Here is a 51,300-nt window from a genome sequence, read left to right on the forward strand (position 1 = left end):
GCCGACTGCGGCAACGGGTTCGAGGCGGTGAAGGCGGTCGCCGAGTGCAAGCCGGATCTGGTGCTGCTCGACGTGCAGATGCCGAAGCTGGACGGCTTCGAAGTGCTGGAGCTGCTCGGGCGCGATCAGGCGGTGGTGTTCATCACCGCCTACGACCAGTTCGCGCTGCGCGCCTTCGAGGTGCACGCCGTCGATTACCTGCTCAAGCCGTTCAGCGCCGAGCGCTTCCAGGACGCGATCGGCCGGGCCCGCGATCGCCTGCGGGCGCGGACGGCGCTCCCGGTCGAGGCGGTGGTGCGCGACGCGCGGCCGCGGACCGGCTTTGCCGAACGGGTGCTGATCCGCGACGGCGCCGACGTCCACGTGCTGCCGGCCGATGCCATCGACTACGTCGAGGCGCAGGACGATTACGTCGCGTTCAAGTCGGCGGGGAAGCAGTATCTCAAGGACCAGACGCTGGCCGCGGTCGAAGCGACGCTCGATCCGGCGCGCTTCGTGCGGATCCACCGCTCGTTCGTGCTGAACATCGATCGCATCGCCAAGGTCGAGCTCTATGCGAAAGACAGCCGCATGGCGATCCTCCGCGACGGCACGCGCCTGCCCGTGAGCCGGGCCGGCTACGCGCGCCTGTCCCAGCTGCTGTAACTTCCAGCTTCCCGTTACCCGTTACCCGTTACCCGTTACCCGTTACCCATTATGACCCCTCTCCACAAAAGCGAGAGCGCCTTGATCATTGTCGGCCACGGGTCGACGCAAAACCCGGACTCGAGTGCGCCGAGCTATGCGCATCAGGAAACGCTGCGACGCCGGCGGATTTTTCGCGAGGTGTACTGCGCCTTCTGGAAAGAGGAACCGAGCCTGCGGGAAGTGCTGCAGATGGTTGAGGCCGAAGACATTTACGTCGTGCCTAACTTCATCAGCGAAGGTTATTTTACCGAAAAGGTGATTCCGCGGGAGCTTGAGCTTGCCGGCCGGATCACGCGGCATGGCGGCCGTACGATCAAGTATTGCGAACCCGTGGGTAATGATCCGCGGATGCTTGAGCTGCTGCTTCGCCGGGCCCGGGAGGTCGCGCCCGGCGTTGCGCCTGCGGAAACGTCGCTAGTCATCGTCGCGCATGGAACCGGGTTGAACGAAAACTCGGCGGTCGCCGCGAAAAAGCAGGTGGCGCTCCTCGAGGAACAACGGCTTTATGCAGAGGTACTGGCCGCTTATATGGAGGAGGAACCGCTGGTGGCAAACTGGCGGGAGCTCACCAATGAGAAATACGTCGTGGTCGTGCCCTTTTTCATCTCCGACGGGCTGCACAGTTACCAGGATATCCCGGTGCTGCTGGGCATCGAGCGCGAGCCGACCGCGGCCGCCAGCCGCCAGGAGGTGTTCCGGCGCAACCCGTACCGCGCCGGCGATCGCGTTTTATACTATGCCAGCGCGATCGGCACTGAACCGGCCTTTGCTGATATCATCCTGGACACCGTCGCCCGTTTCGACGCGGCATACGGCGCGGCTGCAGCCGTATGATCGTAACGGCGCTTGAACAATGCTGCCGGCTAGGTGCCTGGCACCTGGGCGAGCTTCTCGTGTCGGGATCCCCGGAGGGCATTTTTACCCTGCAACATCATGCAGATGCTCGCGACGGGCTCGGACCCGACGCCGTGCCGAACCGGTTCACCGCTCCGGAAGAACTTCGCGACTGGGTTCGTCACGATGATGCCGGGAACTATCGTCCCCTGAAAGGCGCCCCCACCCTGCGGCGAGGCTGGTCTTTTCGGACCCGTTCGAGCCAGGATCTCCACCGCGCCCTGGATTTTGTCTACCCCGGCGCCCTAGCCAACTGGCTGGCGCAGCGCTCCGGCAAGCTGCGGGTGGTGAACCTCAGAGACACCCTGGATCGCCAGAGCGGCATGTACCGGGTTACCCGGAAGATCACGGATGAAGCGGCGGACCGGATGATCGGCGCATTTTGCCGGTCCGATACGGGGTGCCTCCGGACCATCCTCTGGCGCATCGGCGCGGAGCGCCCGGTTACGACCCTGCCCGCCGGCAAGTTTGATCTCCGAGGTGATCAACTCGGGCGAGCCGGTGCCTGTGTGCCGATCCTTTGCGCCGAACCGTGCAACCTGCTCGTGGCTCAAGCCCGGGCGGTCGTAAAGGGGATCCGGAAATGACCGCGTACCGCTGCCGTTTGCTGATCCGCATGGACGGCGAACCGATCCGCGACGCGGCATTCGTAGTCGAAGGGAACCGCTTCACGCAGGTGGGCCCCGCTTCCGCCATTCTGGCCGGCAACGATGATCCGGTCGTTAACCTTGGCGACGTGGTGGTGCTGCCGGGCCTTATCAACGCGCACTGCCACCTCGATTATAGCCTGATGCGAGGTGCAATCCTGCCTTCCCGCAGCTTTGCGCATTGGGTCGAACGCATTAACGCCCTCAAACGGAGTTTTTCCGATGATGATTACCTTCAGGCCACGCGATCCGGCCTCGCCGAATTGCGACGAAACGGCACGACGGCCGTACTCGACATTGCCGCCGTCCCGCAGATCCTGCCGCGCCTCGCGCCGCCTCCGATCCGTGTGTACACCTTCCTTGAACTGATCGACGTGCGGCCGCGCCCCTGGGAGGACCGGTACGCCTTCGGCTCGTGGTGCGTCTTCGAGCCGGTGGCAAACCGGTTGGGCGGCTTCGGCTTGAGCCCGCACTCGCCCTACACCGCTTCCGCACCGTTGTATCAAGTGGCGCGCGAATGCAGCGAACGGTTCCGCCTGCCCGTCACGACCCACGTGGCCGAGTCGGATGAAGAGTTCAACATGTTCGTTGAGCGGCGCGGCCCGCTGTTCGATCTGCTCCAAAAGATCGGCCGGCCGATGGATGACTGCGGCGGGATCACCCCGTTGAGGCACCTGCTCCGGCATTCGTTGATCGGCCCGGAAACCATTCTGGCGCACGTGAACCGGCTCGATGAGCAGGACATCGAATGGCTGAGCCGCCCGGAGTGGGCACGCCTAACCGTTGTCCACTGCCCCAAGAGCCACCGCTTTTTACATCACCCGCGCTTCCCGCTGGAGACATTGCTGGAGCGCGGCATCAACCTTGCCCTTGGCACCGACAGCCTCGCCAGCAACGATTCGCTCAACCTCTTTGCCGAGATGCGAACCCTCCGCCACACTTACCCGTACCTTTCCGCCGAAGATGCGTTGCGAATGGTCACCGTTAATTCCGCCCGAGCGCTTGGAGCCGGTCATGAACTCGGGCGGATCGCTCCCGGCTACCTGGCCGACGCGATTGGCCTGCCGTGCACGGCGGAAATGCTGGATTCTCCCTACGACCTTGTTTTAGAAAATCGGTCTTCAGTACCATGGACGCTCGTAAATGGCTATGCGCATTCCACTTGACCCTCGCTTCGCTGCTTCCGGCCCGACTCGGCGGCGCCGTTGAATCGAATCTGATCCTGGCAGCCAAGAGCGCCGCCCTGCTGGACACTTATTCGGGCGAATTTCTGTACCTGAAAAACGAGAACGACCGACAGTACCCGGCCAGCTCGACCAAAATCCTGACGGCGCTTTTGGTGATCGAGGCCGGGGACCTTGAACGTCCGGTGACCGTGGATGTCGAGGATACAAAGGTCGAACCGAGCAGCCTCGACCTCAAACCGGGTGAACAGTATACCCGCCGCCAGCTGCTGTACGGTCTGCTGCTGAAAAGCGCGAACGACGTCGCCATGGCGTTGGCCCGGGACAACGCCGGATCGGTGGAGGCGTTCGCCGATAAAATGAACGAGCGCGCCGCCGAACTCGGCGCAGTCTCCAGTCACTTTGTCAACCCACACGGGTTGCATGACCCCAATCATTACACGACCGCGCATGACCTCGCGCTCATCGCGCGGGCTGCGATGCAGCAGCCGTTTTTCCGCCAGATCGTCTCGACCGTGTACTACACGTGGCACGCACCAAACGGCCCGATCTCGCAGTTGCGCAATCACAACCGGCTGCTACGCCATTTTGCCGGGTGCAACGGTCTGAAAACCGGTTATACCCGGGCAGCCCAACAGGTCCTGGTCAGCTCGGCCCTGCGCGAATCCCGTGAGGTGATCTCGGTGGTGCTCCACACCGATAAACCCGGGATCTGGGTCGACAGCAAGGCGTTGCTCACCTTTGGCCTGTTGAAGCTCGGCTGCTCGCCCGAATCGGTGGTTGATACGACGGATCGTCCGGATGAATCGGCCGAGACCGAAGACACCTCGACCCACTGAAAAATGCCACAAATGGAGAGTGCCGGTCACACGGCGGGCCCAGCGGGTTTGGCGGGCACAACGTAAGAGTTCACACGGTCACACGGCGGCCGCAGCGAGGAGGGCGGGCGCAACGTAAGAGTTCACACGGCGAACACGGCGAGCCACGGCGAACACGGCGGGAAGACAAAATTACCCAGCACCCGATCTTTCGCCCCCGGCAAGGATTACGCCGTCTTTGCCCCGGGGCGGCGGTAGCCTGGAACGTTAATGCCGAGTACGCTCGCCGCTCCGGGGCAAAGACGGCGTAGATTCTCGGGGTGCCTGACCAGCCCGCCCTCACTGCCGGCATTCGTCTTCCCACCGTGTTCGCCGTGGCTCGCCGTGTTCGCCGTGTGAACTCTTACGTTGTGCCCGCCCGATCGCTGCGGCCGCCGTGTTCGCCGTGTGAACCCAGTCGTTGTGCCCGCCAAACCCGCTGCGGCCGCCGTGTGACCGGGGCCCCTGTTTTGTGCTTTATGGCATTTGTGGTACTCCGATGCCTCGCGAAAAGGCCTATCGTAAAAGCGATTCACCACAGAATGTGCTTGGAAATAATTAAAATTTGTCGCAAATAGGCCAGAGGTTCTCAATGAATATAAATTTCATATTGCTCAGATTGCATGGCCCGGATCTTAATCGTCGATGATGAACCCGCGATGGTCGAGGTGATCTCGAACCTTTGCCGTGAGCGCGGGCACCAACCCTTTCCGTACAGTTCGTCCGAAGAGGCCCTGGAAGCACTCGCCAAGGTGAATCCCCAGTTGGTCATCGTAGACGTCAAGATGGAGAAAGTTGGCGGCTTCGACATGTTGCGGGAGTGCCGCGAAAAGCACCCGCAGAGCGCGGTCGTGATGATCACCGCCTATGCCTCGGTTGAGACGGCGGTGGAGGCGATGAAGATGGGGGCTTACGATTACATCACCAAGCCCTTTAAGGTTGACGAATTGCAGCTTTGCATCCAGCGGGCGCTCGATTACCAAGCGGCCCTGCGCGAGAATACCTATCTCAAAAAGGAACTGCGCGACCGGTACAAATTCGAGAATCTGGTCGGTACCAGTGAGCGCATGCAGGAGATCTACAAGCTGATCGGGAAAATTGCCGATACCGACAGCACGGTCTTGATCCAGGGCGAGAGTGGGACCGGCAAAGAACTGGTGGCGCGTGCGCTTCATTACAACAGCGCCCGGCAGCATCAGCCGTTTGTGACGATCAATTGCAGCGCGCTGCCTGAAAACCTTCTCGAATCAGAGTTGTTCGGCCACAAAAAGGGCGCTTTTCCGGGGGCGGTCGTCGACAAAATCGGCCTGTTCGAAGAGGCGCACAACGGCAGCCTGTTTCTGGACGAGATCAATTCGATGTCACCTCAGCTCCAGACCAAGCTCCTGCGGGTTCTGCAGGAGCGCCAGCTTCGCCGTGTGGGCGACGCTCGCAACGTGCCGATCAACGTGCGGGTGATTGCGGCTTCGAATGAACCGCTCAAGGCGCAGATCAAGCTGGGCGGTTTCCGCGAAGACCTGTATTACCGGCTGGCGGTCATCCCGATCGAGATCCCGCCGCTGCGGGAACGGCTCGAGGACGTGCCTTTGCTGGTGAACCATTTCCTGCAAAAATGCGCCGCCCACAATGGCACGGAGCCCAAAAAGATCGACGGCAAGGCCATGGAACGGCTTGGACGCTACACGTGGCCGGGGAACGTGCGCGAATTGGAAAACGCGATCGAACGGGCGTGCGCCCTTTGCGAGAACGACACCATCAAGACTTCTGATCTGCCGCCGCATGTTCTGCACGACTCTGAGGTCCTTGACGCTCAACCGGAAACCGAATGGCAGGTCGGGCAACGGCTGGACGAATTTGTCCGAAACCAGGAACGGAAATACATCGAGATGACGTTGCGTTTTAACCAGGGCTCCCGCGAAAAGACGGCCAGTATGCTGGGCATCAGCATCGCTACCCTCTATCGCAAGCTCGATTTGAAGCATCACCGGCTGTGAACGGAAGCGGATAACGGGTAACGGGTAACGCGTAGCGGGTAACGGGTTCGGAAAAAGCTGCCGCACCGGACCCGGTACTCGTTACGCGCTGCCCGCTGCCCGTTAGCCGCAACTTCCTCGTGCCTGCTCCTTGCAGTCCTTGGGTGGATTATCTACTGTACCGATTGTTCCAGAGTCTTTGTTCAGCTTCCGCCTATGGCCGGTCCCAGCATGCAACAGTTTCAGCACCTCGGTTTGCAGCAGGTGCTCGCGCCGCAGTTGCAGCAGAGCCTCCATATCCTGCAGGCTCCGACGCTCGAATTGCGCAACATCGTGCAGCAGGAACTGCAGACCAACCCGGTGATCGAAGAGGAAGTCGCCGAGTACAGGGACGAGGAGCGGAACAGTGAGGACGCAGATTTCGAGAAGGAATTTGAGCGCCTGGCCCGCCTTGACGAGGAATGGCGGGATTACATGGCCCAGAACGTCAGCTATTCGGCCCGAGGCCAGGAAGACGAGGAACGCCGCCAGTTCTTTTTTGATTCGATCGCGACGCAGGAGACGCTGCAGCAGCACCTGCTGGACCAGTTGAACACGGCGGACGCCGATCAACCGGAGCGGGAAGCGGCGGAACTGATCATCGGCAACATCGATGACACCGGATTTCTGCCGGTCTCGGTGGAAGAGATTGCGAACAGCTCCGGCAAGAGCCTCCAGGAGCTGCAGACGGCGTTGAAACTGGTGCAAACGTTCCACCCGGTTGGCGTGGGGGCGCGCGATTTGCGCGATTGCCTCCTGATTCAGCTCCGGCGTTTAGGCAAGGAAAACAGCCTCGAATACGTCATCGTCGACCGGTACCTGGATGATCTCGGAAAGAGGCGCTTCCCGGAAATCGCCCGAAAACTGGGGGTGAGCGTGAACGACGTACAGGCTGCCGCCCAGTTCATCTCGACCCTTGACCCAAAGCCCGGCCAGATCTTTTCTCCGGACCCGAACAATTACGTGCTGCCTGACGTGACGGTGGAGCAGGTGGGCGATGAATTTATCGCCGCACTGACCGGCGACCAGATCCCGCACCTGCGGATAAGCAAGACTTATAAAGACCTGATGACCCAAGGGAACAACGGGTCGGAAGTCCGAGACTACATTCGCGATAAGATCCGAAGCGGCAAATTTCTAATAAAAAGCATCCACCAGCGGCAACAGACCATCCTGAATATCGCCAACGAGATCGTCCGCCGGCAACACGATTTCCTTAAGTACGGAACCGCCTATCTGAAGCCGATGACGATGGTGCAGATCGCCGAAGCGGTGGGGGTGCACGAGACTACCGTCAGCCGGGCCATTTCCGGCAAGTACATGGCGACGCCTCAAGGGGTGTTTGAGATGAAATATTTCTTCACCCCGGGCTACCAGACCGCCGAAGGCGAGTCGCTCAGCAACACAAGCGTCAAAGAGGCAATCAATGACCTGGTTCGTAATGAAGATCCGCGCAACCCGCTAAGTGACCGTGAAATCGTGAACATTTTATCCGAACGCGGAATTCCCATTGCGCGCAGAACCGTGGCGAAGTACCGGTCGGAACTGAACATTCTGCCGAGTAATCTTCGAAAACAGTTCTGAAGTGGTGCGTTTATTCCTGACCGTTGTCCTGGCCGGGCTTATCACCGCGGCGCCCGGTGCGCAGCCGGAGTTTGATCCTGCAAAAGACGTTCTCGGGTTCTCAAACGAGACCTACTACGAGTACCATACGGAGCCGGACGGGCAGGTTACCTTTCATCGACGGAGCGTTAAGGAAGAGGATGCCTATTCCCGCCATTGTTTCGTAATGGCACGTGCGGTGGCCCAATTCCATCAGTTTGCTGAGTTTCGGCCTGACCTGCCGAAAGCGACGGACGCGCAATATCGCGACCTGATCCGCCGCGTGAGCCGGATTCCGGTCTGGAGCCACGGGCCGGTGCGGAAGGTGATCATCCCGGGGTACGCCGATTTGGCGGCGTTCTCGGCGGACCACGTGCTCCTGTTTCAAAAAAACCTTGGCCAATGGTGGCCGTCTTTTTGGCGCTTGGGCAACTGGCGGATGGTTCTGCCCGTGCCCCGCGCCGGGCAGGAGCATACCGCCGAATGGCTACGCAACCGCTTGGATTCCGGCCATATCCAGACGGTTTACCTGACGCGGTTTCGTCCGCTGAACCATTGCCTGGTCATCTATCGTTACACGGTCCGGCCGAATGGGGACGTGGACTTTGCGGCGTACGATTGTAACCAACCCAAGGCGCGGCCCGTCCTCCGATACCAGGCAGCCACGCGAAGTTTTTACTGGCCGAGGAACTGGTACTGGTCCGGGGGACTCGTTACCACCCTCAAGCTCTACGTGTCACCTTTACGGTGAGCGTGGCATTGATGCGTTTCTCAGGTCGTTCAGCCTCTTTCCCTTAAATAGGACATAAAAGCCTTGCGTTAGTCCGGACCCGCTGCATGGAATTAAGTCGGCTGACGCGCTTTGAACCCTGAAATGCAGCCCCGCGGCAGTCCGGACCCATGCCATTATTCAACTGGATAAAACGAAAGGCGCCCACCGCGCCGAGAACTGGCAGCGACGCTGACCTCGAGACTGCGCCGGAGGCAGGGTTGCTGCCGGCAGCGTCTTTGCCGGCGCCACCCGGGAATGGGGGGATACCTCCTGCACAGGAGAAAGCTTCGGAGGAGACCGGCCCGGTTTTCGCTCCCGGCGACGCCGGAGCGCCGGCGTCCCCTGGGCTGGGCATTGAACCGGACGCGATGACAGGCATCGCGGCCGGCGCGGGCCCGGGCGAGTCGGCTCCACCCCCAGCCGATCCACCCCGCTCATCGCCGGCTGCAACCCACCCGGCGGCAAGAACGGAGCCGGAGGTCTCCCCGCCTGAGGCGGGATCGTCTGCCGCCGCTCCCGCCGGGGCTTTGAATGAAGCTGCATCGGAGCAGCACGAGAGCCGCTCTCTGCTGCGGCCAGCCGGCGCGCGTCGATCGGCGGCACCGGAACAAGTCTTCCCGCCGACCCCGGTAGCGGCCACCGTACGGGCCACCGGCGACGATGGGCGAATGCGCTGGCGGGGAAATCCGGCGCCGGTCAAAACGCGCGAATCCACTGACGGCCTTTTACCGGCAACCGGTGTCCCTCTCACACCGCCGGTACCGGCGCAGACGGAACCCGTAGGACCGGCGGTCTCCTGGGCGGCCCTGGAAAACCCGGCGGAAGCGCCGGCCGCTCCTGCGGAACCTCCCGCTGAAATCCCCGAAGCCATCAGCCTGCGGCTTGAACCGATTCTGAAGCAGCTGCCGCTCGAGCTCGAGTCACCTGAAATCCGGGCGTTACGCGGCAGCAACACACGGGTAGAGTTGCCGACCCAACTGATTCGCGCGCAACTTGCCCATGGACGAGTCGCCGTTTCCGCCGGCGCGTTTGCGAAGGGGTTGCCCGAGGCCGAGCGCGCGGTTTTTCAAAGGCTCGATCCTGAGGCCCAGATCCCTGTGCCGTTGCAGGAAATTTTTACCAAGCTGCCGGTCAACATTCTGAAACCAAGGAGTGACCAGATCGTGGAACCTCTGGGCGAGCTCATCCTCACCCCGTTTACGGTTCAGGCTCGAGAGGATGCGATGCGCTTCGAGCGGCAACGGAAGAGTACGCCGCGCCCGCTTCCCCCCGCTGAACTCCCCGGGCCTTACCGGGCCGGGGCGCCGGCCCAAACTGCGCCCGGCAACGCCCCGGCCCCGCCGTCCCGCACCGGCCAGCCATCGGGGACGGTCCCGCCGGAAGCAACCCCGAATCTCGCCAACGCACTTACCCAGGCCATTGGTCAGGCGCCCGAGGCCTTGCAGGCCATCTTTTTGCGGGACGACATCGTCGATTTGGCCAGCGCCCTGCAAGCCGTAATCCATTTGCCCGGCGTACACGGAGCAGTTTTGAACAGCACCGAAGGCGAACCGCTCGCCGGCTACTTCGGTCATCTGCCCAGCTCAGCGCCCGCGATCCGCGTCATCACCGAATTGCTCAGCACCATTTCGCAACGGTTCCTTGATACGCAGCCGGCATCCCTGGAGAGCGTTTCGTTTCACCTGGCCGACCAGCAGATCACGGGATTCTTCGACGGCGTGATGTACCTGATTGTCGTCCATTCCGCTCGGCCGTTCCGGCCTGGGGTGCGGGAGAAAATCCACGCTTTCATGCGAGAATTGATACGCCTGAGTGCGCCCGCCGCGCACTGACCCTAACCATGCCGATCATCAATTACGCAAGCAAGGAGATTCAGTTCAAGGTCGTCTATTACGGGCCGGCCCTCTGCGGGAAAACGACCAACCTTGCCTACATTCATTCCCGCATCCCGGAAGGTCATCGAGGGGATCTGGTCTCGCTCGCGACGGCTGCGGACCGGACGCTCTTCTTTGATTTTCTGCCGCTTAATTCCGTCATCCTGCAAGGATTCAAGACGAAATTTCAGCTCTACACAGTCCCCGGCCAGGTGATGTACAATACCACCCGGCAACTGGTTCTTCGAAGCGTTGACGGCGTCGTCTTCGTTGCCGATTCGCAGTGGGAAAAGGTTGCGGATAACGTCGACACGTTCCGGAATTTCGAGGAAAACCTTTTGAAGCAGAACGTGCCCCTCGATGACCTGCCGTACGTGCTGCAGTTTAACAAAAGGGACCTGGAGAATGCCGCGCCGGTCGGGTACCTGGAATACTTGTTAAACAACCGCAAACGGCGGGTGCCGAGCTTTGAAGCCGTCGCCAGTACGGGCCATAACGTTTTTGCTGCCCTGGATGCAGTGACGCAACTGCTGCTGCATCGTTTCGACCGAGAGCACCAACTCATGCACCGGAACGTGAAGGCCGGTTGATCCACCCACCGCGGGAGCCGGAGGGTTCGGCGTTCGGCATTCGGCATTCGGAGTTCGGAGCGGCAGAGGATGCCACTAATCCAGTGGCGCGTGGCGGGTAACGAGTAACGGGTACAAACTCGGAGAGGCCGGGCGGAACGCTGCGAACGAAGCAGCCTCATCTGTGTAATCTGTGGATGTTTCTCTCTTTTCTGCGTGCTCTGCGGATGATCCTGTCTTTCCGCCGGACATCGGACCCGGTGATACGGCGTCTCCGAACTCCGAACGCCGAACCCCGAACTCCTTCTTCTGGACAGGCGGCGAACCGGCACTTATAAGTGCGCATGCTAGACTACATGCAAAAGGGCGGGCCGCTCATGTGGCTCATCCTGCTGTGTAGCGTCGTCTCTGTGGCCGTGGTTGCCGAGCGGCTTCTCTACTACCGGCGCGCGTCCATCGATGTGGGTGAGTTTTTGCAGGGGCTATCGAACCTGCTGCGCAACCGCCGGTACGCCGAAGCACGCGTGGAGTGCCAGACTGCCGCGATCCCGGTAACCCGGGTGATCCACGCCGCGATTTCCCGGCATCACCTGACCCGATCCGAACTGCGGGAGATCGTGCAGGAGGCCGGCCAGCTCGAGGTGCCGAAATTGGAACGTAACCTCGGGATACTGGTTGCCATCGGCTACGTGGCGCCGCTGCTCGGGCTGTTGGGAACGGTGACGGGTTTGATTCAGGCGTTTGTGCAACTTTCCACCAACAACGGCTACGCCACCCTGGCCGAAGTTTCCGGCGGTATTTATCAGAGCCTGCTCACTACGGCGGGCGGTCTGGTGGTGGCTATCCCGACCATCCTCGCCTATTGCCACCTCTCAGCCCGGCTCAACGCGTTATTGCACGAAATGGAACGTGCCGGCATCGAGGTGGTCAACCTGTTAAGCGAAGCCCAAGGAAGCCCCGAAATTATCCAATTCGGCCAAGCCGCGGCGCCGGCCGCCCGAGAACGGCGATGAAGCTGGCCCGCTCCGTCCGGCTGAATCCGTACCTGGTTTTTCTGGTCCCGTTAGTGGACGTCGTTTTGCTGCTGGCCCTGCTCTTTCTGGTCAGCACCACGTTCCTGCTGCATTCCGGCGTGAGCGTCCGGCTGCCGTACTCGAATTTCACCCTTGGACCGGAGAAAAATCCGCTGATCCTGACGATTACGGCCGGCCCGTTTCCCACCATTTTTTATCGTGATCAACCGGTGACGCTGCCGGAGCTGGCCAAGGGGTTGCCGCAGGAGAGCGGGCAGGATGTGGAAGTGGTCATCCGGGCTGATCGCGACACACCGCAGGGGCTGGTGGTTCAAGTCATGAACGTCTGCCTCGGGCGCGGCTTCAACGTGATGCTGGCGACCTCGTCGAAGAAGGAATGAGACCAGCGGCGGATGAACAACCGGCCTGGGTGTTCGACTGGGAGCGTCCTGCCTGGAGCCTGCGCCTGCCGTTATTCATCCTGATCTCGTTGATCGGGCACCTCGTTTGTTTTTATCTTTTTCAGGTGGTCTATCCATCGAGCGCTTCCCTGCCGCCCGTCGCGGCCAGCGTGGCGGTCCTGAACCCTGAGAGCGAACGGGACCGCCCACTTCTTGACTGGGCTGAGCTGAAGGATCCGGCTGCCCTTGCTGCGCCCGGTTTTCAGGCCGAACGGGTCACGAAGCTGGTGCCACGCTACCAACCGAGCTTCGCCGATCAAGCTCCCGCGTTTGTCGCCGTAACGCCGAATCCGGGCCCGCCGCTCCCGTCCATTTTCGGCGTGGACGGCGTGCTGTCCAGCAATCCCGCCCCGGCGCCTTCGACACCCGTCATCTTCGCTTCGCACGCGGAATTCGCCGAACCGCTTCAGGACCGCCTGGCAGGACCGGCGCCGGCCCTGCCGCGCGTCCAGGCTAACGGCGAATCGACCATCCTGCTGCTGGGCGTCGGCCTGAATGGCGCCGTAAGCGACTGTTTACCCTGGCAATCGAGCGGCAAGCCGGACCTCGATCGGGCGGCAGAACGGTTTGCGCGGGGCCTGCGCTTCAAGGCTGCCCCCGGCTACAGCTGGGGCAAACTCCGGATTACGTGGGGTTACGACGGCCCGTAACCGGTCCGGACGGCATACGGGCAGACGCCTTGCTTGCTGCAGAGATGGATTTGCACCATACTGCCGCTTCGAGAAAGCAGCCGTTGCCTTATGATCCGCGTCGAGCTTTCGATGCTCGTATTCATTTACCTTTTCATGTTCCTCGCGACCCTGTTTTCGCTTTGGATCGCTTACGAATGGGGGCGAATCCGGCGCGAAAAAGAGGCCTTGCGCTACCGGGTCCGGTGCACGATCTGTGCCACTATTTTCGAAGACAAGAGCAACGCCACCCTTCCCCGGTGCCCCCGCTGCGGAAGTTTGAACGAACGACTTGAGATCGGAGGTTTATAAGTAATCCATGGGAATGTTTATCGGCCGGAACCGGAAAGCACGGGTGACTTACGGTTTCGACGAGATCGCGCTCGTGCCTGGGAGCGTCACGATCAACCCGCGTGAAGTTGACATCACGTTTACGGTTCCGAAACCGGACGGCGGCACCCTGCAGCTGGCCATTCCGATCCTTGCAAGCGCGATGGATGGAGTGGTTGACGTCAAATTTGCGATCGAGATGGGGCGCTTGGGCGGCCTGGCGGTGCTGAACCTGGAGGGTGTGCAAACCCGCTATAAAGCCCCTGAAGAAGTTCTGTACAAGGTGTTGGAGGCGGACAAGGAGAACGTCACGGCCCTGCTGCAAAAGGTTTACCAGGAACCCGTGCAACCGGGACTCATTGCCGCGCGCATCAAACAGATTAAGGATGCCGGCGCGATCGCCGCGGTGAGCTCCATCCCGCAGCAAGCCGAGCACTACGGCCGGATCGCTCAGGAAGCCGGCGTGGACGTGTTTGTCGTGCAAAGCACGGTTTCGACCGTCCGTCACATCTCTTCCGAATACAAATCGCTAGATTTGAAACGGTTCTGCGCCGAGATGCAGTGTCCGGTGATCGTGGGCAACACCGTCGGTTACGACGTTACCCTGGAGATCATGGAATGCGGCGTTGCCGGGGTCCTGGTGGGCGTCGGTCCCGGCGCAGCCTGCACCTCGCGCGGGGTGCTTGGGCTCGGCGTGCCCCAGGTGACTGCGACGGTCGACTGTGCGGCTGCGCGCGATCACTTTTTCAAGAAGACCGGCCGCTACGTGCCGATCATTACCGACGGCGGCATGAGCAAGGGCGGCGACGTTTGCAAGGCCCTGGCCTGCGGGGCCGATGCAGTCATGATCGGAAGCGCGTTCGCCAAGGCCGTCGAGGCGCCCGGCAAGGGCTACCATTGGGGCATGGCCACGCCCCACGCCAACCTCCCTCGGGGTACCCGCATCCGTGTGGGAACGACCGGTCCGCTCAGACAAATCCTCTTCGGCCCGGCTGAGGTGGACGACGGCAGCCAGAACCTCGTAGGCGCCATCACGACCTGCATGGGGAACGTGGGAGCCGCCAACCTGCGGGAATTCCAGGAAACCGAAATCATCATCGCCCCTTCAATCCGTACCGAGGGCAAGTTGTTTCAACAGGTGCAAATGGTGGGGATGGGATCGCGAAACTCTTAATATGAGTTTGCGAAACGTGAAAATGCTGCGTACCCCATAATTTAGGACTCATGAGCTATCGACGAGTAGTGGTAACCGGCATCGGTGTGGTATCGCCCGTCGGTGACGACCCGAAAACCTTCTGGAACAACCTGGTCGAAGGCCGGAGCGGTATTAAGCGGATTACCCAGTTCGACGCATCGAGCTTCGACTGCCAGATCGCCGGTGAAGTGACGGATTTTGATCCGGGCGAATACCTGCGCAATCCCAAGGATGTGCGGCGGACCGACCGGTTTTCCCAGTTTGCGCTGGCTTGCGCCAAGAATGCGCTGGGGGACAGCGGGCTTGACCTTAATCGCGTGGACAAGTCGCGGTGCGGCGTGCTGGTCGGCAGCGGGATCGGCGGGTTACGGTCGCTCGAAGATCAACACACGGTGCTGATGAATAAGGGCGCCTCCCGGGTTTCTCCGTTCATGGTTCCGATGATGATCGTGAACATGGGCAGCGGCCTGATCGCGATGGAATACGGCTTTGAAGGCCCCAACTTTGCCATCGTCACGGCATGCGCCACGGCCGCCAATACCATCGGCGAGGCTTGGCGGATGATCCGCTACGGTGATGCGGACCTCTTCCTGGCCGGAGGGTGCGAAGCCGTGGTTTGCCCGCTCGGCATCGCCGGGTTCTGCTCGATGCGCGCCATGAGCACGCGAAATGATGAACCCGAAAAGGCCTCGCGGCCCTTCGACCGGGATCGTGACGGGTTCGTCATGGGTGAAGGCGGCGGTATCCTGGTGCTCGAAGAGTACGAGCATGCGAAGGCCCGCGGCGCGCAAATCTACTGCGAACTCGCCGGGTACGGGCTGACCTGCGATGCTTATCATATGACTGCCCCCCGCCCCGAGGGCACGACGGTGGCGCGCGGGATGAAAACCGCTTCGGATCACGCCGGAGTCAATCCGGATCAGGTCGATTACATCAATGCCCACGCGACCTCGACGCCGGTCGGCGACCTTTGCGAAACCAACGCCATCAAGCTCTACGCCGGTGAACACGCCAAACGCGGGCTGCTGGTAAGCTCAACCAAGTCGATGACTGGTCATCTGCTGGGCGGCGCCGGCGGCATCGAGAGCGCCGTCTGCGCCCTGGCCATCAAGCACGGCGTGGTGCCTCCGACCATCAACCTGGATAACCCCAGCCCGGACTGTGACCTCGACTACGTGCCGAACGTCGCTCGTGAACACCCCGTGCGCGTGGCGCTCAACAATTCATTCGGCTTCGGCGGTCATAACGCCACCCTCTGTTTCAAGGGCTTGTGAGGAACGGGTAACGGGTGTCGGGTGTCGGGTCACACGGCGGGCACGGCGATCTGGCGGGCACGACGACAGAGGTTCACACGGCGAGCCACGGCGAGCCACGGCGAACACGGCGGGAAGAGGAGAGAGTTCGGGGTTCGGAGTGGCATCCTGGGGGGTGGGTGCGAGTGCCGGCCTTAGAGTTGCCGCCGGGCCCTCTTAATCTGTGTCAATCCGTGTAATCTGTGGATGATTTCTCTTTTCTGCGTGTTCTGCGGATGATTTATCTTCTCGCTGTGGTCGCCGTGGCTCGCCGTGTTCGCCGTGTGAACCTCTGTCGTTGTGCCCGCCACACCCGCTGCGGCCGCCGTGTGCCCTTAATCTGTGTCAATCTGTGTAATCTGTGGATGATTTCTCTTTTCTGCGTTCTATGCGTGTTCTGCGGATGATTCGGTCTTCCCGCCGTGGGTGCGCGGGTTGCGCCAGGCGGGCCGGCCATCGCGCGGGCGCACCGAATGCACCAGCATCATCTCACCGACATTCTCCGGGGTAACCAGGCCCAGCAACCGTCCGGCCCGGTCCACCACCGGCAATGCCGGGCAACTGCATTCCTGCATCTGGCGCAAAGCCGCTTCGAACGGGGTATGCGGCCCGACGACGGGCAGGTCACGCCGCATGACGTTCATCACGGGCGCCGCGGGCCCATGACGCCTGAGCGCGGCGATCATGTCGTCGCGGGTGAGCACGCCGAGCACGCGCCCGGTGGCGTCGAGGACCGGAAACTCATGTTGGGACGTGCGCAGTAAAGCGTCGACTGCCTCGTCCAGCGTGGCGTGCTCGGGCAGGCTCACCAGGTGCGTCACCATCGCTTCCGAGACCGTCAGGTTGAGCGCCAGATCTTTCATCTGGGCAGTGGCCGCCTCTTGTTGGGCACCCAGGTAGATGAAGAGCGCAATGAAGATCAGCAAGGGATTGCCGAACAGGCCGATGAAGCCGAACAGGAACGCCATCGCCTGGCCGACGCGGGCGGCGATCTGGGTCGCCCGTGCATAATCCATGACCATCGCCAGCAGCGCACGCAGCACCCGCCCGCCATCCATCGGGAAAGCGGGGATCAGGTTGAAGACCACCAGCGAAACGTTCACCGAAGCAAGCTTGGCCAGCATTCCGATGCCGGGCTGCTGCAGCCGTCCAAGGTCCTCGACCCCGGCGTGGCGATGCAGGACGAAGATCAGGACGCCCGCAATGACCACGTTGACCAGCGGACCGGCGATCGCCACGACCAGCTCCTGCCACGGCTTGTCCGGCATGCGTTGGAGGCGGGCCACGCCGCCGATCGGGAGCAACGTGATATCCGGCGTCTGAATGCCGAACTCGCGCGCGGCCAGCGCGTGACCAAACTCGTGAAGGAGCACGCAGGCGAACAAGGCCGCCATGAATAGCACGCCTTGGATCGCGGCAGTGGTGCCGCCGGTCTGGTAGTAACTGAATCCGATCCAGGCCAGAAACAGAAGGAAGGTGATGTGGATCCGAACTTCGGTGCCGGCGAACCGGGCGATTTTGAGAGACCAGCGCATAAGGTGGTAGCGGGTTGCGACGGACGTCGTCCTCGAACGATCGCGCGGACCTCCCAAAGTAACAAGCCCTTCCGCACCTCCGAGGAGCCAAGGCGCAAAACGCCGGACGTGATTGCGCGCAACCGGCCGGCCGATAACCGCCTGAACCCGTGCGTAAGAAGCCCGGACCGTTCCTCACCTCCGGTCAGGCCAGGTCGCCGAGGAACGATGAGTCCGGCACGCTGAACAAGCCGTTAAAGACCAACGCCGCTCCACCCAACGCCGCACTATCCCTTCCGAAAGTCGAGACTTCGATTTCCAATTCTTCGACGGTTGGAAATTTTCTCTCCTCGAGTCTCTTACGTACCCGTTTTTCGACGAATGGATAGAGTTCAGACAACGGTCCCGCCAGGACGACGAGCTTCGGATTAGCGATGTCCGCGAGGTTGCTGATCGTCAGCGCAAGCCATTCCGCCCAGATTTCGACCGCTTTCCGGGCCGTCAACCCGTTCCGTGCAAGATCTTCCAGCAACCCGGCCAGGTCCTTTGCCTTCCCACCCGCCCGCCGGTAGGAGGCTAGCAGGTTGTTTCGCCCGACGCGGCTTTCCAGAAAACCGATCTCCTCGTCCGGGTGGCGCTTCGCCGGTTCCAGACAAAGATGGCCGATTTCACCCGCCAGCCCCATGTAACCGCGAAACAGCTTCCGCTCAGAAATGATTCCTGCACCGACTCCGGAATCCAACAGGAGAACACAAAGGTCGCTGTATCCGACCCGTCCCCCGAACGATAGCTCCGCCAGCGCGGCTGCATTGGCATCGTTCTCAGCGAAGGCCGGCAGGGGCAGCTTCACCAGGAGTTCATTCTTCAGGTCAACGTCGTGCCATCCTAACGTCGGCGCTTTACGAATCACCCCTTGGGCGTTGATCAAACCCGAAACTGCAAAACCGACTCCGCGTAATCGATCGGAATTCTTCAGTCGCTCAGACCAAACCCGGAGAACGAGGTTGGTCAGATCCTGACAGACGGCTTCGGGCTTCGTGCTCCGATGCGGAACGGTTTCATGGTGGATGATTGACCCGAATAGATCGATAAGCAACAGATGCACTTCGTCCGCGCCGATCTCGACGCCGAGAAAATAGGCGCCTGCCCCGTTCAATTTCAGGGCAGCCCCAGGTCGACCGGTAAGCTGCGTCACGAACGCTTCCCCCGTTGCGGCGATGAGACCCTTCTCTATCAACTCGCCGGTAACCAGGGTCACCGTCGATCGGGTCAGGCCAAGGAAACGCGCTATCTCCGCTCTGGAAAGGACTCCCTTTTCTTTCAGCAGCCTCAGAACGCGAGCTTGATTTATGTCGCGGAGAAAAGCAGGTCGAGGCATTGTCGTTTCGCAGGCGTACCCGGATCTGCAGTTGAAGGTTAGAGGCCGCCTGAACAGCGGGGCAAGTGAAGTGATGAAGGTAGGAGAACGCCCTTGCGTTCCCCTTGACGGCAGCAGGCAACGGATATCTCGGCTAACCCTTTCGTACTCGCCCGGCGAGGTCTTCCTTGCCGGAAACAAGCCTGGCAAGCAGCCGTTTGCCGTGCCCGGACGCTCCGAACGATGAAAGGCGGCTCCGCGCGATTTCACGCAACTTTCCGCCCACATGCCGCAAGATCTGCTGGTGCCTCGGTTCATGGTCGGGAGGCAGGGCGGCCGCCTCCTCCAAACCGCGTACGAACCCATTGATCAGGGCAGCCCCGATGTTAATCTTGTAGACATTCAGCATCGCGGCCGCCTTGGTGTCGTCGGGGTGAATTCCGCTGCCGCCGTGCAGGACGAGCGGAATGCCGGTGCTCCCGGCAATCTCGCCCAGGAGGTTGAGATCAAGGCGCGTCTCCTGGCCGTGCACGGATCCGACCGAAACCGCCAGCGTGTCGGTTCCGCTCTTCTCGGCCATCTCCGCCGCGTCATGAGCAGCCGCGGTGACAGCCCCTCCGCCCTGGTACTCACCCCCGAACAACCCGACTTCAGATTCGAGAATCGCACCCGTTTCATGCGCGATTTCAACGAAACGGGCTGTGCCGGCGATGTTATCGGCTAACGGTAGATGCCCGCCGTCATACATAACTGAATAATAGCCGCGGCGTAAGCTGCGGAAGATGTTGCTGTCTTTTCCGGGGTGATCCTGGTGCATCAGGACCGGTACCGGAGCCTTTTCGGCCAGGGTGCGAATCAGCGCCGAGAGTTCATCCATCCCCCCATAGTCGAAATTGATAAAATCGGTCTGAACCATCACGGGCGCGTCTTCAATCTCGGCGGCCTCGATGACCGCGCGCGCCATCTCGAGATTGCTGACGTTAAATGATGGCACGGCAAACCTGTTCTCGAAGACGTAAGCGAGAAATAACCGCGGCTTGGTAACAAACATGAGTTGCCCTTTCGAAAAATGTAGCGGTGATGCGGCGTCCTGAGTTTCCCTTAACCCGCCACCATAAGCCGAACGACCTCGTCATGGTTCGTTTCCGAGATCAGGCGCTCCCCGACTTTTTCGCCGCGCCGCAAGACCAGGATCCGATCGCTGACCTGGAAGATGTCGATGAGGTTGTGAGAAATGAAAATCACTCCTACCCCGTTCTTCTTGAGTTTCTGAATTATCTCCATGACTTTCCGTTGCTCGGGCACGCCCAGGGCCGCCGTCGGTTCGTCCATGATCAACACGCGCGCTTTCCAATGGATGGCACGTCCGATCGCAACCGATTGGCGTTGCCCCCCGGACAGAGACCGGAGGGGATTCTCCGGGTGGTGGATATGGATGTCGAGGTCCTGCAAGGTCACGAGGGCTTCCTGGCGCATCCGGCGGCGGTCGATGAAGGGCAGTCCCAAGACGCGCCGGACGATCTCCCGGCCGAGAAACACGTTGCCGCCGACGTCCAGGTTGTCCGCAATCGCCAGATCCTGGTAGATGGTCTCGATCCCCGCGTCCCTCGCCTGGTGCGGCGTTTCGAGGTGGATTGCCTTGCCGCAGTATTTGATGGTCCCCGTATCGGGCTTGTGCACACCGGAGATGGTCTTGATTAACGTGGATTTGCCTGCGCCGTTGTCGCCCGCCAGGGCAAGCACTTCACCGGGATACAGAGTTAACGAGACGTCTTTCAGGGCTTGCAAACCCCCGAAGCGTTTCGAGATATGCTCCAGGTCGAGTAACGGTTCCTGGTTGGAAGCATTATTCATCAGTTATCGCCTGCCCCCTTTCTGAATCTGGTCGACCAGTACCGAGATGATGATCACCACCCCGACCGCCACAAATTGCCAGAATGGTTCCACATTCACAAAAACCAGACCATATTGAATCACCGCGACGATCAACGCCCCGATGATCGTTCCGATGATCGTTCCGGACCCTCCGAACAGGCTGGCTCCCCCGATCACAACCGCGGCGATGCTGTCGAGCAGCACCGGTTCGCCCGCCTGGGCCGCGCCGGCGGAAAATTTCGCGGTGTAGAAAATCCCGGCGCAGGCCGCCGACAGTGCGGACAGGATGTAGAGCGCAAGCGTGGCCGTGCGCACGTTGATGCCCGCGCGCAGAGCAGCATTCACGTTGCCCCCGATGGCATAGATGTGCTGGCCATAGCGCGTCTGAGAAAGCAGATAGTGCATGGCCAGGATGATCGCGATCGTCAGGAGCACCAGGTTGGGAAACCCGGCGGTTTCGCCATTCCCGATCGCTCCCAGCAAACCGCCCTGCACCGGCACGGTGGTCCCCTTCGCCAACAGGAAGGCAACCCCCCTCGCGACGCCGTACATGCCCAGGGTGCCGATAAACGGCGGTACCCGCAGGTCCGCGATCAGCAGGCCGTTGATCAAGCCGGGCACGACCGCAATGCCGAGCCCGGCCGCAACCGCCACGACGAGGCTTACCCCTGAACCTCCAAACTGTGCCGCCCAATTGTAAACATGGGCGGTCACAACCGCAGAAAGACCCATCGTGAAGCCTACCGACAAGTCGATCCCGCCGGAGATGATGACGAACGTCTGGCCAAGGGCCAGCAGGAGCGGCGTCACGGTAAACAGCGCAATCGATTTCACGTTCAGCGGGTTGAACACGAACGTACCGCCATACGCGACGCGAGCCCAGATCTCGAATGCGGCTAACAGAATCGCCAAAAACAGCCACGCTCGAAAGGCCGCCAAAAGCGCCAGCCAGCGGAACCCCTTCCGGGCTTCACCGCCTGCCAGCGGCACCGGTTTTGTTAGATTCTTTTCTACCAACATTTGATGCGCTCCGTCTAAGTGTCCCGCCTGCCTCCTGAACCAAAGCCGATCGTATGCTGCTAATCTGAGTAGATGAAGCGCTTGACGTTCGGATCGTCGACGTTAGTCTTGTCGATCACGGTAAAGCCGGTGCCGATCAACGGAGGAACCGATTGCCCCGTCAGATGCGCGTAAGCGGTCAGGACTCCGAAGTACCCGATCTCGGCTGGATGCTGGGCAATGGCGATATCCACGGCGCCCGATTTGATCTCCGGAACAATCGAGGACGGAGCATCAAAAGCTACCACCCTCACTTTTCCGGTCGTACCGGCCTGTTTCGCTCCATTCGCCGCGCCCATCGCGGAGAAGAGGTTCGCACCGAACACGCCGGCCAGATCCGAATTGCGCGCCAGGACCGACTGAAACTGCGATGCCGCCTTGTTCGCATCATCATCATTGAACTGGGTCTCCAGAACCGTGACGTTTGGGTGCTTTTTCATCTCATCCTTGAACCCCTGCTCGCGCTGATCGGTCGTCGATATCCCGGGTTTCACGTTCGATACGTAGACTTTACCTTTGTCATTGATGGCTTTCGCCAGTGCGCGCGCGGCGATCTCCCCGCCCAGCACGTTATCGGACGCAACGTAACAGAGCGGAAAATCGGCGTCGCCGGTTCCGGTCTGGTAGTGCCCGTTCCCGATAAACGTGTCGACCGTGATTACCGGTACTCCGGCCTCAGAGGCCTTCTTCAGCGGCGCGACCAACTGGACCTTGTCCGTCGGCGCGATCAGAATGGCGCTCGGGTGCCGCGCGGTAACCGCGTTCAACACCGGGACCTGCGTCACCGGATTAAAATCGGGTGCGCCCTGAAATACCAGCTCGACACCCAACGCCTGCGCGGCCGCCTCCGCACCTTTGTGCATCGTGATGTAGAAAGGGTCCGTCGTAAGCCCGGGGATGAGGGCGATCGTGTACTTGGTGCCGGCCGCCAATGCCGTTCCGATTGGCGAAAAAGCAACGAGTCCGAGGGTAACAGCTACTGCAACTGTATTTATCCAGCGTTTCATATTGGGGGGTTAAACAGGCCGGGCCGCCGCACCATGGATCCAGGATGAAGCCATGGCGTCAGTCACCCGTCCGGTCATGGTTTATGTGAGTTCACCACATCATGGGATGATGGCGATTTTAATGCCTTCGCGTGCGAAGGCCAAATCCAGCGCTTTTTGGTAGTCTTGTAGTGGAATCTCGTGGGTGACGATTTCGTTCACCTTGATTTTACCGCTCTCCAGATAGTCGAGCGCTCTGGGGAAACAGTCGATCTGAGCGAAGGAGCCCTTGATCGTGATTTCGCGGCGCATGATGTCGGCCGGCGTGATCCGGGCCATAGCATCGTCGGGATAGACGGCATAGACCATGACGGTGCCGCGGCGCCGGGTAAAACGAATCGCATCCTGCAACAACCCGGTGGAACCGGTCGCCTCGATGACGTAATCAAATCCGTTCGGACTGACCTCCCGGAGACCCTGACGATGAACTTCAGGATTTTTCCGGTCGATCGCCACCACCTCATCGGCAGCCAGGCGCGCGATCAGATCCAGTTTCGGACCGGCCGGAGCCGCGACGGTTAGATGCGACGCGCCATTCAGTTTGAGCAGTTGCGCCAGTACCTGCCCGGTGGGCCCGGCGCCCAGCAACAGGACCCTGCTGCCCGGCTTCATCGCCAGGGTTTGCATGCCGTGTACCGCGCAAGCGGTCGGTTCGACCATGACGGCTTCGCGGGTGGAAAGCTTTTCAATGGGGAACACCAGGTCGGAGCGAAGCTTGATGTACTCCGCAAAAGCTCCATTAACCTCTACGCCGATGCCGTCAAGGTTTTCGCATTCCAGGAAGTCTCCCCGTTTACAGTAGAAACACCGGCCGCAGGCCATCGTCGTGCTTGCCGTCGCCCGCTGGCCTTTTTTGAGTCCGGTGACGGCAGAGCCGAGTTCAACGATCTCGCCCGAAAACTCGTGCCCGGGCGTCAGGGGGAAACGCGGCCCGAACTCGCCTTCGTGGACGTGAAGATCGGTACCGCAGACCCCGCAGGCGTGAACGCGGAGAAGAATCTCACTGGGTTGGATTTCCGGAACGGGAACGTCTCGGTACGCGAAGTTACGAGGGGCATCGTAAACAATGGCTTTCATCATGGTGAGATTGAGCGGCGCACAGTCAAGGAGGGAGAAGGATTCGCCAGAGTTTGTTGTAAAAACAAACGAAGTCAACGGGATTTTTAAAAATCTTCCCACGGTCTCTCAAACGACGCTCACCCGGAGAGACCGGATTAACTTAAATCATCCGCAGAACACGCAGAGAACGCAGAAAAGAGAAAACATCCACAGATTACACAGATTGACACAGATTAAGGGCACACGGCGGCCGCAGCGGGTGTGGCGGGCACAACGACAGAGGTTCACACGGCGAACACGGCGAGCCACGGCGACCACGGCGGGAAGACTAAATCATCCGCAGAACACGCAGAAAAGAGGAAAGCATCCACAGATTCCACAGATTGACACAGATTAAGAGGGCCCGGCAGGAACAGGAACTTTAGAATTGATATGGGCATCTCGCACCCATGATGCCGCTCCGAACCCCGAACTCTCTCCTCTTCCCGCCATGGTCGCCGTGTTCGCCGTGTGAACTCTTACGTCGTGCCCGCCAGATCGCCGTGCCCGCCGTGTGACCCGACACCTGAGTCACACCTTCACCCGCTCGATATGAGCGCCGAGGCCGCCGAGTTTTTCATCGATGTGTTCGTAACCGCGGTCGATGTGATACACCCGATTGATCTCCGTATAACCGTCAGCGCGCAGTCCGGCCAGGACCAGCGCAGCCGAAGCGCGCAGATCGCTGGCCATGACCGGTGCGCCGCTCAGGGCGCCGACCCCTAAAATCCGCGCGGTGGCACCGTCCAGTTCGATGGCGGCGCCCATCCGTTTCAATTCGGACACGTGCATGAAGCGCTGCGGGAAGATGTTTTCGGTAACGCTGCTCTCTCCGTCGGCCATGGAAAGCAGGGCGCACATCTGGGCCTGCATGTCGGTGGGAAAACCCGGGTAAGGTTCGGTCTTCAAGTGCAACGGCTTGGGAGTACCGTTGGCCGAAATCGTGACGGACCCGTTATTGCCGGAAATGTGGTATCCTGCGGTCCGGAGCGCATCGGTGACCGCAGCGAGGTGGTCAGCCCTGGTACGGGTGACGCTCACCTGTTTGCCCGCCAGCGCACCGGCAATGAGGAAGGTACCGGCCTCAATACGGTCCGGGATCACTTCGTGTTCGGTCCCGTGAAGCTCGCTGACCCCTTCGATCGTGATGGTCGAGGTACCGGCCCCGTGCACATTTGCACCCATCTTGTTGAGAAAATCGGCAAGGTCGATCACCTCGGGTTCGCACGCCGCGTCTTCGATCACCGTTACCCCGTCCGCCAGGACCGCGGCCATCATGACGTTATCGGTGCCAAGCACGCTGGTACCGTACCTTCCCTTCATTGAGACGCGGGCGCCGCGCAGCCGTGGTGCAAACAGTTTCACGTTACCGGCATGCACCCGGACGGCCGCTCCAAGCGCTTCGAAGCCCCGAAGGTGCAGATCGATAGGCCGGTCGCCGATCACGCAGCCTCCCGGCAGGGACACGGTCGCTTCCTTTTCGCGACCCAGTAAGGGACCCAGGACGCAGATTGAAGCTCGCATTTTGCGGACGACGTCGTATGGCGCCACCGTCCTGACCGTTTCCGCTTTGACCGTCACGGTGCCGCTGGCCCGCTCAACGTCGGCCCCGAGGTGCGTGAGGATCTGCAGCAGGTAATGCACATCGCTCAGGTCCGGGACGCGGTGAATGATGCACTCATCGCGGGTGAGCAAGGTCGCAGCAATGATAGGCAAGGCGGAATTTTTCGAACCGCTGACCTTCACCGTGCCCGCCAATGCGCGACCACCGTGCACGATAATCTTATCCATAGCTTGCGCCGACGACTCGGATGACCCCTTGGTAATCCTTGCGGGTGAAAATGTCTCGATATTTTTCTGCCGCCAACGAATTGCAGACGTCGCTCGCCTGGCCGGCCCCGATTTCCAAAATCAGAAGCCCACCCGGTCTCAAGTACGACGGGGCATCTCGGATCAGGCGCCGAATCAATTGCAAACCGTCCGGGCCGCCGTCGAGCGCTGAAATGGGATCCCGCCGTACCTCGGCCGCCAAGGCCGCGATCTGGGTCGTCGGAATGTAAGGCAGATTTGCTGCGATTAGGTCAGCGGCCGGCTCCGGGGCTGACGCGGAGAGCAGGTCGCCTTCGACGAAACGGACCCGTGAAGTCACCTCGTGAAGGCCGGCATTTTCTGAAGCCAGGTCCAGGGCCTGCACAGACCGGTCGATGGCGGTGACGTGGAGCTCGGGACGTTCCAGGGCGAGCGTGATTCCGATCACGCCTGAGCCCGTGCCGACGTCGATCGCGAGCCGGCCCGAGGCGTCCCGAGGCAAACGGCCCAGCGCTTCTTCCACCAGGAGCTCCGTTTCCGGACGCGGGATCAACGCCCGGGCGTCGGTTTTGAAACGACGCCCGAAAAAGTCCCAGTAGCCGAGCACGTGTTGCAGGGGTTCGCGTTCGGCCCGCCGGCGCACCTTGGTCCGCAGGACGCTGAGTTCGCGCTCCGAAACGTTGCGATCAAACTCGAGGTAAAGATCGAGACGCCGCTTTCCCAGGGCGTCAGCCAGAAGATGCTCAATGTTCAAGCGCGGGCTTTCAATCCCTCGCTGAGCGAAATAAGCGGTGGTCGACTGCAGGATTTCAAGGACCGTCACGACCGGATGGAGAGGTGGATGCCTGCGCGTGTGTGCCAGTGCCAAAGCCTTCCGAAGTTAGGCGGCAGCCGCCTCCAGACCGGCTTCGCGCAACCGTTGTTCGAGATCGCTGGCCTGCAGCGCCGCCACCATCTCGTCCATCTGTCCCTCCATGAAAAGGTCCAGGTTGTACAAGGTCAGACCGATCCGGTGATCGGTCACCCGGTTTTGTGGAAAATTGTAAGTCCGGATTTTTTCCTCGCGTCCGCCGGAGCCGATCAGGCTGCGCCGGTGGGCTGAGTATTTTTCCGCTTCCTCCTGCTGTTTCTCCTCAAGCAAGCGGGCGCGCAAAATCGTCAACGCTTTTTCCTTGTTCTTTTGTTGGCTGCGGCCGTCCTGGCAACGGACGATTCTGCCCGTTGGGATATGCAGGACCTGGACCGCTGAGTCGGTCGTATTAACTCCCTGGCCGCCAGGTCCGCCTGCCCGGCAAACTTCGATCCGAAGATCTTCCGGCCGTAATTCAACGTCCACCTCTTCCGCTTCGGGCAAGACCGCGACGGTGGCGGTGGAAGTATGGATCCGGCCCTGCGCTTCGGTCACCGGCACTCGTTGAACCCGATGAACGCCGCTCTCGTAGCGCAAGGCGCGGAACACGGCCTCGCCGCTGACCTTGAAAATGATCTCCTTGAACCCGCCGAGCTCCGACGGGCTGCTTTCCAGCTCCTCGATTCTGTAGCCGCGTCCTTCCGCGTACCGGCTGTACATGCGGAAAAGGTCGGCCGCAAACAGGGCGGCCTCGTTGCCGCCGGTTCCGGCACGAATCTCCATGATCGCGTCCCGATCTTCGTGAGGCTCGGGAGGCAGCAGGGCCACCTGCACCTCCTTCGACAATCGCTCGACGCGCTGCTCCAGCTCCGGGATCTCGAGTTCGGCCAGTTCGGCCAGTTCAGGATCACCCGAAAGGGCAATCGCGCGATTGTCGGCCAGCTGCTTCCGGCTCCGCGCAAACTGATCCCACGTATCGAGCATCTGCTTCATGCGCGCGTGTTCGCGCATGATCTCCTTGGCCTGCTTCGGATTTGCAAACAGGGATCCCGAAGTAATCTGGGATTCCAGCTCCTGATATCGCCTTTTCTTCTGCTCGATGAGTGGCGCGAAGTCCATAAATAGAAAACGGTGATCGCGCTTTCCGCGCGCTCACCGTCCTCAAACCAAAAAGCGGATTTATTTTCGACCTTTGGCTACCAAAGTTTTGCCGTAACGACGCGCAAATTTTTCTACGCGGCCGGCCGTATCTACAAACTTTTGTTCGCCTGTAAAAAACGGGTGACAAGCCGCACAGATACCTATTTTGATGTCGCGACGGGTCGACCTGGTGTGATAGTGCGCACCGCAGGCGCACACAATCGTGGTCTCAACGTAATTAGGATGAATGCCGGCCTTCATTATTAAAAGGACGAAAAGGTACCACAGTGTGACTTCGACGCAAGTGCAACCCGGGCGTTTCAGCGAGGCTTGGGCCCAGGTCCTGGCCAGAAATGGTGAGAGCCCGGCGATTCTCCAGCCGGACGGCGCACCACTCCGGACTTTCGCCGGGATCGAGCAGGAACGCCGGACCTGGCGGGACGCACTGGGAGGCTTGCCGCACCGATCCGCCGTCCTTGGACAACTGGGTAACGCACCCGGCTGGCCGGCGTTATTCCTGGCCTGCCTCGACCTCGAGCTGGTGCTGGTTCCCGTTGAAAGCAGCATCCCGGAGGACCAGCTATCCAGGGTAGCGACCCTGGCCCGGGCTCAGGCGGTGATCAGGCCCGGGGGGACGGTCGAGGTTTTCGAACGGGACCGCCTGGCTTGGGGTGAGCCCGCGCCCGACGTGCTCAAGATCACTTCCGGGACCACCGGCTTGCCCCGCGCCGTCTGCTGTCGCGAACGCCACCTTGCGGCCGACTGCCGGAACATTTGTGCCACCATGGGCATCAGGCCTGAGGACATAAATTTCGGCGTAATTCCCTTTTCGCACTCCTATGGGTTCAGCAACCTGGTCACCCCGCTGCTCTGGCAGGGAACCAGGCTGGTCTGCGCGCACGACCGGTTGCCGCGCGCATTGCACCAGCAGCTTCGGGAATCCGGCAGCACCGTGTTCCCGGGTACGCCGGCCCTCTTCCAGGCCCTGGCGGCGCTGCCCGGCACGGAAGATCTCGGCCGGGTGCGGCTTTGCATCTCGGCAGGGGCTCCCCTGGCCGCGGAGGTGGTGCGCCAGTTTGTGCGCCGTTACGGCCTGGTGATTCACAGCTTTTACGGCTCATCGGAGTGCGGCGGCATCGCTTATGACCGGGTAGGTCGTCAGGATCAGCCGACCGGCTTTGCGGGCACCCCGATGGAAGGGGTAGAAATCCGGCTGGTCGAGGGCGACCGGATCGAAGTCTACGGCCCCAATGTTGCCGACGGTTATCTGCCGATCGCCGAACCGGAAGTGCTGGACGGGGCACGATTTCGACCGGGAGATCTGGTAACCTCCACGGAGGCGGGCCTGCGGCTCTACGGCCGCGTGTCCGATTTTATCAACGTGGCCGGCAAGAAGCTGCATCCCTCGATGATCGAGGAACACCTTCGCCGGTACCCGGGCGTGATTGATGCGATCGTTTTCGGCATTCCCTCGCCAAACCGTAACGAAGAGCTGATCGCGTACGTTGTCGCCGGCCCGGCGGTCACGCGCAGCCAGATCGAGGAACACTGCCGCGCCGGGCTCAGCGGATGGCAATTGCCGCGCGACGTCCTCGTCGTTTCCGAATTACCGGTAAACGACCGCGGCAAGTGCAGCCGCGCAGAACTCGCGCGGTTCTACCTTGAACGGCATCAGGCCGGGCCCGGCGTCTGACCTTCTAAAACGGCAGTTCCTTCGAGGTCGGATAACCGTGCTGCTGCCGGCCGATGTCGGCGTCGTAAAACTTGGTGGTTTTAAAACGCTCGTACCGCCCGTCAGCCGCGAAGGTGCGGACCCGATCGCGCAAGGCGTCCATCTCGGCAGGCTCCATAGGGTTGAAATCCCGGGCGATGGCGAGGTTTTGCTCGAGCACAGCCAGCGAATCCATGCCGCTGATGGTAGTCGCGACCGGCAGGCTCATCGCGTAGCGCAACCCTTCCTCCGGAGTAATCATCCCGCTGGTGATCATTTCGCCGCTTCCCCCCAGGCTCTTCATGCCCAACGCTGCCATGCCCCGCCGGTTTACCTCCGGCAAGACCTGGGTTTCAAAACTGCGGAACGTGGCATCGAAACAGTTCAAAGGCATCTGGACCGTGTCGAAAGGAAAATCGTGCGCCAGCATCCGTAAATGAATCGCCGGATCTTTATGACCGGTGAAACCCACGAAGCGGACTTTGCCCTGCTGCTTAGCGAGCATCAGCGCCTCGGCGACCCCGCCGGGCGCAAAGATCAAATCCGGATCGTTGTGGTACACCACTTCGTGAATCTGCCAGATGTCCAGGTGATCCGTTTTCAGCCTTCGCAACGATTCCTCCAGCATGCGCATGGCAACGTCTTTGCCGCGTCCATGCGTGCAAACTTTGGTCATCAGAATTACCTGGTCACGTTTGCCCTGAAGCGCGTTGCCGAGCCGGTTTTCGCTTTCCCCTTCGTGGTACTCCCAGGCGTTATCGAAAAAGTTCACGCCCGCGTCCAGAGCACGGGCGACGATTTCAGTCGATTCCTGCTGACTCTTGGCCGTGCCCAGGTGGTAGCCCCCCACCCCCAACGCCGAGACGTTGACGCCCGTCCGGCCCAGCAGTTTCTGCGGAACCTTGCCGGCATCAACCCGTGACTCACCAGGAGGTTGGACAGGCCCGCCGGCCGCCTGCGCCGGACTTTGGCCTCCGATCAATGATCCTGCCGTTGCCATGGCCGCTCCTTTCACAAAATCCCGCCGGTTTACCTTCCAGGAATTCTCCAAGGGCGGCCCGCTCACGATTTCATCTCCGGATAGGGGCGCCCGGTGTTGTCGCTTTCCTTCAGCATTTCTTTTACCTCCGTTTGCTGCTGGTCAATCGGAAACCCGTGAGCCAGGCGTGCCTCGGGATTATCATATCGCAACGACACCTTGTAATGTTCGAATCGTCCATCAGCGGCAACGGCTCGACAACGCGACCTCAGCGCTTCCATCTCTTCCGGCGCCATGGGCTGGAAATTCTGTGCGATCTGCAGGTTCTGATGCAGCACGTCGAGCTTGTCCACCCCTGTGATCGTCGTCACGACCGGCAGACTCATGGCGTACCGAAGGGCTTCCTCGGCAGTCAGCAGCCCCTTTTTCAGAGGCTCGCCTTTTCCGTTGAACGGTTTCATCCCCAACGCCGCGATCCCGCGCCGGTTCAATTCCGGGATCACCTGCGTTTCGAAACTGAGGAATGTTGCGTCAAAAGGATTCAGCGGCATCTGCACCGCGTCAAACGGGTATCCCGTCGCCAGCATTTTAAGGTGAATCGTCGGGTCTTTGTGCCCGGTAAACCCTACGTACCGCACCTTGCCCTGCCGCTTTGCCCGATCCAGGGCCTCAGCCGCACCGTTCGGACGGATGAAAAGGTCCGGATCATTATCGAATGAGACCCCATGAATCTGCCATAAATCGAGGTGATCGGTCTGGAGGCGTCGTAACGATTCTTCCAGCATCTGGGTGGCCAGGGAACCGTCACGGCCATGGGTGCACACCTTGGTCATCAGAAACACGCGCTCGCGGCGGCCCTTCAGGGCCTTGCCCATCCAGTTTTCCGATTTGCCGCGGTTGTACTCCCAGCAGTTGTCGAAAAAGGTGACGCCGCCGTCGACGGCCTCGTGCACGATGCGGACCGCGGTTTGTTCATCCTCAGCGTCGCCCAGGTGGTGCCCGCCCAGGCCCAGCGCGGAAATCTGGTCGCCATGTTTGCCGAAATTTCTTAACGGAATCGACGGCATCTTATTCTGATACGCCTCCTTCCTCACTATTACGTCGCTCGATCACACGGCGGGTGCAGCGGAGAGAGAGAGGAGTTCGGAGTTTGGCGTTCGGAGTTCGGAGACATCATATCACCGGTTCCGATCTCCCCCGAGGGTCACGCGCACACGGCGGAAAGATCAAGTCATCCGCAGAACACGCAGAGAACGCAGAAAAGAGAAAACATCCACAGATTACACAGATTGACACAGATTAAGGGGACCGGGCGGCAACTCAAAGGTTGACACGCGCACCCGCTCCCCATGCTGCCGCTCCGAACTCCGAACTCCGAACTCCGAACTCCGAACTCCGAACTCCGAACTCCGAACCCTTTCCTCCTCTTTCCGCCGTGTTCGCCGTGGCCCGCCGTGTTCGCCGTGTGAACCTCAGTCGTTGTGCCCGCCACACCCGCTGTGCCCGCCGTGTGACCGAACTTCTACTGGCTCGTTATATCCAGGCGCGTGCCCTGGCCAGAGTTGGTAGTAACGATCACTTCCCGGCCGCGGTGGGTGTCGCGGACTTCGTAAGCCGAAGGGCTGCCGTTAAGGGTGACGGAGGTTATGACGCTGGCCGGCGGCAATGCGTAGCCGATCTTCAGCTGAAACCCTCTCGGGGTACTGGCCTGGGTCGTGTAGTGCGCCCCGTTCTGCGTCGCCGACGCGCTCATCGTCCCGGCGCCGACCCGGATGTTGTCCGCGGATAAAGCAGGCCATTCAGGCGGAAGCTCCGGCACGACGAGGATTTCGCGGTTCGGGACGTCAGGGCGAACTCCCAAAAAATGATAGATCACGGGCCATTCGATTCCGTACGACGACCAGGCCTGCATCACCATGGCGCGAGCGGTAAAGTCCTGGAAGTAGGCGTAATCCGGGCTGTCGAACAGTTCCGGCAACGCACCCGGCTGCTCGGTGTCGAGTTCCGAAGCGATAAAGGTCACGTACCGCAGTGATTCGCTCATCCGGCCGTAGTTCGCCTCGGCGACCGCCATGACTGAGGTGTTCAGGGCAGAGGCTTGGCGGCTGCCCTTGATTCCCCGGTCAGGATCCTGCCCTTGTTGGTAAAAGCCTGTGTCGCCGGTGAAGATTGGTCCTTCCAGCGTCGGAAAAGCGGTCGCGGCGTGATCCGGTGGGGCGATGCCGGTTTCCATCGGGGTGGCATTAATCCAATAGAGTTGCTGGAGTTGGGTGATGGGTTGGGTTCCCAACGTCGCGCTCGGATCCGTCGGCACCGCGTGGTTGAGGGCCAGCGAGTCAGCATAGAGGTTTTGGCTCGGGTCCCACCAGTCGTGGTCAAACTTTGCCGCCAGGGCCTCGGCCTGGCCTGCGGCCCAGTTGAACGTCGCGAGATCGCCTTTATTCCTGGCCATTTGGGCAAGGTCCCGCAAGGCTCGGATCGTGTAGACGGCGACGTCGAGTTTCTTCGCCCCCAGTCCCGCGGCTTCCACCATGCCCGCGCCTTCCGGCCAGCCGTCTCCGTTCGAAACCAGCTGCGTCGTGATGTAGTTGAGCCCGTCCTTGATAAACTCGTAGTTTTCGTCGCGGAACGCGTTATCGCCCGACCACCGCCATACCGTGGCGACGGCGGTTGCGAACTCCGCCGTCTCGTTGGTGTCGCCGGGCTGCGCGTTGGTACCGAAGTAGATGTCACCGGTCGTGACGATCTCATGCAGCACTTTGCCGGTTGCACCGTTCACCGCCCGCGAGACTTCGCGGATGGTTCGCAGATGATCTTCGGCCGCTTCCCATTGCCCGACGGCAACCAGCGGGAAAGTGGTGTACGAACCGTCGGTGCCGAAAAACCAAGGGTAATCCGGGTACCCGGCCCCGATGCCGCTGAGAAGGAAGAAATAGGCTAGCGGCGAAGGGTACTGCTTTCCTTCGTTGGTATCGCGGATCTGGGCACCGAACACGTTGCGGCGCATGTCGGCCAGGTTCAGCTTGGCCCAGTCATAGGCAGCCTGAACGGTGGCGTCGGGGATGCTGGCATTACTCAGCGGCAGGAGGGCCAGGCGTCGGCCGAGTTTCGCCGCAAGCAAACCATCCGGGTTCCCTAACCCAAGGAAGAGAGCGGCGTACGCTTCGTATTTGTCCAGGTGCGTCCCGGCGACTGCCAGCCAAAGCTTCACGGTCGAGTTCGGAGCGATAGTAAGCTGCCAACCAAGCTGCCCGGAGGCTTTCTTGCCGAGGTCAGCCGTGTTCGAGGAAAGGTTGGCGCCCACGAAACGGATGACGTCCTGGGGACCGCGGTCCGTGACCCGCCCTGCAACGAGCGCGTACCACGGTTTACCGGGCTCGGAGAACGACAACCCGGAAATCAGCGGATCAAAACTGACGTTATCCTTCTGGTCGAGCTGATCCGAAGTCAGCGTGGTGTCGGACCATGGGTAAGCCGGCAGGATCTCGCTGGTAGGTTGGAAGGCAAGCGTGGTGCTGGCGGGCTGGGCGGTCGTGTTCTGAATCTCCAGCCCTATTAACGCCACCGGCAAACCGTCCGGCGAGAACTCGGTCCGGCTGATTTGCAGCCCGGACGTAACGCCGGAAACCGGGTAGTCGAGCCGGACAAATCCCGGGGCAGAGGTGAACTTTTGGACGGCCGGCAGCGCGGTCCCCCCAAGCAGGAATCGGTAGGAATCGAGCAATTTGATCGGATGCGACCATACGCCGCCCATGTGGCCCTTTATATGCCATCCGATCGCAGGAAAGCCACCATCCTGGGTACCGACGATGTAGGCGCGATCTCCGGTGACGACGTAGCGCTTCAGGGCCAGGTTCTCGGTCGTTGAGCGGGTAGGATAGCCGGAAGCGGGCGGTGTGGTCTGGGCCCACGCCGGAACTATCAATGATAGCGTAAGATAAACGAGCGGGAACAAACGTCTGCAGAGCATAGAACCAACTCCTTAGTATTTTTCAAAATCGAACTCCCCCTGGTTTGCATCGCCTGGCATCAACATGCCGGACTCATCCTTCAATCGATCTTTGGTTTAAAGGATTCCAGCGGCGGAACACGGCGGGAAGAGGACGATCATCCATCGCACACCCTTAGGCAGTGTCGCGCCAGAACATCACCCGCAGCGGATCCGCAGAACACGCAGAAAAGAGGAAACATCCACAGATTACACAGATTAAGAGGACCTGGGGGCAGCTCAAAGTTGACACTCGCACCCACCCCGCATGCCGCCGCTCCGAACTCCGAACTCCGAACCCCGAACCCCGAACCCCGAACCCCGAACTCCGAACTCTTTCCTCTTCCCGCCGTGGTCGCCGTGTTCCGTCGTGTTCGCCGTGTGAACTCTTACGTTGTGCCCGCCGTGTGACCAAACTCCGAACCCGCTACTCCTCCGTCAGTTTGAGTTCGGCGAACCAGAAGGTGCTCTGGTCAACCGAAAGATCGCTGAACGTCAGGCGAGCGGGATCGGCGTTTTCAGAAGGGGTAAACTCCACGGTGTAAGTCTTCCATTGATCGCCGAGCGCCACGTTGGTCCCCTGAACCAGTGAGGCCTGGTTACCGGTGGCCTTTTCCGGCACGACGTAGACGTATTCCCGCGAAGAACTCTTGGCGCGAAAGGCACACCGGTAACGTTTGCCCGCCTGAAACTTGAGGGCCGGTACCCGCAGTTCGACGCTCCAGAAAAGGGGCCCCGGCTTCGAAACGGTGACGGCCGCGACCTTTGCGCCGCTGGCTTCCTCGACCACGCGCTCCAAACGTGCCTGAGCGCCTCGTTGCACTTCGAGCTGAAACAGGGCCGGATCCGGCACCACTTCCTGCGCAAACCCGGCAGCGGCCGGCACGAGACAAATCAGGAAAACGCTCCGGACCACCAAATCAGGGACACGCATAGGGTCCTCATTTCAGGTCACGCCTGGGTTTTCAAGCCAGATCGCGTGGCGCGCCACAGGAAACCGGCGATACCCGAAATGCTGCCACCCGGCCTGCCGGGCCAAGGCCCTGAACTCGGCGGCCGCGAACGCCCGGCGCATCGACATCCGCGCGTCGTGCCTGGTCATTCGCTGCCGGAATGCCAACTCAGTCAGAAGGTAGATCCCGAGGAGGCTGAGATCGGACCGCTCGATATCCGCAATTAATACCGCTTTCCGCGCGAACATCCGAGCGCGGCGCAAGAGCGCCACGGCCTGAGCATCGCTGAAGTGATGCAACGCCAGGGAGCAAAACACATAATCATAGGCGGCTTCAGGCTGGAAGCGCGTCACGTCCGCACGGATCAGTCTGATCTCAGGGTAACAAGCGCATTGGGCTTCCGCCAACGCCAGGGTCGAGGCTTGAAAATCGACGGCATCCACCCGGATGGCGACGGCGCGTGCCCGTCCCCAATCGACGATGTACCTTGGGATGTCGGCCGTCGCCGTACAAAAATCCAGCAGAGACGCCCGGTGCCCGGGCCGGAACCATCGCCGCAGAAAATGTTCAACCAACGCGTAGCTGCCGAACCAGCGGTTTAACCGCTGCAGGTTGTGCAGGTCGCAGATGAGCTCCGGGGAGATCGGCTGATCTTCGTCCATGAGCTCGCGTTCAGCGGCGTCAAAGCTTCGTTCCGGAAACAGCCAGTTACTGGACATCGTCAAGTGCCACAAATGAAGAGCGTGTCGGGTGTCGGGTGTCGGGTGTCGGGTGTCGGGTGTCGGGTGTCGGGTGAATCGTGGGGGAGCGCTGCCCCTGTCAAGCTTGTAATTCCTCTTTCCGCCGTGGTCGCCGTGGCTCGCCGTGTTCGCCGTGTGAACTCTTACGTTGTGCCCGCCACACCCGCTGCGGCCACCGTGTGACCGTGTGAACTCTGTCGTTTGCCCGGCACCTCACCATGACCGCCGTGTGGCCAGGTACGCAAGCATGCGGCCGGTCCTGCCGCGTTCCTTGCGGTACGAATAGAAGCGCGTCAGGTCGGTGGCCGTGTTTTCCCCGTCGTCGGCGATCCGGCCCACGCCGGCTGCGGCCAACTGTCGCCGGATTTCAGCGGCAAAGTCGATTTCATACTCCGGCGGGCGAATGCAAGGGCTGAGTTGGGCAACCAGGTCCGGCGGGTTTGTGCCGAACGCTTCCGACATCGTCCGGACGCAGCGCCCGGCGATATTCGCTTCGGTACCTTTTTTCCCGGAATGGATCAGCCCGATCGCCTGGCTTCGAGGGTCAACCAGGTAAACCGCACAACAGTCGGCCACAACAATTCCGAGAGTCACGCCTGGATCGCACGTCAGCAACGCATCGGCCCGGGCCGCGACCTCGGGAGAACTCGAGTCGATGACCGCGACGTCTCCGCCGTGCACCTGTTCGGCGCTGCGCAGCGGCGGCACCCCTGCCCTGCGCAGCACCCGCCGATGAATCTCGACGAGGCGGGCCAGCGCCGTTTCCCGGTCGACGGCCACGTCGAGGCCGGGCACGCGGCACACAAATCCATGCTGCACCCCAGGGACGGCGGACAGCGCCGGAAACGCGAGCACCACCGGCTCAGTCATTATTCCGCAAGTCAACCTTGCCGGCAGGCGGGGTGAGAGAGATCCGCTTGGCTTTAGCCGTCGCCGGCTTGTCAGGGTCCAACGGCGAATCGTGGCGGAACTTGGCCGCCTTGCTCGCCTCGCCGGTAGTCAGCGTGGACGGACGCGCCGTCGCCGAGTCAAACTCATTATTGTACTTGATTTCCGTGGCCGTGGAACGCTGGAACTCGATGACCGCTGAGATGTAGTTGAACTCAGCCTGCACGAAATTGGTCTCGGCCGTGGTCAACTGGGTCTGGGCATTCAGCACGTCGAGCTGGGTGCCGGTACCGGCCGCCAGGCGTTCATTCGAGAGGCGCAGGGCTTCGCGGGCCTCCTCGATCGCCTTCTGGGTGCTGACGATGGTTTCCTGGGCGTTCCGCAGATTGCTGACCGCCGTGGCCACTTCGAGCTCGACCTGCCGCACGGCGTCATCAAAGGTGGCTTTGGCCTGTTCCAGGCTGGCGCGCGCCTCCTTCACATTTCCGTAAGTTCTGAAGCCGTCGAAAATGTTCCAGCTCCCGGACAGACCGAGGAACCAGCCTTCTCGTGTTTTGGTCAGCTGCGTTGAGCTCGGATCGTTACGTTGTTCGAGGCCCGCCTGGGCCGTGATGGTCGGCTGGAAGCCGGCCGCCTGGACCGTGACGTTTTCAACCCCCGCCAGAACGTTGGACCGCTGTACCTTGAGGAACGGGCGGTCGGCGCGCGCAATCGCCAGGGCCGAGGCCAGATCAAATTGGATCGGGGTGTAGGTCAGCATCCCGGCTACCGGCAAGGGTTCATCCGAGGCGTACTGCTGGTCTGCCGGGATGCCGAGCGTGCGCGCGAGCGTGAGCTGCGCGATGCGGTAGTTGTTGCGCGCGGTAATCAGGGACGGGATCTGGTTTTCGAGCTGGGTCTCGGCCTGAAGCACGTTGAACTGGGGGACCGTTCCAGCCTCGAATCGGCTGCGCTGGTCAGCCAGCTGGCTTTGCAGGAGGTTGACCGATTCTTCCTGGACCTGAATGAGCGCTCGGTCGAGGAGGATCTGGTCGAACTGGGTGCGAACGTTGGCGACCACCTGGTCAATGGTGTCGCGCAACTGGTAGTACGCCGCATCCTCGCTGATGCGCGCCTGGCGCCGGGCGGCGATGTCCGCTCCGCCGTTCCACAAGGTCTGCGAAACGTAAAGCTGCACCACCCAGCTGTCAGTCGTTCCGCTGATGGCGCTCGTGACGCCGCCGAAGAGCTGGTTCAGGGGTACGCTCGCGGTATTGGAAGTGGTCAGCGGGGTACCGGCCGGCAGATTGGCCGGCGCCGCAACCAGGTCGAGGTTTGAGGTCGAGGAAGTATTCCCGCCGCTCGTGTGCAGCAATGCCGGATCGGTCTTCGAATAGGTGCCGGTCATCGTCAACTGCGGCAGGAGCGTTGATTGCGCCACCAGCACGATGCCGCGCTGCCGTTTCAGTTCCTGAACCTGCTCCAGAATCGAAGGGTTTTGCCGGAGGGCCAGCTGCACCGCTTCATCGATGGCCAGCGGGTGGCTCCGATAGGTGATTCTCCCCGGGGCTTCTCCGGCACCGCAATTCCAAGCAAAGAAAATTCCTGCGGCAAAAACGGCGATAACGGGTCTCATGCTTTAGTGGGGGATATTTCGCAAAAGTCGGAAATCTTTCGATAAATTTCGATCCAGGTCTTACTTTCTTCCGGAGTTAGTCTGTCGCGCATCACCAGGCTGATCTTGTTGATCATGTCCTGGCGGATGCGTGCCACCAGATTCGAACCTTTGCGGGTGATCTTGACGATCACTTTACGACGGTCATCCTGCGCATGGGAACGCTGGACGTAGCCCAGTTTTTCCAGCCGATCGACCAGACCGGTGGCTGCCGCCGTCGTGTGCCCCATCCTGGCTGCGATCCCGGACATGGTCAGGAACTCATGCCGGACCAGGTACGTCAGCAGGAAAAACTGCGGAAACGAGACGCTGCCGCGTCCGAGTTCCTCTGAAAGTTGCAGGAGGAACCGACGCTGAAGCTTCATGGCGAGATCCGCCAATTCCTCCGCGTCCGCATGGAGACGATCGGTAGCGCCAGCCTCAGTCACGAGCATAAAGGACGAAATTTAAGGACGTTAACCTTTTGGATGCCCGAGTTAAACATAGCCTGCGCATTTTTCAACCGCCAGCCGAATCGGCTGCAAACCTGAGCACCCTCTCAGGGGCTTCCTGCCCGGCCGCACCAAGCCACCCCGCCGCCGCCTCCCGGGTCCCGCTTCCATTTCCATTTGCACACCCCGGATTTTTGGGTGACCCATTGTTCTTCCCGGTGCCTCCGCCCCTGTTCCCCTGTTCTCCTGCCGATTATGTCATACCAACAAGTGCAGCCGCCGGAAGGCGGTAAGGTGTCGATCGTTGACGGAAAACTACATTGCCCGGATAACCCGGTCATCCCGTTCATTCGCGGTGATGGCACGGGCCCGGACATTTGGGCGGCCAGCGAACGTATTTTCAACGCGGCCGTAGAAAAGGCCTACAAGGGCCAGAAAAAAATTGTGTGGTTTGAGGTGTTTGCCGGCGAGGCCGCAAAACAGCGGTTTGATAACTGGTTGCCGGATGACACCGTTAACGCCTTCAGGGAATACCTCGTGGGCATCAAGGGCCCGCTGACCACTCCCGTGGGCGGCGGCATCCGTTCGCTCAACGTGGCGTTGCGCCAGTTGTTGGACCTGTACGTGTGCCTCCGGCCCGTCCAATGGTTCGAGGGTGTGCCTTCGCCGGTCCGCCGTCCCGAGAAGGTGAACATGGTCATCTTTCGGGAAAACACCGAGGACATTTATGCCGGCATAGAGTTTCCGGCCGGCAGTCCGGAGGCGGAACGTTTCCTCAAATTTCTTCAAACGGAGTTTCCGAAAGAATTCGGCAAGATCCGGTTCGGCACGGAAGACGCCACAAAGGGGTTCCTGGCCTACGAATCGCGCCTTGGCGAGCCCAAGATCGAAGTCGGGATCGGCATCAAACCGGTAAGTCGCCTGGGGTCCGACCGGCTGATCGCGGCCGCCATCCGTTATGCCATTGCGCAGAAGCGGAAGTCGGTCACGCTCGTGCACAAAGGCAACATCATGAAATTCACGGAAGGCGCATTTCGCGACTGGGGCTACCAACTGGCTGACACCCTGTTCGCCGACGAGACCTATTCCTGGGCTCGCTGGGAGCGAACGAAAAAGGAAAAGGGCGAGGCGGCCGCCAACGAAGAGCAAAAACGCGCGCAGGCCGAAGGCAAAGTGATCATCAAGGACGCCATCGCCGACATTACCCTGCAGCAAGTGCTCACCCGGCCGGACGATTTCGACGTGATCGCCACCCTTAACCTGAATGGCGATTACCTGTCGGACGCTTTGGCCGCCCAGGTCGGTGGTATCGGGATCGCCCCCGGGGGCAACATCAATTACCATAGCGGTCACGCCATTTTCGAAGCCACCCATGGAACGGCGCCGAAGTACGCCAACCAGGACCGCGTAAACCCTGGATCCGTCGTGCTTTCAGGGGAGATGATGTTTCGGCATCTGGGCTGGACCGAAGCGGCCGACCTCATCATCAAGGGTCTCAACGGCGCGATCGCCAGCAAACGGGTCACGTATGATTTTGCCCGCCTGATGGAAGGCGCGACCGAAATCAAGTGCTCGGAGTTCGGCGACAATCTCATCCAGCACATGGGATAACGGGTTGCGGGTAACTCGTAACTGGTAACTGGTTTTCCCCGGCGACGGCGAGGAGACGAATCAACGCTGACTTTGACGGCGGCATCCGGTACTGGGAATGCCGCAGCAAAAGCTCCGAACTCGCACCAGCTACCAGTTACCCGTTACCAGTTACGCGCTACCATCACGTCGCGATTTCGATCTCGGCGTCCGCCTTATCGACATCGTCGAAGAACAGCTTGCGTTGCCGTTCCCACACGTACCGCTGCAGCAGGACTTTGAGGGTGGCGGTGAGGGGCACGGCCAGGATCGCGCCCAGGGGGCCGCCGAGCACGAGGGTCCAGAGAAACACGGAAAAGATCACCGTCATCGGGTGGAGGCCGACGGAGTTGCCGACGATGCGGGGCGCCACGACGATACCGTCGATCTGCTGCACGATGAAAAAGATGGCGCTCACCCAGAGCGGGTGAATCCAGTCGTTGAATTGGACCAGCGCGATCAGCACAGCCGGGATGTAACAAACGGCAAACCCCACGATCGGCATCAGGCCGAGAAACGCCAGCAGCAACCCGATCAGGAAGCCGAACTGCAAGCCGAGGATCGAAAGCCCGGTGGCCGTCAGGCAACCGTCAATCATGCTGACGACCAACTGGCCCCTGAAGAAGTTAATGAGGTAACGGTTGATGTCCGAGAGGACGATCACAACCTCGTCTCGAAACTCCGATTTGCGCAACGGCAGGTAGTGGGTCCAGGACTGCGCGATCCGCGGGCTCTCCATCAGGAAGAAGAACAGGTAAAGCGGCACGGCCAGCATTCCGAACAGAATCCCGAACACGCCGAAGACACCGGTCAGGCTCGACTGGCCGACGGCCCAGAGTCGCTGGACGAAGCTGGGCAACTGTTCTCTGAGGTACTGCAGTGACTGCTGCACGTACGGATCATCCCGGAGACTTTCCAGGCCCGCGGATGGCGTCGGACTGGAATTCGCCCCCGGCGGCTCGGGTTGGGGCGCCGGATTTTCGTAATGCCCATGGTTATGCGAGGTCAGTTGCGGCAAGCGGGCCAGGTTTTCCTCGAGCAGATCGTCAATGAGGTGCCAACCCCGGTCAACGTAGCCGGGCAAAGCCGCGGAGAATTTTACGCTCTCCGAGTAAATGGACGGCCCGATCACGAGCAGAAGTGAGACTCCGCCGGTCACAAAGCCGGCAAAAACCACGACGACCGCGAACACGCGGGGAAGCCGCCAGCGGGCCAGCCAGCTCACGAGCGGCTCAAGCAGGTAGGCGAGCACCCCGGCGATGGCTACCGGAAACAGGAACGGCTGCAAAAAAACGAGGATTTTTGTGGTCAGATAGATGACAAGGGCCACGAGCCCACCGATTACGAGGAGAGAAAGCCCTGTAATCGCGTTCCAAAGTGTCTTCTTCTGCCAGGGCGTAGGGTACAATCCACCTCAGGATGAACGCTTTTGATAAGCTTTCAACCCAAATCGAAGGGCGGGACGCGGGTTGTGCGGCCCGGCATGTGCGACCCTTCTCAAGTTGTAAATCCGTGCTTAGCTATGTCCATGTCGACTGAGACGATCACCAAGCAGATTCAACAGGCCGGCGAATGGATCGAGCCGTTACAAAACGAACTTCGCCACGTCATCGTCGGCCAGGATTATCTGATTGAACGACTTTTAATCGGTCTGCTCTCAAACGGTCATATCCTGCTGGAAGGGGTTCCCGGTCTGGCCAAGACGCTGACGGTCAAGACAATGGCCGCGGTCATCGGCACCGAATTCCGGCGTCTCCAGTTTACCCCGGACCTGCTGCCGGCCGACCTGATCGGCACGCTGGTTTATAATCCGCGGGACGGCGAGTTTCGCCCCAAACTCGGCCCGATTTTCGCCAACCTGATCCTTGCGGACGAGATCAACCGTGCGCCGGCCAAGGTGCAAAGCGCCCTGCTCGAAGCGATGCAGGAACACCAGGTCACCATCGGTGAGAACAGTTTTCCGCTGCCGGACCCGTTCCTGGTGATGGCGACTCAAAACCCACTGGAACAGGAGGGCACCTACCCGTTGCCGGAGGCGCAGCTTGACCGTTTCATGCTCAAACTCAAGGTGGATTACCCGACGAAAGCCGAAGAACGGAAGATCCTGGATCTCATGGGAACCTCCTCGCCGAAACTGGACGTCCAGACGGTGGTCGCGGCCGAGCGGATCCTGGCGGCGCGCGAACTGGTGAACCAGATCTACATCGACGACCGGGTCAAGGATTACATCGTGGATGTGGTCTGGGCGACCCGGCACCCGGCCCAATACAAGCTGGGCATGGAAGGTTTGATCCGGTACGGCGCCTCACCGCGCGCGACGATTTATCTGACCCTGGCGGCACGGGCGCATGCGTTTCTGAACGGACGCGGTTACGTGACGCCGCACGACGTCAAGAGCATCGGGCCTGACGTGCTGCGCCACCGGATCGTCGTGAGTTACGAAGCTGAAGCCGAAGAAGTCACCAGCGAGACGGTCGTCGAAAAAATCTTCGCCGGCCTGGCCGTACCCTGAACCGATGCAGGCCACCCGAGATATCTCCTGGCGGCACCCTTGGATCAATCAATGCAGTCCACGCGAGATATAATTAAGAAAATCCGGCGCCTGGAGCTGCGCACCCGGAGGTTCGTGGAGAACGCATTCTCAGGCCAGTACCACAGCGTATTCAAAGGCCGGGGCATGAATTTCGACGAATTCCGACCGTATCAGATCGGCGACGAAATCCGCACCATCGACTGGAACGTCACGGCGCGCACCGGCGAAACTTACGTTCGGAAATACGTGGAAGAACGTGAACTGACGGTGATCCTGCTGGTGGATTTGAGCGCCTCCGAAGGTTTCGGGAGCCGTCAGGCGAGCAAACGGGAAATTGCCGCCGAAGCGGCTTCGCTGCTGGCTTTCTGCGCCATCCGCAACAACGATAAAGTCGGTTTGCTGCTGTTTACCGACCGGATCGAACTGTTCGTGCCGCCCCGCAAAGGCAGGACCCACACGCTCCGGCTGATTCGGGAGATCCTCTACTTCGAGCCGGAAGGTCGCGGAACCAGCCTGCATGGAGCGCTCACCTTTTTGAATCGTGTAACGACGCGGCGGGCCGTCGTCTTTTTATTCTCCGATTTTCAGGATCAGGGTTACGAGCGCCCGCTGGCGATCACCAGCCGCCGTCACGACCTGATCGCCGTACCGATGGAAGATCCGGGCGACCTCGAATTACCGAACGTAGGCATCATCTCGGCCGTCGACCCTGAAACCGGGCGCAGGTTTCAGGTCAATTCCGCGGACCGGCGCGTACGCACCGCTTTTTCGCAGGCAGCAGAGGCGCAGCGCCGGCAGCGGGATCATTTGTTGCGGCAATACAGCATCGACACGGTTACCTTGCGGACGGACCAGGATTACTTTCCCGCGTTACGTGCTTTCTTTCTCCGTCGAGAGAAACGCATGAAAACCTCATGACGGCTGCGGTTTTCTTGTTTCTGGGGGCCGGCGAGGAGATCGAAGACATCCGTCCTCCCGTGGTTTCTGACCCGGTTTGGGTGATTCTTGCCATTCTGACCGGCCTGCTCCTGGCCGTTCTGCTCGCGTACCTGCTGTGGCCGAATCCGAAGCCGGCGGTCATCCCGCCTCCGGAGCCGACCGCCTGGGCGCGGACCAAACTGGCCGACTTGGAAGGGCGGCTCGCCAAGTTGTCGGCGTATGGAACCAGCATCGAAGCCTCCGATATCCTGCGCGAGTACGTGATGCGCCGGTACGGCCTGCGCGCCACCCAGCAAACCACCCCTGAATTTCTCGCTTCGATCCTGCCTCATCCAAGCTTCACCCCGCCCCTGCGGGAGTTGCTCGCGGACTTTTTGGGCGCTTGCGACCAAATCAAATACGCCCGGGTTGATCCGGGAGTGGAAGCGAGCGAAAATCTGCTTGAACAAGCTCGTGCCTTTATCGATCAGGTTTCGTGAATTCGGATTTTCGCTTTGAGCAACCGTGGTTTCTTTTGCTCCTGCTGGTTTTACCGACCGTGTGGCTGTACCACCGACGTTTTCACCGGCCGGCCGGGGTAAGCTTCGCCCCTGTTCGCAACCTGGAGGTGGCCGCCGCCCTGCGTTCGCCGCACCTCTGGTTCCAAACCGCGTTGATCGGGATGGGGTGCTGCATTTTGATCCTGGCGCTGGCCCGGCCTCAGGCCGGCGAAGAAACGTCCAGCGTGCACGCCAGCGGCATCGATATCATGCTGTTGCTCGACGTGTCCCGATCGATGTTGTCTGAGGATTTCCAGATCGGCAGCGAACGGGCGAGCCGGATCGACGTGGTCAAGCAGGTGACCGAACGCTTCATCCAGGGCCGGCCCAGCGACCGCATCGGAATCATCGCGTTTGCCGGCCGGCCGTACATGGTGAGCCCGCTGACGTTGGATCATGATTGGCTGCTGGCGAACCTGAAACGGCTTCAGATCGGGCTGACCGAGGATGGCACCGCGATCGGCTCAGCGCTGGTGGCGGGCGCCAACCGCTTGCGCGACCCCAACGTCAAAAGCCGCGTGATCGTCCTCCTGACGGACGGCGACAATAACGCAGGCAAGGTGCCGCCCCTGACCGCCGCCGAAGCGGCCGCCGCCATCGGCATAAAGATCTATACGATCGGGACCGGCACCAACGGCCTCGTGCCGTTTCCGACTACCGACCAGTTCGGTAACAAGTTCTACACCCAGGAGTACATGCCGTTCCAGGAAGATGCCTGCCGGCAGATTGCCCGGATCGGCAGCGGTAAATTTTACCGGGCAACCGACACCCGCGGGTTGAGCGACATCTTCACGGACATCGACCATCTGGAAAAGCATGAGATCGCCGTCCAGGAGTACCGCACTTATCGGGATCTGTTTGCCTGGTTCGCAGGTCTGGGCGCCGTCCTGGTGGCCGGTGGATCGGCTTGCGGTGAAACCCTCTGGAGACAGATCCCATGACGTTTGCGCAGCCCCTCTGGTTTACAGCGTTGCTGCTGATCCCGCTCCTGTATTTCTGCATGTCGCGCGGGGATGCCGCCGTTCGCCGGCGCCTGGAACGGCTGGTTGCGCCGCGGCTGCGGAGCCGGCTGGTTGAGGAGGTCTCCCGGACGCGTCGCTGGCTGAAGCGCATTTTGCTTTTGATGGGTTTGGCCGGAGCGGTGGTGGCCCTTGCACGGCCGCAGTGGAGTTACACCGAACGGCCGGTTACCCGCCAGGGCCGGGATATCCTGATTGCCGTCGACACCTCGCGGAGCATGCTCTCCGCCGACATCAGCCCTGACCGGCTGACCCGGGCCAAACTGGCCGCTGAAGATATCATCCGCAGTTCGCCGACGGACCGGATCGGGCTGATTGCGTTTGCCGGGGAAGCGCAGCTGGAAGCGCCCCTTACGGCCGACCTCACCACCCTGCGATCGACCCTGGCCCGCTTTGATACCAATACCGTCGAGCGCGGGGGCACCGACTTCGAGGCCGCCATTCGCGCAGGCATGCAGGCCTTCGGCAAAACCGAGCACGGTTACCGCGCCCTGGTCCTGATCACGGACGGCGAAGAACTGGAGGGAGATGGTCTGGTCGCGGCTCGTGAAGCGGCCAAGCTCGGCATCCGGATCTTCACTGTCGGCGTCGGCACGCCGGAAGGCGCCAACATCGTCCTGCCGTCCGGTCTCCCCCTTCGGGACCGTTCCGGACGCGTGGTGTTGAGCCGGCTCGATGAGGAGGGCCTCCGGGCGATCGCCGAGGCGACCGGCGGCTTCTACACCCGCCTGGAAGCAACCGCCGTGCGGCGCCTGATCAATGAGGGCCTCGCCCGCATCACCCAGCACCGGGGCGACGAACGTGCGTTCCGGGTACCGGTCGAACGTTTCCAGATCCCGCTTGCCGTCGGGCTGGCTTTGTTGCTGGCGTCGTTCCTGATTTCAAATCGTCGCCCCCCGGCCGATTCATCAATCACAGCCGCCCTGGGTCGGAGAAAACTGCCCGCGGCGGCTCCCGCCCTTGCCCTGCTGATGGCAACGTTGTTGGTGGTCATGGCCGCAACGCCGCTCGAATTGTACCAACGCGGCGATTACCAACGGGCTTTCGAGGCGTTCCAGGACGAACTTCAGCGCCGGCCTGACGATCCCCTGCTTAACTACAATGCAGGCGACGCGGGGTACCGGGTCGGCAAATACGAGCAAGCCTTCGAAAGCTATGCCAAGGCGATGAACAGCCCGGATTCGACCATCCGGCAGCACGCCTACTACAACGCCGGCAACACGCTTTTCAAACAAGGCGATGCCCAGGAGGATCTCGAAGGCCGGTTGACCCGGTATTACGACGCGCAATATCAGTACGAACAGGCGCTTGAACTGGACCCGAGCGACGCGGCGGCAAGAAAGAATCTCGAGATCCTCAAACGCCGGATCAAGGAAACCGAGGAGCAAAAGAAACGGCAGGAACAGGCCCAGAAAAACGGGGCCCAGCGTCCGGGGCGCAAAGGACAAAACGGCCGCCAGCGCAGCCGTCCCAGTCCTAACGGCGGGCAATCTCTCGAGCCTTCCGCACCCTCCTCTCCCGATGATTCGGATACCGACCAGGGCGCGGGGCCGGACGATCCGGGGGATACCCAGGGTGACAAGCCCGGACCGGATTCCACCCCCGCGGATAAAAACGGCGATGTGCGCGAGCGCGGAGAAGGGGATGAGCAAACTCCCCCCACCCCGAATCAGGGCGAAGAAAAACCGGGACGAATGTCTGCCGACGAGGCGCGCGGATTGCTGGATTCATTGCGAGGTGACGAGGATCGCGTTGACCTCAATCATCATAAGCGAGACCGGGCCGTAACAAAAGATTGGTAAAATGAAGTGCTGGAACTGGATTTGGTGGTGTTTGCTGGGCTGGTTTGCGGGATGGGCGATGCTGCCGGTCGCGGATTCGGCCCAACCCTTGCTGCGAGCGTACCTGTCGGATTCCGTCACCGAAGTTAATCAACCCGTTCAGCTGCAGATCGAGGTGGCCAATGGTCACCCGCAAGAGCCGCCGAACTTTCAGGTGGACGGCCTTTCCATCACCTTCACGGGTCAGGCCACCAAGATTCAGGACTTGAACTTGCAGGCGACCACCAGCGTTATCTTCAGCTACGTGGTTACCCCCACCCGGCCCGGGTCGTTCCGCATTCCCTCCGTGCCGCTGATAGTGGACGGCCGGACGTACCAGACGCCGCAATTGGAACTGCAGGCAACGCAGGGCGGCACGGGCAGTGCCGGCGCCAACGAGCAGCCTTTTTTCGGCGAACTGATCGTGCCTAAAGATTCGGCCTTTGTCGGCGAACAGATCCCGATCGAGTTACGATTTTATTTCGATCACCGCATCTCGTTTCAGCCGTACCCGCAGGGGCAGCTGCCGATCATCGACGGCGATGGGTTTGTCACCCGGCGTTACCCGGAACCGATCGAAAAGCGGCAGTTTATCAGCGGTAAGGAATTCAGCGTCCTGATTTATAAGACCGCGATCAGCGGCGTAAAAGCCGGCAAACTGGAACTGCACTCCGCCTACCAGGAGTTTCTGCTCCACCTGCCGCTCACACGCCACCGGCCGAACGGCTTTGATGATTTTTTCGATCAAGCGCCTTTTGCGGACTTGTTTGATTCCGGGCCTCGCAAAGACGTGAAGGTGGAAACCAACGGCACCACGCTGGAGATCAAACCGCTTCCCACCGCAGGACGCCCGCCTAACTTCTCGGGTGCGGTTGGCCAGTTCACGGTCGTCTCCTCCATCCAGCCCCGGCGCGCGAAGGTAGGTGATCCGGTGACGTTACGGATTGAAGTGCGCGGCCTGGGGAACTTCGACCGGATGGAGGAGCCGACTCTGACCGAGACCAAGGGTTGGCACAGTTACCATCCGTCTGAAGACCTGACCTTGCTGGATGACGTCGGAGTCAGCGCCGTGAAGACGTTCAACTTCCCGCTGATGGCGGAGGCGGTGACGACGCGGAGCCCCGAGGTGGTGTTGAGCTATTTCGATCCCGTGGCGGAAACCTACGCTGAAGCCAAGGCGCCGGCCGTCCCGGTCGAGATCAGTGGTTCACCGCTTAACCACGCTCCACCTTCGGTAAGCACCAGCGACGGCGAATCGGTCGACAAACCTCCCGGTGGGGAGGACGGAAACGCGGGGTTGCACCCGATCCAGGTGAAGCCGTTGCCGGTCGGCTCTTTCCAGTCAGTGCTTGACCGCCCGGTCTTCTGGTATACGCAACTTATTCCGGCAACCATTTTCCTGCTTTGGTTTCTGCTGAATGTGGCCGGGCGGTTTTATGGGGCTTACGGGCCTGAACTGCGTTACCGGTACGAACGGCACCAGCGCCTGCGCCAGTTGAATGCCGCCGACCCGAAAACCGCGTTGGATGCCGCCCGGCGTCTCATCGAGTTGCGGGCGTTGATCCGCACCCGGGGCCGGGGTCCTTACCAGCAAGCCGATTACCTCCTCGACCGCAAAGATGCACCCGAGGAACTGAAGCGGAACCTCAAGCAGGCGTTGCGCCGGCGTGAGGAAGTTGCGTTCAGCACCGGCACTCAGACCGCCTGGTCAGAAGAAGAACGCCGCAAAATCAAGGAAGCCATTCGCCAATGGGAAGCATTGCCCTGACGCCGCGCCCGAGCCGGAAGCTCCCGGACCCAGGGGTATTATCCGGATGCGCGACGGGCCCGAGGCTCGCGGCCTTGCTCATGCCGCTGTTGGTGTTGGTGTTGGTGTTGGTGTTGCTGCTGCCGCTCCCGCTCCTCTCCGGCGCAGCGGCCAGAGCTGCATCCACCGAAGATGTGTGGGCGACGGCCAACCAGGCGTATCAAGCGGGTAAATTTGAGGAGGCCAAGAGCGATTATCTCCAGCTGTTATACGCCCGGACTTACAGCCCCTCGGTTTTCTATAACCTGGGTAACGCCTGGTGGAAACTGGGGCAGCGCGGCCGCGCCGTCCTTAATTACCGCCGCGCACTGATTCTGGAACCCACCTCGGCGGATGCGGAAGCCAATTTGCGTTTCGCACTGCAGCAAACCGGTCAGGATCCGCCTTCCGAGTTGTCCGAAGAGCTTAACCGTCACGCCGATCTGTACCCGTGGATCGACACCGTTGCGCTCTGGGTGGCAATTTTCGGCACCATCATCTGGTCGAGCGCCCGCGGCGCGTGGCGCGACCTCGCCCGGGTTACGGTCCTGCTCGCAAGCGTCACCTTCATCGTGAGCTTTGGGCTGACGCTGTGGATCGGCCGCGGTGACAAAGACCTTCAAGGGGCAATCATTTTACCCGGATCCGTTGACCTCAAAATCGGCCCGGCACATAGCGCACGCATTGCCGAGACGGTTGGCGAGGGCCAGCAAGTCGCAATCTTAAAAGAGCGCGGCGAATGGATGCAATGCCGTTCGCAAGCCGGCGTCGTCGGTTGGATTCAAAATTCCGCGGCGGAGAGGATCATCCCGTGATCCGGCTAAGCATCGCGCTGCTCATCTGGGCCGGACTGGTGGCAGGGGCAGCGGAGGGGGCGGAAGGTAAGCCGGAATGGTTCCAGGATCTGACCTCCCGCCGCCCTCCCGGGAACTTCACGCCTCCGCCTGCCATGCGCATGGTCTACCGCTTCGGGTGGAGCGGGTTCCCGGCTGCCCGGGCGGAGGTTCAATTCCAGGCCGGACACGGCGTCTATGAGTCTGATGCCACGGGCGGCACCTATGGTTTTCCCCGAACGCTCTTCCGGCTGGACGTGACCTTTCGAAGCACCACCGATCGCGCCACCTTGCACCCGCTGCACCTTTTCCAGGAAGAACGCTACCGGGCGGAAACGGTCCGGACCAACATCGATTATAAACCGGATCGCCTGGTTGCGCTGCGCGAGGTTACCCCGGAAAAAAATCCGTCAAAGCCCAACACCTTCGACCTCACGCCGGCATTTGACATTCAGAGCGCCGTTCTCTGGCTTCGAAGCACGCCGTTGCAGACGGGCCAGAAAGAGACGTTCATCGTCTGGCCCTCAAACGCCCCTTACCTGGCGACCGTCACGGTGCTCGGCCGTGAACGGATCCGGGCAGCCGGAGAGGAGCGGCCCGCCATCAAGCTCGACCTCCAGCTCAAACGGATCGACAAGAACCTCCAGCTCAAGGAGCATAAAAAGTTCAAGAGCGGTCGCGCCTGGCTGTCCGATGATGAGCTGCGAGTTCCGCTGCGCGTGGAAGCGGATATTTTTGTCGGATACGTCTACGCAGAACTCGAATCGTTCCAACGTGAATAGGAAAGAAATGTTCGGAGTTCGGAGCTCGGAGTTCGGCGTTCGGAGGCAGCAATCATCCGCAGAACACGCAGACGAACGTAGAAAAGGGAAAACATCCACAGATTACACGGATTGACCCAGCTTAAGGTCACACGGGGGGCACAGCGTAAGAGTTCACACGGCGAACACGGCGAACACGGCGAACCACGGCGGAAAGAAGAGTTACAGGCTTGACATCCGCGACTCTTCCCCAAGCTCGTGCCCGACACCCGACACCCGACACCCGACACCC

General features: G+C 61.0%; 46 protein-coding genes. 26 read left to right on the forward strand and 20 right to left on the reverse strand.

Annotated elements, in window-relative coordinates:
* The 16 genes from JO015_01340 to fabF form a co-directional block, all read left to right on the forward strand.
* Positions 1-645 (forward strand): response regulator transcription factor (locus JO015_01340; GenBank protein ID MBV9997733.1); only part of this gene is annotated, 645 nt, incomplete at its 5' end.
* A 51-nt stretch (positions 646-696) separates the two neighbouring features.
* Positions 697-1,521, forward strand: coding sequence for a cobalamin biosynthesis protein CbiX (locus tag JO015_01345; protein ID MBV9997734.1), 825 nt, complete (start codon positions 697-699; stop codon positions 1,519-1,521).
* Positions 1,518-2,168: a hypothetical protein gene (locus JO015_01350; protein ID MBV9997735.1), complete on the forward strand. Its 651-nt coding sequence runs from the start codon at positions 1,518-1,520 to the stop codon at positions 2,166-2,168. Before JO015_01345 ends, JO015_01350 begins: the two co-directional genes overlap by 4 nt.
* Positions 2,165-3,394, forward strand: coding sequence for an amidohydrolase family protein (locus tag JO015_01355; protein MBV9997736.1), 1,230 nt, complete (start codon positions 2,165-2,167; stop codon positions 3,392-3,394). Before JO015_01350 ends, JO015_01355 begins: the two co-directional genes overlap by 4 nt.
* Positions 3,358-4,251: a D-alanyl-D-alanine carboxypeptidase gene (locus JO015_01360; GenBank protein MBV9997737.1), complete on the forward strand. Its 894-nt coding sequence runs from the start codon at positions 3,358-3,360 to the stop codon at positions 4,249-4,251. Before JO015_01355 ends, JO015_01360 begins: the two co-directional genes overlap by 37 nt.
* 641 nt (positions 4,252-4,892) lie before the next feature.
* Positions 4,893-6,263 carry a sigma-54-dependent Fis family transcriptional regulator gene (locus tag JO015_01365; protein MBV9997738.1) on the forward strand — a complete coding sequence of 457 codons (1,371 nt, stop codon included), beginning with the start codon at positions 4,893-4,895 and terminating at the stop codon, positions 6,261-6,263.
* Between the two features lie 195 nt (positions 6,264-6,458).
* Complete coding sequence (gene rpoN, locus JO015_01370) at positions 6,459-7,865, forward strand: RNA polymerase factor sigma-54 (protein ID MBV9997739.1); 1,407 nt, start codon at positions 6,459-6,461, stop codon at positions 7,863-7,865.
* A 1-nt stretch (position 7,866) separates the two neighbouring features.
* Entirely contained in the window at positions 7,867-8,634 is a 768-nt protein-coding gene (locus tag JO015_01375; protein MBV9997740.1) for a hypothetical protein, read from the forward strand.
* Between the two features lie 689 nt (positions 8,635-9,323).
* Positions 9,324-10,487 (forward strand): hypothetical protein, encoded by a 1,164-nt coding sequence (locus JO015_01380; GenBank protein MBV9997741.1) that lies wholly within the window; start codon positions 9,324-9,326, stop codon positions 10,485-10,487.
* A gap of 8 nt (positions 10,488-10,495) precedes the next feature.
* On the forward strand, positions 10,496-11,119 hold the full coding sequence (locus tag JO015_01385; protein MBV9997742.1) for a gliding-motility protein MglA: 624 nt from the start codon (positions 10,496-10,498) through the stop codon (positions 11,117-11,119).
* A 323-nt stretch (positions 11,120-11,442) separates the two neighbouring features.
* Positions 11,443-12,111 carry a MotA/TolQ/ExbB proton channel family protein gene (locus JO015_01390; GenBank protein MBV9997743.1) on the forward strand — a complete coding sequence of 223 codons (669 nt, stop codon included), beginning with the start codon at positions 11,443-11,445 and terminating at the stop codon, positions 12,109-12,111.
* The gene (locus JO015_01395) at positions 12,108-12,512 is read left to right on the forward strand and encodes a biopolymer transporter ExbD (protein MBV9997744.1); all 405 of its coding nucleotides are present in this window, start codon (positions 12,108-12,110) and stop codon (positions 12,510-12,512) included. Before JO015_01390 ends, JO015_01395 begins: the two co-directional genes overlap by 4 nt.
* Complete coding sequence (locus tag JO015_01400; protein MBV9997745.1) at positions 12,509-13,222, forward strand: hypothetical protein; 714 nt, start codon at positions 12,509-12,511, stop codon at positions 13,220-13,222. Before JO015_01395 ends, JO015_01400 begins: the two co-directional genes overlap by 4 nt.
* Before the next feature lie 90 nt (positions 13,223-13,312).
* A complete protein-coding gene (locus JO015_01405; GenBank protein ID MBV9997746.1) occupies positions 13,313-13,552 on the forward strand; it encodes a hypothetical protein in 240 nt (79 codons plus the stop codon).
* Positions 13,553-13,559: 7 nt separating this feature from the next.
* A complete protein-coding gene (locus JO015_01410) occupies positions 13,560-14,744 on the forward strand; it encodes a GuaB3 family IMP dehydrogenase-related protein (protein MBV9997747.1) in 1,185 nt (394 codons plus the stop codon).
* A 50-nt stretch (positions 14,745-14,794) separates the two neighbouring features.
* Positions 14,795-16,039 carry a beta-ketoacyl-ACP synthase II gene (fabF, locus tag JO015_01415; protein ID MBV9997748.1) on the forward strand — a complete coding sequence of 415 codons (1,245 nt, stop codon included), beginning with the start codon at positions 14,795-14,797 and terminating at the stop codon, positions 16,037-16,039.
* A 404-nt stretch (positions 16,040-16,443) separates the two neighbouring features.
* On the opposite strand, the gene JO015_01420 is transcribed toward fabF, so the two are convergent.
* The 11 genes from JO015_01420 to rpmE form a co-directional block, all read right to left on the reverse strand.
* Positions 16,444-17,592 carry a site-2 protease family protein gene (locus JO015_01420; GenBank protein MBV9997749.1) on the reverse strand — a complete coding sequence of 383 codons (1,149 nt, stop codon included), beginning with the start codon at positions 17,590-17,592 and terminating at the stop codon, positions 16,444-16,446.
* 184 nt (positions 17,593-17,776) lie between these two features.
* On the reverse strand, positions 17,777-18,949 hold the full coding sequence (locus JO015_01425) for an ROK family transcriptional regulator (GenBank protein ID MBV9997750.1): 1,173 nt from the start codon (positions 18,947-18,949) through the stop codon (positions 17,777-17,779).
* Positions 18,950-19,082: 133 nt separating this feature from the next.
* Positions 19,083-19,979, reverse strand: coding sequence for a class II fructose-bisphosphate aldolase (locus JO015_01430; protein ID MBV9997751.1), 897 nt, complete (start codon positions 19,977-19,979; stop codon positions 19,083-19,085).
* Positions 19,980-20,029: 50 nt separating this feature from the next.
* Positions 20,030-20,782: a sugar ABC transporter ATP-binding protein gene (locus JO015_01435; protein MBV9997752.1), complete on the reverse strand. Its 753-nt coding sequence runs from the start codon at positions 20,780-20,782 to the stop codon at positions 20,030-20,032.
* A 3-nt stretch (positions 20,783-20,785) separates the two neighbouring features.
* Complete coding sequence (locus JO015_01440; GenBank protein MBV9997753.1) at positions 20,786-21,823, reverse strand: ribose ABC transporter; 1,038 nt, start codon at positions 21,821-21,823, stop codon at positions 20,786-20,788.
* A gap of 59 nt (positions 21,824-21,882) precedes the next feature.
* Entirely contained in the window at positions 21,883-22,869 is a 987-nt protein-coding gene (locus JO015_01445) for a substrate-binding domain-containing protein (protein MBV9997754.1), read from the reverse strand.
* A 99-nt stretch (positions 22,870-22,968) separates the two neighbouring features.
* Positions 22,969-23,988: a zinc-dependent alcohol dehydrogenase family protein gene (locus JO015_01450; protein ID MBV9997755.1), complete on the reverse strand. Its 1,020-nt coding sequence runs from the start codon at positions 23,986-23,988 to the stop codon at positions 22,969-22,971.
* 549 nt (positions 23,989-24,537) lie between these two features.
* A complete protein-coding gene (gene murA / locus JO015_01455) occupies positions 24,538-25,797 on the reverse strand; it encodes a UDP-N-acetylglucosamine 1-carboxyvinyltransferase (GenBank protein MBV9997756.1) in 1,260 nt (419 codons plus the stop codon).
* Positions 25,790-26,677: a peptide chain release factor N(5)-glutamine methyltransferase gene (prmC, locus tag JO015_01460; GenBank protein ID MBV9997757.1), complete on the reverse strand. Its 888-nt coding sequence runs from the start codon at positions 26,675-26,677 to the stop codon at positions 25,790-25,792. Before prmC ends, murA begins: the two co-directional genes overlap by 8 nt.
* An 18-nt stretch (positions 26,678-26,695) precedes the next feature.
* Complete coding sequence (gene prfA / locus JO015_01465) at positions 26,696-27,784, reverse strand: peptide chain release factor 1 (GenBank protein MBV9997758.1); 1,089 nt, start codon at positions 27,782-27,784, stop codon at positions 26,696-26,698.
* A 60-nt stretch (positions 27,785-27,844) separates the two neighbouring features.
* A complete protein-coding gene (gene rpmE / locus JO015_01470; GenBank protein MBV9997759.1) occupies positions 27,845-28,066 on the reverse strand; it encodes a 50S ribosomal protein L31 in 222 nt (73 codons plus the stop codon).
* 28 nt (positions 28,067-28,094) lie between these two features.
* On the opposite strand from rpmE, the gene JO015_01475 reads away from it, so the two are divergent.
* Entirely contained in the window at positions 28,095-29,498 is a 1,404-nt protein-coding gene (locus JO015_01475) for an acyl--CoA ligase (protein ID MBV9997760.1), read from the forward strand.
* Between the two features lie 4 nt (positions 29,499-29,502).
* On the opposite strand, the gene JO015_01480 is transcribed toward JO015_01475, so the two are convergent.
* The 8 genes from JO015_01480 to JO015_01515 form a co-directional block, all read right to left on the reverse strand.
* Positions 29,503-30,516, reverse strand: coding sequence for an aldo/keto reductase (locus JO015_01480; protein MBV9997761.1), 1,014 nt, complete (start codon positions 30,514-30,516; stop codon positions 29,503-29,505).
* Between the two features lie 62 nt (positions 30,517-30,578).
* Positions 30,579-31,562, reverse strand: a complete 984-nt coding sequence (locus tag JO015_01485; protein MBV9997762.1) for an aldo/keto reductase — start codon at positions 31,560-31,562, stop codon at positions 30,579-30,581.
* Between the two features lie 455 nt (positions 31,563-32,017).
* A complete protein-coding gene (locus JO015_01490) occupies positions 32,018-34,465 on the reverse strand; it encodes a hypothetical protein (protein ID MBV9997763.1) in 2,448 nt (815 codons plus the stop codon).
* Positions 34,466-34,910: 445 nt separating this feature from the next.
* The gene (locus tag JO015_01495; GenBank protein ID MBV9997764.1) at positions 34,911-35,417 is read right to left on the reverse strand and encodes a carbohydrate binding domain-containing protein; all 507 of its coding nucleotides are present in this window, start codon (positions 35,415-35,417) and stop codon (positions 34,911-34,913) included.
* A 12-nt stretch (positions 35,418-35,429) separates the two neighbouring features.
* The gene (locus JO015_01500) at positions 35,430-36,155 is read right to left on the reverse strand and encodes a methyltransferase domain-containing protein (GenBank protein ID MBV9997765.1); all 726 of its coding nucleotides are present in this window, start codon (positions 36,153-36,155) and stop codon (positions 35,430-35,432) included.
* Between the two features lie 234 nt (positions 36,156-36,389).
* Positions 36,390-37,046, reverse strand: coding sequence for a laccase domain-containing protein (locus JO015_01505; GenBank protein ID MBV9997766.1), 657 nt, complete (start codon positions 37,044-37,046; stop codon positions 36,390-36,392).
* Positions 37,039-38,679, reverse strand: a complete 1,641-nt coding sequence (locus JO015_01510) for a TolC family protein (protein MBV9997767.1) — start codon at positions 38,677-38,679, stop codon at positions 37,039-37,041. Before JO015_01510 ends, JO015_01505 begins: the two co-directional genes overlap by 8 nt.
* Positions 38,676-39,152, reverse strand: a complete 477-nt coding sequence (locus JO015_01515) for a MarR family transcriptional regulator (GenBank protein ID MBV9997768.1) — start codon at positions 39,150-39,152, stop codon at positions 38,676-38,678. The genes JO015_01510 and JO015_01515 overlap by 4 nt, the downstream gene beginning before the upstream one ends.
* Before the next feature lie 252 nt (positions 39,153-39,404).
* On the opposite strand from JO015_01515, the gene icd reads away from it, so the two are divergent.
* Positions 39,405-40,760 carry an NADP-dependent isocitrate dehydrogenase gene (gene icd / locus JO015_01520; protein ID MBV9997769.1) on the forward strand — a complete coding sequence of 452 codons (1,356 nt, stop codon included), beginning with the start codon at positions 39,405-39,407 and terminating at the stop codon, positions 40,758-40,760.
* A gap of 163 nt (positions 40,761-40,923) precedes the next feature.
* Here the strand turns inward: icd and JO015_01525 are convergent, their stop codons facing one another.
* Entirely contained in the window at positions 40,924-42,108 is a 1,185-nt protein-coding gene (locus JO015_01525; protein MBV9997770.1) for an AI-2E family transporter, read from the reverse strand.
* A gap of 192 nt (positions 42,109-42,300) precedes the next feature.
* Between JO015_01525 and JO015_01530 the strand changes: the two genes are divergently transcribed.
* The 8 genes from JO015_01530 to JO015_01565 are packed head-to-tail and all read left to right on the forward strand — an operon-like array spanning position 42,301 to position 51,029.
* Complete coding sequence (locus JO015_01530; protein MBV9997771.1) at positions 42,301-43,290, forward strand: MoxR family ATPase; 990 nt, start codon at positions 42,301-42,303, stop codon at positions 43,288-43,290.
* A gap of 51 nt (positions 43,291-43,341) precedes the next feature.
* On the forward strand, positions 43,342-44,229 hold the full coding sequence (locus tag JO015_01535; GenBank protein ID MBV9997772.1) for a DUF58 domain-containing protein: 888 nt from the start codon (positions 43,342-43,344) through the stop codon (positions 44,227-44,229).
* Positions 44,226-44,729: a hypothetical protein gene (locus JO015_01540; GenBank protein MBV9997773.1), complete on the forward strand. Its 504-nt coding sequence runs from the start codon at positions 44,226-44,228 to the stop codon at positions 44,727-44,729. Before JO015_01535 ends, JO015_01540 begins: the two co-directional genes overlap by 4 nt.
* Positions 44,726-45,730 (forward strand): VWA domain-containing protein, encoded by a 1,005-nt coding sequence (locus JO015_01545; GenBank protein ID MBV9997774.1) that lies wholly within the window; start codon positions 44,726-44,728, stop codon positions 45,728-45,730. The genes JO015_01540 and JO015_01545 overlap by 4 nt, the downstream gene beginning before the upstream one ends.
* Positions 45,727-47,610 carry a VWA domain-containing protein gene (locus tag JO015_01550; GenBank protein MBV9997775.1) on the forward strand — a complete coding sequence of 628 codons (1,884 nt, stop codon included), beginning with the start codon at positions 45,727-45,729 and terminating at the stop codon, positions 47,608-47,610. The genes JO015_01545 and JO015_01550 overlap by 4 nt, the downstream gene beginning before the upstream one ends.
* Before the next feature lies 1 nt (position 47,611).
* On the forward strand, positions 47,612-49,396 hold the full coding sequence (locus tag JO015_01555; protein MBV9997776.1) for a protein BatD: 1,785 nt from the start codon (positions 47,612-47,614) through the stop codon (positions 49,394-49,396).
* The gene (locus JO015_01560; protein ID MBV9997777.1) at positions 49,378-50,229 is read left to right on the forward strand and encodes a hypothetical protein; all 852 of its coding nucleotides are present in this window, start codon (positions 49,378-49,380) and stop codon (positions 50,227-50,229) included. Before JO015_01555 ends, JO015_01560 begins: the two co-directional genes overlap by 19 nt.
* Positions 50,226-51,029 (forward strand): DUF3108 domain-containing protein, encoded by an 804-nt coding sequence (locus JO015_01565; GenBank protein MBV9997778.1) that lies wholly within the window; start codon positions 50,226-50,228, stop codon positions 51,027-51,029. Before JO015_01560 ends, JO015_01565 begins: the two co-directional genes overlap by 4 nt.
* Positions 51,030-51,300: the final 271 nt, after the last annotated feature.

Source organism: Verrucomicrobiota bacterium, assembly GCA_019247695.1.
In the GTDB taxonomy this organism is placed as follows: Bacteria; Verrucomicrobiota; Verrucomicrobiia; order Chthoniobacterales; family JAFAMB01; genus JAFBAP01.

Coding starts and splice junctions, on each gene's coding strand:
- JO015_01555 (MBV9997776.1), top strand. CDS start 47,612: ATGAAGTGCTGGAACTGGATTTGGTGGTGTTTGCTGGGCTGGTTTGCG.
- JO015_01365 (MBV9997738.1), top strand. CDS start 4,893: ATGGCCCGGATCTTAATCGTCGATGATGAACCCGCGATGGTCGAGGTG.
- JO015_01515 (MBV9997768.1), bottom strand. CDS start 39,152: ATGCTCGTGACTGAGGCTGGCGCTACCGATCGTCTCCATGCGGACGCG.
- JO015_01560 (MBV9997777.1), top strand. CDS start 49,378: ATGGGAAGCATTGCCCTGACGCCGCGCCCGAGCCGGAAGCTCCCGGAC.
- JO015_01440 (MBV9997753.1), bottom strand. CDS start 21,823: ATGTTGGTAGAAAAGAATCTAACAAAACCGGTGCCGCTGGCAGGCGGT.
- JO015_01505 (MBV9997766.1), bottom strand. CDS start 37,046: ATGACTGAGCCGGTGGTGCTCGCGTTTCCGGCGCTGTCCGCCGTCCCT.
- JO015_01550 (MBV9997775.1), top strand. CDS start 45,727: ATGACGTTTGCGCAGCCCCTCTGGTTTACAGCGTTGCTGCTGATCCCG.
- JO015_01355 (MBV9997736.1), top strand. CDS start 2,165: ATGACCGCGTACCGCTGCCGTTTGCTGATCCGCATGGACGGCGAACCG.
- JO015_01380 (MBV9997741.1), top strand. CDS start 9,324: ATGCGCTGGCGGGGAAATCCGGCGCCGGTCAAAACGCGCGAATCCACT.
- prfA (MBV9997758.1), bottom strand. CDS start 27,784: ATGGACTTCGCGCCACTCATCGAGCAGAAGAAAAGGCGATATCAGGAG.
- JO015_01360 (MBV9997737.1), top strand. CDS start 3,358: ATGGACGCTCGTAAATGGCTATGCGCATTCCACTTGACCCTCGCTTCG.
- JO015_01385 (MBV9997742.1), top strand. CDS start 10,496: ATGCCGATCATCAATTACGCAAGCAAGGAGATTCAGTTCAAGGTCGTC.
- JO015_01450 (MBV9997755.1), bottom strand. CDS start 23,988: ATGATGAAAGCCATTGTTTACGATGCCCCTCGTAACTTCGCGTACCGA.
- JO015_01480 (MBV9997761.1), bottom strand. CDS start 30,516: ATGGCAACGGCAGGATCATTGATCGGAGGCCAAAGTCCGGCGCAGGCG.
- JO015_01350 (MBV9997735.1), top strand. CDS start 1,518: ATGATCGTAACGGCGCTTGAACAATGCTGCCGGCTAGGTGCCTGGCAC.
- rpoN (MBV9997739.1), top strand. CDS start 6,459: ATGGCCGGTCCCAGCATGCAACAGTTTCAGCACCTCGGTTTGCAGCAG.
- JO015_01510 (MBV9997767.1), bottom strand. CDS start 38,679: ATGAGACCCGTTATCGCCGTTTTTGCCGCAGGAATTTTCTTTGCTTGG.
- JO015_01435 (MBV9997752.1), bottom strand. CDS start 20,782: ATGAATAATGCTTCCAACCAGGAACCGTTACTCGACCTGGAGCATATC.
- icd (MBV9997769.1), top strand. CDS start 39,405: ATGTCATACCAACAAGTGCAGCCGCCGGAAGGCGGTAAGGTGTCGATC.
- JO015_01395 (MBV9997744.1), top strand. CDS start 12,108: ATGAAGCTGGCCCGCTCCGTCCGGCTGAATCCGTACCTGGTTTTTCTG.
- rpmE (MBV9997759.1), bottom strand. CDS start 28,066: ATGAAGGCCGGCATTCATCCTAATTACGTTGAGACCACGATTGTGTGC.
- fabF (MBV9997748.1), top strand. CDS start 14,795: ATGAGCTATCGACGAGTAGTGGTAACCGGCATCGGTGTGGTATCGCCC.
- JO015_01490 (MBV9997763.1), bottom strand. CDS start 34,465: ATGCTCTGCAGACGTTTGTTCCCGCTCGTTTATCTTACGCTATCATTG.
- JO015_01535 (MBV9997772.1), top strand. CDS start 43,342: ATGCAGTCCACGCGAGATATAATTAAGAAAATCCGGCGCCTGGAGCTG.
- JO015_01495 (MBV9997764.1), bottom strand. CDS start 35,417: ATGCGTGTCCCTGATTTGGTGGTCCGGAGCGTTTTCCTGATTTGTCTC.
- JO015_01420 (MBV9997749.1), bottom strand. CDS start 17,592: ATGCGCTGGTCTCTCAAAATCGCCCGGTTCGCCGGCACCGAAGTTCGG.
- JO015_01410 (MBV9997747.1), top strand. CDS start 13,560: ATGGGAATGTTTATCGGCCGGAACCGGAAAGCACGGGTGACTTACGGT.
- JO015_01345 (MBV9997734.1), top strand. CDS start 697: ATGACCCCTCTCCACAAAAGCGAGAGCGCCTTGATCATTGTCGGCCAC.
- JO015_01430 (MBV9997751.1), bottom strand. CDS start 19,979: ATGTTTGTTACCAAGCCGCGGTTATTTCTCGCTTACGTCTTCGAGAAC.
- JO015_01500 (MBV9997765.1), bottom strand. CDS start 36,155: ATGTCCAGTAACTGGCTGTTTCCGGAACGAAGCTTTGACGCCGCTGAA.
- JO015_01540 (MBV9997773.1), top strand. CDS start 44,226: ATGACGGCTGCGGTTTTCTTGTTTCTGGGGGCCGGCGAGGAGATCGAA.
- JO015_01400 (MBV9997745.1), top strand. CDS start 12,509: ATGAGACCAGCGGCGGATGAACAACCGGCCTGGGTGTTCGACTGGGAG.
- JO015_01530 (MBV9997771.1), top strand. CDS start 42,301: ATGTCCATGTCGACTGAGACGATCACCAAGCAGATTCAACAGGCCGGC.
- murA (MBV9997756.1), bottom strand. CDS start 25,797: ATGGATAAGATTATCGTGCACGGTGGTCGCGCATTGGCGGGCACGGTG.
- JO015_01485 (MBV9997762.1), bottom strand. CDS start 31,562: ATGCCGTCGATTCCGTTAAGAAATTTCGGCAAACATGGCGACCAGATT.
- JO015_01445 (MBV9997754.1), bottom strand. CDS start 22,869: ATGAAACGCTGGATAAATACAGTTGCAGTAGCTGTTACCCTCGGACTC.
- JO015_01425 (MBV9997750.1), bottom strand. CDS start 18,949: ATGCCTCGACCTGCTTTTCTCCGCGACATAAATCAAGCTCGCGTTCTG.
- JO015_01390 (MBV9997743.1), top strand. CDS start 11,443: ATGCTAGACTACATGCAAAAGGGCGGGCCGCTCATGTGGCTCATCCTG.
- JO015_01405 (MBV9997746.1), top strand. CDS start 13,313: ATGATCCGCGTCGAGCTTTCGATGCTCGTATTCATTTACCTTTTCATG.